Annotated in this window: 53 protein-coding genes and 1 tRNA gene (1 of these 54 running past the window's edge); 9 read left to right on the forward strand and 45 right to left on the reverse strand. The window is 34.4% G+C overall.

The window, feature by feature from the left end; all coding sequences use genetic code 11:
- Positions 1 to 422 precede the first annotated feature (422 nt).
- The 5 genes from ABWU86_RS01375 to ABWU86_RS01395 form a co-directional block, all read right to left on the reverse strand.
- Entirely contained in the window at positions 423 to 2,483 is a 2,061-nt protein-coding gene (locus ABWU86_RS01375; RefSeq protein WP_353321036.1) for an LTA synthase family protein, read from the reverse strand.
- Between the two features lie 37 nt (positions 2,484 to 2,520).
- Positions 2,521 to 3,534, reverse strand: coding sequence for a lysylphosphatidylglycerol synthase transmembrane domain-containing protein (locus tag ABWU86_RS01380; RefSeq protein WP_293794097.1), 1,014 nt, complete (start codon positions 3,532 to 3,534; stop codon positions 2,521 to 2,523).
- 2 nt (positions 3,535 to 3,536) lie between these two features.
- Positions 3,537 to 4,559 carry a glycosyltransferase family 4 protein gene (locus ABWU86_RS01385; RefSeq protein WP_293794098.1) on the reverse strand — a complete coding sequence of 341 codons (1,023 nt, stop codon included), beginning with the start codon at positions 4,557 to 4,559 and terminating at the stop codon, positions 3,537 to 3,539.
- A gap of 8 nt (positions 4,560 to 4,567) precedes the next feature.
- A complete protein-coding gene (locus ABWU86_RS01390) occupies positions 4,568 to 5,755 on the reverse strand; it encodes a glycosyltransferase family 4 protein (protein WP_353321039.1) in 1,188 nt (395 codons plus the stop codon).
- A gap of 217 nt (positions 5,756 to 5,972) precedes the next feature.
- Entirely contained in the window at positions 5,973 to 6,239 is a 267-nt protein-coding gene (locus ABWU86_RS01395) for a phosphocarrier protein HPr (RefSeq protein WP_293794101.1), read from the reverse strand.
- A gap of 450 nt (positions 6,240 to 6,689) precedes the next feature.
- Here ABWU86_RS01395 and ABWU86_RS01400 point away from each other — a divergent pair, with 450 nt between their 5' ends.
- Entirely contained in the window at positions 6,690 to 8,849 is a 2,160-nt protein-coding gene (locus ABWU86_RS01400; protein ID WP_293794103.1) for an ATP-dependent Clp protease ATP-binding subunit, read from the forward strand.
- Between the two features lie 96 nt (positions 8,850 to 8,945).
- Positions 8,946 to 9,971, forward strand: a complete 1,026-nt coding sequence (locus tag ABWU86_RS01405; protein ID WP_353321042.1) for a MucBP domain-containing protein — start codon at positions 8,946 to 8,948, stop codon at positions 9,969 to 9,971.
- Positions 9,972 to 9,996: 25 nt separating this feature from the next.
- Here ABWU86_RS01405 and ABWU86_RS01410 read toward each other — a convergent pair whose 3' ends face one another.
- From ABWU86_RS01410 to recX, 4 genes are all read right to left on the reverse strand, one after another.
- On the reverse strand, positions 9,997 to 11,574 hold the full coding sequence (locus tag ABWU86_RS01410) for a peptide chain release factor 3 (protein WP_293794107.1): 1,578 nt from the start codon (positions 11,572 to 11,574) through the stop codon (positions 9,997 to 9,999).
- Between the two features lie 109 nt (positions 11,575 to 11,683).
- On the reverse strand, positions 11,684 to 12,094 hold the full coding sequence (gene tagD / locus ABWU86_RS01415; protein ID WP_053950279.1) for a glycerol-3-phosphate cytidylyltransferase: 411 nt from the start codon (positions 12,092 to 12,094) through the stop codon (positions 11,684 to 11,686).
- Positions 12,095 to 12,114: 20 nt separating this feature from the next.
- Entirely contained in the window at positions 12,115 to 13,242 is a 1,128-nt protein-coding gene (locus ABWU86_RS01420) for an AI-2E family transporter (RefSeq protein WP_293794111.1), read from the reverse strand.
- 31 nt (positions 13,243 to 13,273) lie between these two features.
- Positions 13,274 to 14,077, reverse strand: a complete 804-nt coding sequence (gene recX / locus ABWU86_RS01425; RefSeq protein ID WP_353321045.1) for a recombination regulator RecX — start codon at positions 14,075 to 14,077, stop codon at positions 13,274 to 13,276.
- Between the two features lie 77 nt (positions 14,078 to 14,154).
- Here recX and ABWU86_RS01430 point away from each other — a divergent pair, with 77 nt between their 5' ends.
- Positions 14,155 to 14,610: a flavodoxin gene (locus ABWU86_RS01430; protein ID WP_293794114.1), complete on the forward strand. Its 456-nt coding sequence runs from the start codon at positions 14,155 to 14,157 to the stop codon at positions 14,608 to 14,610.
- A 24-nt stretch (positions 14,611 to 14,634) separates the two neighbouring features.
- Here the strand turns inward: ABWU86_RS01430 and ABWU86_RS01435 are convergent, their stop codons facing one another.
- The gene (locus tag ABWU86_RS01435) at positions 14,635 to 15,519 is read right to left on the reverse strand and encodes a YihY/virulence factor BrkB family protein (protein WP_293794116.1); all 885 of its coding nucleotides are present in this window, start codon (positions 15,517 to 15,519) and stop codon (positions 14,635 to 14,637) included.
- Complete coding sequence (gene wecB / locus ABWU86_RS01440) at positions 15,512 to 16,636, reverse strand: non-hydrolyzing UDP-N-acetylglucosamine 2-epimerase (RefSeq protein WP_353321280.1); 1,125 nt, start codon at positions 16,634 to 16,636, stop codon at positions 15,512 to 15,514. The genes ABWU86_RS01435 and wecB overlap by 8 nt, the downstream gene beginning before the upstream one ends.
- Positions 16,637 to 16,824: 188 nt before the next feature.
- On the opposite strand from wecB, the gene ABWU86_RS01445 reads away from it, so the two are divergent.
- Both ABWU86_RS01445 and ABWU86_RS01450 read left to right on the forward strand, forming a co-directional pair.
- On the forward strand, positions 16,825 to 17,760 hold the full coding sequence (locus ABWU86_RS01445) for a glycosyltransferase family 2 protein (RefSeq protein ID WP_353321048.1): 936 nt from the start codon (positions 16,825 to 16,827) through the stop codon (positions 17,758 to 17,760).
- Entirely contained in the window at positions 17,760 to 18,176 is a 417-nt protein-coding gene (locus tag ABWU86_RS01450) for a GtrA family protein (RefSeq protein ID WP_293794118.1), read from the forward strand. The genes ABWU86_RS01445 and ABWU86_RS01450 overlap by 1 nt, the downstream gene beginning before the upstream one ends.
- Positions 18,177 to 18,218: 42 nt before the next feature.
- Here ABWU86_RS01450 and ABWU86_RS01455 read toward each other — a convergent pair whose 3' ends face one another.
- The gene (locus tag ABWU86_RS01455) at positions 18,219 to 19,577 is read right to left on the reverse strand and encodes a gluconate:H+ symporter (protein WP_353321282.1); all 1,359 of its coding nucleotides are present in this window, start codon (positions 19,575 to 19,577) and stop codon (positions 18,219 to 18,221) included.
- A 277-nt stretch (positions 19,578 to 19,854) separates the two neighbouring features.
- On the opposite strand from ABWU86_RS01455, the gene rbsU reads away from it, so the two are divergent.
- Positions 19,855 to 20,736, forward strand: a complete 882-nt coding sequence (gene rbsU, locus ABWU86_RS01460; protein ID WP_293794122.1) for a ribose/proton symporter RbsU — start codon at positions 19,855 to 19,857, stop codon at positions 20,734 to 20,736.
- Between the two features lie 42 nt (positions 20,737 to 20,778).
- Here rbsU and ABWU86_RS01465 read toward each other — a convergent pair whose 3' ends face one another.
- From ABWU86_RS01465 to ABWU86_RS01515, 11 genes are all read right to left on the reverse strand, one after another.
- Positions 20,779 to 21,486: a response regulator transcription factor gene (locus tag ABWU86_RS01465; RefSeq protein ID WP_353321051.1), complete on the reverse strand. Its 708-nt coding sequence runs from the start codon at positions 21,484 to 21,486 to the stop codon at positions 20,779 to 20,781.
- Positions 21,487 to 21,501: 15 nt separating this feature from the next.
- The gene (phoU, locus tag ABWU86_RS01470; RefSeq protein ID WP_053950289.1) at positions 21,502 to 22,209 is read right to left on the reverse strand and encodes a phosphate signaling complex protein PhoU; all 708 of its coding nucleotides are present in this window, start codon (positions 22,207 to 22,209) and stop codon (positions 21,502 to 21,504) included.
- Positions 22,210 to 22,220: 11 nt separating this feature from the next.
- The gene (gene pstB, locus ABWU86_RS01475) at positions 22,221 to 22,976 is read right to left on the reverse strand and encodes a phosphate ABC transporter ATP-binding protein PstB (RefSeq protein ID WP_353321053.1); all 756 of its coding nucleotides are present in this window, start codon (positions 22,974 to 22,976) and stop codon (positions 22,221 to 22,223) included.
- Between the two features lie 9 nt (positions 22,977 to 22,985).
- Positions 22,986 to 23,780 carry a phosphate ABC transporter ATP-binding protein PstB gene (gene pstB / locus ABWU86_RS01480; RefSeq protein ID WP_293794445.1) on the reverse strand — a complete coding sequence of 265 codons (795 nt, stop codon included), beginning with the start codon at positions 23,778 to 23,780 and terminating at the stop codon, positions 22,986 to 22,988.
- Positions 23,781 to 23,793: 13 nt separating this feature from the next.
- A complete protein-coding gene (gene pstA / locus ABWU86_RS01485) occupies positions 23,794 to 24,681 on the reverse strand; it encodes a phosphate ABC transporter permease PstA (protein WP_293794453.1) in 888 nt (295 codons plus the stop codon).
- A complete protein-coding gene (gene pstC, locus ABWU86_RS01490) occupies positions 24,681 to 25,601 on the reverse strand; it encodes a phosphate ABC transporter permease subunit PstC (protein WP_053950292.1) in 921 nt (306 codons plus the stop codon). Before pstC ends, pstA begins: the two co-directional genes overlap by 1 nt.
- A 10-nt stretch (positions 25,602 to 25,611) precedes the next feature.
- The gene (locus ABWU86_RS01495; RefSeq protein ID WP_353321285.1) at positions 25,612 to 26,469 is read right to left on the reverse strand and encodes a phosphate ABC transporter substrate-binding protein PstS family protein; all 858 of its coding nucleotides are present in this window, start codon (positions 26,467 to 26,469) and stop codon (positions 25,612 to 25,614) included.
- A 161-nt stretch (positions 26,470 to 26,630) separates the two neighbouring features.
- A complete protein-coding gene (locus tag ABWU86_RS01500) occupies positions 26,631 to 27,494 on the reverse strand; it encodes a phosphate ABC transporter substrate-binding protein PstS family protein (RefSeq protein ID WP_353321287.1) in 864 nt (287 codons plus the stop codon).
- 139 nt (positions 27,495 to 27,633) lie between these two features.
- Positions 27,634 to 27,706 (reverse strand) — tRNA-Arg (locus ABWU86_RS01505).
- 52 nt (positions 27,707 to 27,758) lie between these two features.
- The gene (locus ABWU86_RS01510) at positions 27,759 to 29,075 is read right to left on the reverse strand and encodes a DEAD/DEAH box helicase (protein ID WP_353321056.1); all 1,317 of its coding nucleotides are present in this window, start codon (positions 29,073 to 29,075) and stop codon (positions 27,759 to 27,761) included.
- A gap of 66 nt (positions 29,076 to 29,141) precedes the next feature.
- A complete protein-coding gene (locus tag ABWU86_RS01515; protein WP_353321058.1) occupies positions 29,142 to 29,885 on the reverse strand; it encodes a GH25 family lysozyme in 744 nt (247 codons plus the stop codon).
- Between the two features lie 219 nt (positions 29,886 to 30,104).
- On the opposite strand from ABWU86_RS01515, the gene gntK reads away from it, so the two are divergent.
- Positions 30,105 to 31,652 carry a gluconokinase gene (gntK, locus tag ABWU86_RS01520; protein WP_293794449.1) on the forward strand — a complete coding sequence of 516 codons (1,548 nt, stop codon included), beginning with the start codon at positions 30,105 to 30,107 and terminating at the stop codon, positions 31,650 to 31,652.
- A gap of 91 nt (positions 31,653 to 31,743) precedes the next feature.
- Positions 31,744 to 33,072 carry an APC family permease gene (locus ABWU86_RS01525; protein ID WP_353321061.1) on the forward strand — a complete coding sequence of 443 codons (1,329 nt, stop codon included), beginning with the start codon at positions 31,744 to 31,746 and terminating at the stop codon, positions 33,070 to 33,072.
- 106 nt (positions 33,073 to 33,178) lie between these two features.
- Here the strand turns inward: ABWU86_RS01525 and ABWU86_RS01530 are convergent, their stop codons facing one another.
- The 14 genes from ABWU86_RS01530 to ABWU86_RS01595 all read right to left on the reverse strand — a co-directional run bounded on the left by ABWU86_RS01530 (position 33,179) and on the right by ABWU86_RS01595 (position 51,954).
- Positions 33,179 to 33,850: a type 1 glutamine amidotransferase gene (locus ABWU86_RS01530; protein ID WP_353321063.1), complete on the reverse strand. Its 672-nt coding sequence runs from the start codon at positions 33,848 to 33,850 to the stop codon at positions 33,179 to 33,181.
- Between the two features lie 97 nt (positions 33,851 to 33,947).
- Positions 33,948 to 34,973: an Eco57I restriction-modification methylase domain-containing protein gene (locus ABWU86_RS01535; protein ID WP_353321065.1), complete on the reverse strand. Its 1,026-nt coding sequence runs from the start codon at positions 34,971 to 34,973 to the stop codon at positions 33,948 to 33,950.
- Between the two features lie 32 nt (positions 34,974 to 35,005).
- Positions 35,006 to 38,260, reverse strand: coding sequence for a DEAD/DEAH box helicase (locus tag ABWU86_RS01540; RefSeq protein WP_353321067.1), 3,255 nt, complete (start codon positions 38,258 to 38,260; stop codon positions 35,006 to 35,008).
- A gap of 2 nt (positions 38,261 to 38,262) precedes the next feature.
- On the reverse strand, positions 38,263 to 39,186 hold the full coding sequence (locus tag ABWU86_RS01545; protein ID WP_353321069.1) for a restriction endonuclease: 924 nt from the start codon (positions 39,184 to 39,186) through the stop codon (positions 38,263 to 38,265).
- A gap of 380 nt (positions 39,187 to 39,566) precedes the next feature.
- The gene (rlmD, locus tag ABWU86_RS01550; RefSeq protein ID WP_353321071.1) at positions 39,567 to 40,934 is read right to left on the reverse strand and encodes a 23S rRNA (uracil(1939)-C(5))-methyltransferase RlmD; all 1,368 of its coding nucleotides are present in this window, start codon (positions 40,932 to 40,934) and stop codon (positions 39,567 to 39,569) included.
- Between the two features lie 84 nt (positions 40,935 to 41,018).
- Positions 41,019 to 41,999 carry a diacylglycerol kinase gene (locus ABWU86_RS01555; RefSeq protein WP_353321073.1) on the reverse strand — a complete coding sequence of 327 codons (981 nt, stop codon included), beginning with the start codon at positions 41,997 to 41,999 and terminating at the stop codon, positions 41,019 to 41,021.
- Positions 42,000 to 42,018: 19 nt separating this feature from the next.
- Positions 42,019 to 43,440, reverse strand: a complete 1,422-nt coding sequence (gene gatB, locus ABWU86_RS01560; RefSeq protein WP_353321075.1) for an Asp-tRNA(Asn)/Glu-tRNA(Gln) amidotransferase subunit GatB — start codon at positions 43,438 to 43,440, stop codon at positions 42,019 to 42,021.
- On the reverse strand, positions 43,440 to 44,900 hold the full coding sequence (gene gatA, locus ABWU86_RS01565; protein WP_353321077.1) for an Asp-tRNA(Asn)/Glu-tRNA(Gln) amidotransferase subunit GatA: 1,461 nt from the start codon (positions 44,898 to 44,900) through the stop codon (positions 43,440 to 43,442). The genes gatB and gatA overlap by 1 nt, the downstream gene beginning before the upstream one ends.
- Before the next feature lie 5 nt (positions 44,901 to 44,905).
- Positions 44,906 to 45,211 carry an Asp-tRNA(Asn)/Glu-tRNA(Gln) amidotransferase subunit GatC gene (gene gatC / locus ABWU86_RS01570; RefSeq protein WP_053950302.1) on the reverse strand — a complete coding sequence of 102 codons (306 nt, stop codon included), beginning with the start codon at positions 45,209 to 45,211 and terminating at the stop codon, positions 44,906 to 44,908.
- 63 nt (positions 45,212 to 45,274) lie between these two features.
- Positions 45,275 to 46,375, reverse strand: a complete 1,101-nt coding sequence (locus tag ABWU86_RS01575; protein ID WP_353321080.1) for a CamS family sex pheromone protein — start codon at positions 46,373 to 46,375, stop codon at positions 45,275 to 45,277.
- 18 nt (positions 46,376 to 46,393) lie between these two features.
- Entirely contained in the window at positions 46,394 to 48,412 is a 2,019-nt protein-coding gene (gene ligA / locus ABWU86_RS01580; RefSeq protein WP_353321082.1) for an NAD-dependent DNA ligase LigA, read from the reverse strand.
- A gap of 14 nt (positions 48,413 to 48,426) precedes the next feature.
- A complete protein-coding gene (gene pcrA, locus ABWU86_RS01585) occupies positions 48,427 to 50,685 on the reverse strand; it encodes a DNA helicase PcrA (RefSeq protein WP_353321084.1) in 2,259 nt (752 codons plus the stop codon).
- A gap of 104 nt (positions 50,686 to 50,789) precedes the next feature.
- Positions 50,790 to 51,365: a xanthine phosphoribosyltransferase gene (locus tag ABWU86_RS01590; protein WP_353321086.1), complete on the reverse strand. Its 576-nt coding sequence runs from the start codon at positions 51,363 to 51,365 to the stop codon at positions 50,790 to 50,792.
- Positions 51,346 to 51,954 (reverse strand): glycoside hydrolase family 73 protein, encoded by a 609-nt coding sequence (locus tag ABWU86_RS01595; RefSeq protein WP_353321088.1) that lies wholly within the window; start codon positions 51,952 to 51,954, stop codon positions 51,346 to 51,348. Before ABWU86_RS01595 ends, ABWU86_RS01590 begins: the two co-directional genes overlap by 20 nt.
- Positions 51,955 to 52,153: 199 nt before the next feature.
- Between ABWU86_RS01595 and ABWU86_RS01600 the strand changes: the two genes are divergently transcribed.
- Positions 52,154 to 52,432 carry a DUF2187 domain-containing protein gene (locus ABWU86_RS01600; protein WP_293794319.1) on the forward strand — a complete coding sequence of 93 codons (279 nt, stop codon included), beginning with the start codon at positions 52,154 to 52,156 and terminating at the stop codon, positions 52,430 to 52,432.
- Positions 52,433 to 52,450: 18 nt separating this feature from the next.
- Here ABWU86_RS01600 and ABWU86_RS01605 read toward each other — a convergent pair whose 3' ends face one another.
- From ABWU86_RS01605 to rplQ, 8 genes are all read right to left on the reverse strand, one after another.
- Positions 52,451 to 53,053: an ECF transporter S component gene (locus ABWU86_RS01605; RefSeq protein ID WP_293794321.1), complete on the reverse strand. Its 603-nt coding sequence runs from the start codon at positions 53,051 to 53,053 to the stop codon at positions 52,451 to 52,453.
- A 130-nt stretch (positions 53,054 to 53,183) separates the two neighbouring features.
- Complete coding sequence (gene rpsI / locus ABWU86_RS01610; RefSeq protein WP_034531546.1) at positions 53,184 to 53,576, reverse strand: 30S ribosomal protein S9; 393 nt, start codon at positions 53,574 to 53,576, stop codon at positions 53,184 to 53,186.
- Positions 53,577 to 53,589: 13 nt separating this feature from the next.
- Complete coding sequence (rplM, locus tag ABWU86_RS01615; protein WP_053950309.1) at positions 53,590 to 54,033, reverse strand: 50S ribosomal protein L13; 444 nt, start codon at positions 54,031 to 54,033, stop codon at positions 53,590 to 53,592.
- 121 nt (positions 54,034 to 54,154) lie between these two features.
- Positions 54,155 to 54,955 (reverse strand): tRNA pseudouridine(38-40) synthase TruA, encoded by an 801-nt coding sequence (truA, locus tag ABWU86_RS01620; RefSeq protein WP_053950310.1) that lies wholly within the window; start codon positions 54,953 to 54,955, stop codon positions 54,155 to 54,157.
- Between the two features lie 4 nt (positions 54,956 to 54,959).
- Positions 54,960 to 55,754 (reverse strand): energy-coupling factor transporter transmembrane component T family protein, encoded by a 795-nt coding sequence (locus ABWU86_RS01625; RefSeq protein WP_293794411.1) that lies wholly within the window; start codon positions 55,752 to 55,754, stop codon positions 54,960 to 54,962.
- Positions 55,747 to 56,622: an energy-coupling factor transporter ATPase gene (locus ABWU86_RS01630; protein ID WP_293794409.1), complete on the reverse strand. Its 876-nt coding sequence runs from the start codon at positions 56,620 to 56,622 to the stop codon at positions 55,747 to 55,749. Before ABWU86_RS01630 ends, ABWU86_RS01625 begins: the two co-directional genes overlap by 8 nt.
- Positions 56,592 to 57,431 (reverse strand): energy-coupling factor transporter ATPase, encoded by an 840-nt coding sequence (locus tag ABWU86_RS01635; RefSeq protein WP_293794408.1) that lies wholly within the window; start codon positions 57,429 to 57,431, stop codon positions 56,592 to 56,594. Before ABWU86_RS01635 ends, ABWU86_RS01630 begins: the two co-directional genes overlap by 31 nt.
- Before the next feature lie 164 nt (positions 57,432 to 57,595).
- On the reverse strand, positions 57,596 to 57,671 hold the 3' portion of the coding sequence (gene rplQ / locus ABWU86_RS01640; protein ID WP_034531537.1) for a 50S ribosomal protein L17. 308 nt of this gene lie beyond the right edge of the window; 76 of the gene's 384 nt are visible here — the last part of the coding sequence; its start codon lies off the right edge, out of view; the stop codon is at positions 57,596 to 57,598.

The raw sequence follows: 57,671 nt of genomic DNA on the forward strand, positions 1-57,671 counted from the left end.
TTAACTTAGCTCTTCTGAATAAATTGTTATTTTATAAGCGAATTGACTTCGCAATGTTTAATTCTTACAAACTTCGTTGTAAGATTCCTTACACATCATCGATTATCAATCTTGTTCAGTTTTCAAAGATCTACCAATTTGTTATGCGTTGTCTCAATTGACAACTTTTTAATAATATCAAATTATCAACACACTGTCAATAACTTTTTAAATTATTTTTTCGTCATAACCTTTGCAACAACAACGGTTGCAGCTGATTAACAACAATAAATATTATGCCATCTTATAGACTCAAAGTCAACATGTTTTTTTATTTGTTTTTTGGAAAAATTCTTTTCACTTAAACAGCAATATATATCTTATCAAAATTAATTATCATCGTCAATGCAAAATAAAAAAAGGATGACCTTCGTCATCCTTTTTTATTTTAGTTCAGGAGCATCAGTTTTATAAAGATCTAAAGTATCTTTCTTATGCAACTTGTTTAACAAGTCAGTCTTTTTCTTCTTGTCCATTTCTTTTAGAAGTTTCATACCGTCTGCATATTTGTAACTGTATTCCTTCTTATTAACTTTAGTAAATCCTTTTGGTGTGTAGAATCTCAATAAGTCACCTAGCACTACTTTATCAGATAATGATAGTTCTGTAGTAACGTGGTTTTGCATCTTCTTAATTTGTGCTTGTTGTTTTGCGTTTGGTGTAATTACAGCACCTGTCTTGGTATTGTATACAGTTCCACTAACAACAGTGTATTTTGGAGATACAAAGTCACCGTTTCTAAATGCAACTATTTGATTACGTTTCTTTGATAACAAGTCGTTACCAAATTGAACAGTATTATCGTCCTTTACGCCTAATAAGTGTAGAAGAGTTGGTAATACGTCAATTTCTCCACCATAAGTATGATTAATTCCACCCTTTAGTCCTTGCATGTGGATCATGAATGGAACCTTTTGGAATTGTGCTAAATCATAACTAGTAATGGTTTGTTTGTGTAGCAATTGTGCAATTGCTGGGCGATGGTTATTTGAAATACCGTAGTGATCACCATAAAGCACAATCATACTGTTCTTAATTAGCCCAGTCTTAGTTAGGTAATTTAAGAATTCACCAAATGCTTGATCTAAGTAATGAGCAGTTTGTACGTATGGATCAACAGTGTTATCACCAGTCTTAGTTGCTGGGAATGAAACGTTTTGTTTATCCAATTCGTATGGGTAGTGGTTAGTTAATGTAATTAGTTTTGCATAGAATGGTTGTGGTAATTGTTGGATGTACTTAGCAGCATCCTTAAAGAATATCTTATCCTTCAAACCATATCCAACACTATATGATGGTTTTTCAGTGTAGTAGTTTGAGTCGAAGAAGTATTGGTATCCCCATGACTTGTATGCATTATCTCTATTCCAGAAACTTGGCACATCCCCATGGAATGCAGCTGTACTATATCCTCTTTGTGCCAAAATAGCAGGTGCAGCTTGGTAAGTGTTTTGAGTACCATAAGTAACCATTGCTGACCCTTCTGGTAATCCAAATAGTGAGTTTTCTAGCATCATTTCAGCATCAGAAGTCTTACCTTGTGCTACTTGGTGATAGAAGTTATCAAATGAGATTGTGTTTTGGTTATGGTAGAACTTGTTTAAGTTAGGAGTTACTTCCTTACCATCAACCTTATAATCAATTAAAAATTGTTGGAAACTTTCCAAATGAATAATGAAAACATTCTTTCCTTTGGCTTTTCCATAGTATTCAATATTAGCTTTACTACGATTCTTCTTCAAGAATGAGAAGACATCATCTAAATCAGAGGCTTTCGCCTTTGCTCTAGTTTGGCTTTCTTTATGGGTTTGGTATGCATTAAATGCAGCATATTCGTTTAATCCCAAATACTTAACGATATAGTTGTTATCGAATGTTCTAGTTAATAAACCAGATCTATCTGCGTTGGAAATTCCGAATTCAGCAAACATCAATACAAATGACAATACAGTAATTGCCAATGCGTTCTTCTTTTTGAATGGTGTGTGATCAACCTTAATTACTTTGAATAGTAATAATAAAATCAAAATGATGATATCAGCAAATACAAAGAAATCAAGTGGATGTAGAATTTCAGCTAAACTCTTACCCAGGTTATTTTGAACTGTTCCTGATCCTTTAATAATTCCAAATGATAGGAAATCAGAAAATTCTCTGTAGTATAGAACGTTTGCAAAAATCCAAATAGATTCAATTAAGTCAATGATTAACATTAACCAGTATGCAATCTTTCCTCTAAAGTATAAAGCAATCCCAAAAATTAATAGTGCAGCCGGAATTGGATTAACTACTAATAGGAATTGTTGTAATCCACCTTTTGCTCCCAATGTAAAATCAATACGGTATGAAATATATGTTTTCAACCAGAATAAAGCAACAATTAATACAAAGAAACCAAACTTTGTATTAAAAAACTTTCTAGTATTTTTAATATGACTAGACATTATCTATGCCTCCAAAATATGAATAAATGTTTTTATTTTACTTTTCAATTTTCTTAGGTCGAATGCAAAAAGCAATTACACCCAAAATCATCCCTAAGTAATAAGTTATCAAGCGCCAAATAATTAACGCTAGAATTAACTTCGTATTGTTAGTGATGAAGCTTTTGAATAACGCTTCGAAACTGTATTCAGCTCCACCTGCCCCACCAGGTATGGGGAATAATGAAATAATCATGAATATCAAGACATGTAAACTTACAATCATAATGATATTAACTTGATCAAATCCAAGTGCCAATATAATAAAGTATGGAATTAAGTAGTAAAACGCTAATTGGAAAAATGTAATGATGATGATTTTCAACATCAACTTCCATTGCTTAGCGATTCGAATACTTTCCATATGAAAAGTATCAATTTTGTTATCCAGCATCGCTTTAAACGAATTGAACTTATCATCTTTTATAAACCATCTAACTGGTTTAATAATATTATTTACTAAACTCTTAGTAAATGTATACCAATACATCACTAATAACAAGGCAATTATTACGAATAGATGGATAAAAAATCCAAACAACACTAGCCAAGCTAAGTAATGGAGCTTCTCTTCCACATATTGGAAGCCGACAATTAAGCTCAAAATAAAGTTAATTACAATCATTGTTTGAAAAACAACAAATTTCATTAACAACGTTGAGCTCGCTTTTCCTGCATCCACACCAGTTTGAACCATTACATATAGTTGGCCTGGTTGTCCTCCTGATGAGAACGGTGTTATCCCGTTAAAAAGTTGTTCTACAAGTGGAACTCTAATCGCATCTCGAAAGGTAAAATTATCTACCTGCGTATCAACAATCGTCTTAGTAACCACAGCTTCTAACCCTAAGTATAGGAACATGCAACCAAGGGCTGCAACTATCCACCACCAGTTAATGGTAAAAAAATCGGCAACTAAAACATTAATGTTGATATCTCTTATAAAGTACCAAAAGATCAAAATGCCCACTAAAAACATCGTAATAAATGTTATTATATTTCTTTTTGACATTACTAACCCTCTTTTGCTTGTTTTTGATAAAACTCATACCAAATTGAAGCGAGATGTTCTTCTGAATAATAGTCAGAAGCCGCCAATGATTTCTTAGATAGTTCAGCTAATTCTGCTGGATTATCAATCAATCGATGTAAACTAGCATTCATTTCATCATAAGTACTGAACGGTTCATAATACCCACTAATAATTTCTTTATATAAATCCAAGCTTCTTAGCATTACAGGTGTCCCACAAGAGAATGATTCTAGGACAGACATTGGAAATAGTTCATTGAAAGATGGTAGCAAGAATAAATCAGCAACATTATAGTACTTAACTAATTTATCGCGATCCACGATTCCGGGGAATTGAAGATTTTTAGGTGGATTGTCCACTAATAACTTCAAGTTTTTGTATCCATCAGTGATTTTCCCAAAAGAAAAACCACCAGCCCAAATGAATTCGACGTTAGGGTTGTCTTGTGCCAACTTAGCGAAATCTAAAATCCCTTTTCTGGTTTGGACTTGACCGGTCCCTACAACGACAAATTTATCTTGAGCGATTCCTAATTCGTTTCTAGCTTGCACTTTTTCTTCATCTGTTAAAGGATAAAATTCCTTTTTACTAACGAAGTTTGGAATATATGTGATTTTTTCTTTTTTAATTCCATAAGCTTCTAACTTGGGAATAAAGGTGGGGTTTACCACTACAATATGCTCCATTCGCTTATAAAAAGCAATGACATATTTGTAAAAAATCCATTTAATTGGTTTTGGTAAATCTAAGCTACCTTCTAATGTTTCCGGTAAGAAATGTACATATCCAATTCTTCTTCCACGCTTCTTTAAGAAAGTTGAGAAATAATATCTCAAGTTAATGGTGTGGTAATGAGTAATTTCAGCTGACTTCAGATCATTTATGACAATATCAAAGTCATCCGGGAAATGTTTCTTTAGCATCTTAACGAGCTCTAAATAAGCACTCCCTACTCCTTGTCCTTTCACCTTATCCGCGGTTGAAAACATATCTATTTTTATCATAAATCCTCCTACTCACTTACTTCGTCATCATCTCTGATTTCTTTGTTGTAATCTAGTTGGGCACATCTATAAAAATCCACAATTCTATTAGCGAAATTTTCTGATGAAATTTCGTGTAATTTCTTGGTTCTTAATTCTATGTCTTGTTGAGTATCACTTTGTTGATTTGCGTTTAAGTACTCTAAAACTTTTTCAATATATCCCTCTGGAGTACCAAACGTCATCCCTAGTGACTTATTACTTAATAGTTCTTCAGTATATGGGCTGGATGATACCACTACTTTCACTCCAGCAGCCATTGCTTCAATGTATGTTAAACCTTGTGATTCCGAATTAGAAGTTGATACAAAGATATCAGCTGAATGATAGTATTTATAAACTTCATCATTATTAATTTCTCCAACGAAATGCACATTGTCATTTAACTTCATATCATTAGTTTGTTGCTTTAAGTCATCCTTAGCAGGACCGTCACCGACAATCACTAAGTGGGTGTTAGGTTGACCTGTTAAAATCGCTGGCATTGAATTGATCAATTCCTTGATGTTCTTTTCGTATGCCAATCGACTCACTGATAACAGAATTTTTGCATCTGCGCTAACGCCTAAATTAGTTCTTAAATCAAAATCACTGTCGGTATTAAATTTTCCAATGTTAATTCCAGTTGGAATAATTCGAATGGGACTCTTCACACCATATCTAACTAATGTATCTAAAACCTTAGTACTTGGTGCGACCACTCCAGACATGTTATGACAAAAAGCCAAAGTAGCGTCCTTAACATGAATTGGTCTCAAGATTTTTCCCTTAGCAACATAATGTAAATAATCTTCATACATTGTATGGTATGTATGAACACATGGAATTCTTAAAAATTTGGCAACCACCTTACCGATAATTCCCATTGAAAATTCTGTTTGAGTATGAATAATATCTAAGTTTAATTTTTTAGCAATTTGGTACGCTTGAATCATACCTCTAACTGCAATTCTACGATCGGTAAAAGAGATGAATGGAATGCTGGAAAATCTAAAAATATTCTTTTCACACGCTGATTTATCAACATGCGGATCAGTTGTGGTAAAGATGTACACTTGATGTCCATCATTTTCTAATTGGTCTTTTAATGTCTTAATTGAAGTTGCGACTCCACTAACCTGTGGAAAGTAAGTATCCGTAAAGATTCCAATATTCAAATTTACACCTCCTAATTTTCTTCATAGTTATTTGTAATTATATTGGTTTGTTGCTGGCTTTGCAAATTTTGCCAAGCATAATGATAATAAAAAAAGCCAGAATATAATTACGTTCTAGTTGTATTCATATGGGATCAATAGTGAAAAATGAACCATTATGACAACTAAACATAAAATAATTCTGACTCATTATTTAACAAAATTAACTTGTTGATGATTATTCAGTTAATCCTTCATCGTTAAATGATTTTGCAACAGCTTCGATTGCATCTTTTTCGTCTGGGCCTTCAGCAATTACAGTTACTTCAGCATTTTGACCAACACCTAGTGACATTACACCCATGATTGATTTTAAATCAACAGTGTTGCCTAAGTATTCTAATTTCAATTCTGATTTGAACTTAGTAGCAGTTTGTACTAGTAGTGTAGCTGGACGTGCATGAATTCCTGTTTCAGAAATAACTTTAAATTGACGTTTTTCCATTTCGAAGATCTCCTTTTTTCTTATACTAATTTTAGAATATCAATTAATATGATAAAATACAACATTTTTAACCATTAGTCTTTTCATCAGAAAGGTAGGTATAGATAACTTTACCGTTTTGTTCTGCCCTACCGGTAATACGTTTTCTGGTTTCGAAGTTCATATATGCAACTTGAAATTCAGCAAACTCCTCTGGTGTAATTACTAATTCTTCTATTTTGTTATCTTTTAGGTCATTTAATAACTCAGTATAGTTCTTATCTGCGATAATAATATTCCCTCTTTCAATATATATTATATACGATTAGGACTAATTTAAACATATAAAATGAATATTTTATTATAAAAAAGCAAATCTCTTGCAGAAACATTTTTATGCGTTATAATGATTTTTACAAATGGTCAATAAAGGTCAAAACCATTTAGTTGTTTTCAGAAAGGAGCAGTCATATGAAGTGTGAAAACTGCCATCAAAATGAGGCAACCATTCATTTACTCGTTAATGTTAATAACGAGAAAAGACATATCGATATTTGTCAGGACTGTTACCGTCAATTAAGCAAACAATCCGATCAATATCGTAACAATGGAGGTGTTGATATGATGCAAGATCCATTTGGATTTGGAAATTTAGATGATTTATTCAACGCAATGAATCAAAGTAACCAAGATAACCTTCGCAATCGTGCTACCAATAAACAAAATAATCAAAATCAAAACTCTGTGTTAGCAAAATACGGATATGATTTAACAGATTTAGCTCGTCAAAACAAAATCGACCCCGTAATCGGGCGTGATAAAGAAATTGATCGAGTAATCGAAATTCTAAACCGTCGTACCAAGAACAACCCCGTTTTAATTGGGGAAGCTGGTGTTGGTAAGACCGCTGTCGTTGAAGGATTAGCTCTTAAAATTGCCAACGGCGATGTCCCAGATAAGTTGAAAAATAAACGTGTAATTCGATTAGACGTCGTTTCAATTGTGCAAGGAACATCAATGCGTGGTCAATTCGAACAACGCATGCAAGAATTAATTGATGAAGTTCAAGCAGACCAAAACATCATTTTATTCATTGATGAAATTCATGAAATTATGGGTGCTGGTAATGCTGACGGTGGTATGGATGCCGGAAACGTTTTAAAACCAGCCCTATCTAGAGGTAGTTTCCAATTAGTTGGTGCTACTACTTTGAATGAATACAGAAATATTGAAAAAGACTCTGCTTTAGCTCGTCGTTTCCAAACTGTTTCGGTCAAAGAACCAAGCGTGGAAGCTGCTATCGATATTGTAAACGGAATTAAGGAACGCTATGAAAAATATCATCGTGTGAAGTACAGTGATGACGCCATTAAGTCAGCTGTCACTTTATCAAACCGATACATCCAAGACCGTTTCCTACCTGATAAAGCGATTGATTTAATTGATGAAGCTGGTTCTAAACTAAACATCAAATCAGATGTGACTTCCCCAGAGGAAATCAAAAATACAATTAGCGCTTGTCAAAAAGAAAAGCAAGATGCTTTATCCAAGGAAGATTATGAAAAAGCCGCCTTCTATCGTGATAAGATTGAAAGACTTAACCATAAATTGGCTAACATCGAAACTGTGGATGTCCCAACGATTACTACTAAAAACATTCAACAAATCATTGAATCAATTACCAACATTCCAGTTGGTCAATTAGAACAACAAGAACAAGATAACCTAAAGGACTTAGATCGTACCCTAGCTGGTAGTGTCATTGGTCAAAATGAAGCGATTGAAAAAGTGGCCAAAGCTATCAAGAGAAATCGTATTGGTTTCAACGGAACTGGTCGTCCAATCGGTTCATTCTTATTTGTAGGAACTACCGGAATTGGTAAGACTGAATTAGCCAAACAATTAGCGCAACAATTATTCGGTTCTAAGGATGCCATGATTCGATTCGATATGTCTGAATATCGTGAACCACATTCAATCTCAAAACTAATTGGTTCCCCTCCTGGCTATGTTGGATATGATGAAGCTGGTCAACTAACTGAACAAGTTCGTCGCAATCCATACAGTTTACTTTTATTCGATGAAGTTGAAAAAGCACACCCAGATGTATTACATGCCTTTTTACAAATCTTAGATGATGGTAGATTGACTGATTCTAAAGGTCGCACAGTTTCATTTAAAGATACTGTAATTATTATGACAAGTAATGCTGGAACTGGTGATTCCACAGCAAGTGTTGGATTTGGTGCTGAATCAAACAACAAGACCCATTCTGTCATGGATAAATTAGGTAACTACTTCAAACCTGAATTCTTGAATCGTTTCGACGATATCATTGAATTCAACCAACTATCCAAAGCTAACCTAAAACAAATTCTTGATCTAATGATTAACAACGTTAATACTATGTTGGCTTCTCAAGGATTCAAGATTGACGTTTCAGCCGCTGCCAAAGATAAGTTAGTTGAATTAGGCTACAATCCTGCAATGGGAGCTCGTCCTCTTCGTCGTGTTATCCAAGAACAAATTGAAGATAAAGTTGCTGATTATTACTTAAATAATCCAACTAATCGACAACTATTAATTGATGTTAATGAAGATAAAAATATTTACGTTAACGCACAATCGTAATCAAAAACCGCTAAGATTCTTATATTCTTAGCGGTTTTTTTATATTTTAAATTCGAATTATGTTAAGATAGTTAATATATGAAAGGAGGAATCAGGATGTTCAATTTTATTAAAGACATGTTTAAATTGTTCAATAAACAAAATCAAAAAGAAAAAGATATCGATCAAAATCAATTTGCTGTTGATGATTTCCAATCTAATGATTTATTTTATGAAGACAACCCTACTATTGATAATGAAATTCATACTGATTCTCCCGAAGCGAAAATGACCGTCTTCTATGTTGATGTAGATGGTCATCCACTAGCCGACTTTAGTGTCTTACATGGTCATGTTGGTGATGATGTGAATTTAATCATCCCTGACTTTAAAAACTACGTATTATTTAAAATTGATGGAATCTCAACATTTATGCAAACAACCGATAATCATGTTGTCATTCATTACCATAAACTAAATGGAAAACCATTAAATATTTTCTTCATTAACTACGATACATATGCTATGATTCGTTTACCACAAATCGCCGTTGGTAGTTATGACGAAGCATTTAACATTAATTTGCCCCAATTAGATGGATTTAACCAAGTTACATACTCTGGTAATCAAAGCGGTCGTTTTACCGATACTATTCAACACTTAGTGTTATATTACCGTCGTGATGACTGGAAAAACGTTATCAGAAGTAACTTCTACGTTAAATTACGCGAATATACACCCGCATATACTGATACCACTGGTGATAAATTACCAGTGATTTTGCCTAAAGGTAGTATTTGGAAAGTCTTCTACCAAGTTACCACCGATAAAGGAGTTTGGTTAAACATCGGACCAAACCAATGGATTATCGATCGTAACTTCAACCAAATGAAATATCCATTCGCCAAGAAACTAACTAACACAGATTCTTGGGTAATCAACAATTTAAACCAAAGTGCTACCATTCAATCCAACATCAGTGTTCCGGTATACAATTACCCGGGTGGAAATTGTCTCTACTTCCTTCATACGGGAGATACCGTTCAACTATCTCAGTCAATTCAAGTTGCACCAAATAAATATTGGTTAGAAATCAATAACTTACATTACGTTGAAGAAAAATATATACTAAAAAAGGATTAGATAATCATATCTAATCCTTTTTATTTTATAGTTTAGCTGTTAATTTAACATCTGGGTACTTATCTGCGAACCAACGTTCAGCAAATGAATTTTCGAATAAGAATAATGGATCACCATGACCATCTTTCACCAAGATGTTTCTTGATGAGGACATCTTTTCATCTAATTGTTCTGGATCAATCCAACGTGCAGTCTTGCTACCCATTGGTTCCATAACGACTTCAGAGTTATATTCGTTTTGCATTCTGAATTGAAAAACTTCAAATTGAAGTTGACCAACGGCACCTAAGATATAATCACCTGTTGCGTATGATGTATATAGTTGTACGGCACCTTCTTGAACTAGTTGTTGGATTCCTTTATGGAATGATTTTTGTTTCATCACGTTTTTAGCAGAAACCTTCATAAATAGTTCTGGTGTAAATTGTGGTAACTTAGTGAACTTAACATCCCGTTTGTCTGAGTAGATTGTATCACCAATTTGGAAATTACCTGTATCGTATAATCCAATAATATCTCCGGCAACGGCGTTTTGTACGTTTTCACGGGTATTAGCCATAAATTCAGTCACGTTAGATAAACGTAATTTCTTTTGATTTCTTTCAAGGGTAACGTCCATCCCTCTTTCAAACATCCCTGAACAAACTCTCACAAACGCAATTCGATCACGATGCTTAGGGTTCATATTAGCTTGAATCTTGAAAATGAAACCAGTAAATTGATCATCTTCTGGTGCTACTTCAACGTCATTTTCAGTTTCGTGTTCACCTGGCTTAGGTGCGAAGTTTAAGTATGCATCTAAGAAAGTCTTCACCCCAAAGTTAACTAGGGCTGAACCAAAGAAGACTGGTGTTTGTTCACCGTTTCTAATCTTTTCTTCGTCAAATGGATTACCGGCTTCGGTAATTAAGTCCATGCTTTCTTTAGCATCTTGGTAGACACTGTCACTTGCTAAACCGGCACCATCTAATAGATTACCATCTTCATCAAGTGGTAAGTATGGATTGTTTTCATCTTCTGGACGGTATAATTCAACACGTTTGTTGTAACGGTCGTATAGTCCTCGTAAGATTTTACCTGAACCAATTGGCCAGTTCATTGGATATCCTTCGATTCCAAGCACTTCTTCCAATTGACTAATTAATTCCATTGGGTCACGACTATCACGATCCAACTTGTTCATAAATGTGAAGATTGGAATTCCACGCATCTTACAAATTTGGAATAATTTCTTAGTTTGTGGTTCAATCCCTTTTGCGGCATCGATAACCATGACAGCTGAATCCACTGCCATTAGTGTTCTATAAGTATCTTCAGAGAAATCTTGGTGCCCTGGTGTATCCAAGATATTAATTCTTTTGCCAGCATAATCGAATTGCATCACTGAACTAGTAACAGAAATTCCACGTTTCTTTTCAATTTCCATCCAGTCAGACTTAGCAAAGTTACCAGACTTCTTAGCTTTAACAGTACCGGCTTCTCTCACAATTCCCCCGAACAATAGTAATTGTTCTGTAATAGTAGTTTTACCAGCATCCGGGTGAGAAATAATGGCGAAGGTACGTCTTTTTTCAACGCCTTCACTAATTTGTTTATTGACCATTTTTCGAATCCTTCCGTAATATAATCTATTGTTTTATTGTAACATATTCTTTTTTGCTTAAATACGATAATTAAAAAACATCCCCTATCAACAGAGGATGTTTTACTAATTATTTTTTCCAGTCATCTTCGTCAGTTAGACCAAGGTCTTTTTTAATCTTAGAAGTTGAGATTCCTTCAGTTCTAGGTAGGTAAACTACTTTACAGTAATCCTTTAGGAAATCAAACTTACCTTCCCAGTCATCACCCATAACAAAGATATCGATGTTGTTATCAACAACGTCTTTGATTTTTTGATCCCAGTTATTTTCTGGAATTACTTCATCAACGTATCTAATTGCTTCTAAAACAAACTTTCTATCTTCGTATGAAGTATAGGCTTTCTTGCCTTTTTCAGCATTAAATTCATCTGTTGAAACACATACTGTTAGGCTATCACCTAATTCACGTGCTCTTTTTAAGAGTCTAACATGACCTTTGTGTAAAAGGTCAAAAGTTCCGTATGTTATTACTTTAGTCATAAAAAATCTCCTGTGTTTTATTACTGTTTATTTTGTATGTTTTTTTGTGACTGCTCAATCATCCAAATACTGTATACGTATTGAATGATAACTTTAACTACCGCATATAGTGGAATAGCTAAAATCATTCCCATTAAACCAGCGATGTTTCCTGCAGCTAATAAAATAATTATAATCGTTAGCGGATGAATATTCAAAGACTTTCCGATTACATTTGGGTAAACAAGGTTTCCATCTAATTGTTGCACAATCAAAACTACGATTACAACCGCTATTAATTTGCTAACACTATCAGATAATGCCACAAAAACGGATGGCATGATCCCAATATATGGACCCACGTATGGAATGATATTACATACGCCAGCGAATACCCCTAATAGCAACGCATAGTTTTGACCGATTACGACGTATCCAATTGAAGTAAAGACCCCAACGAATAGACATTCAATCATTTGACCACCAATATAATGGGAAATGGTATCGCTCATCTTTTCTAATAGCTTGATAGTTCTACGACGGCTACGGCGTGGTAATACTTTGGCGATATTTGGAATCATCTTGTGGCCATCTTTTAACATGTAGAATAAGACCACTGGGACGGTTACGATCACAACCACAGCAGAAGTGGCAGTTGAAATAATTGCCCCAACACTTTGTGTAATCCCGCCTAAACTATTTTGCACGTAGTTATAAACATAGTTTTGCACCTTTTCCATAATTCCAGAAGAATATAAGGTCTTAAAGATTCCCTTTTGTGAATGTGCTTGTGCATACTTGGTAATATCTTTAGCGATATCTGGTAAGTTGCTAATCAAATTGGTTACCTGATTAAACAAACGTGGTAAGAAAGATGAAACAACGTAGACGATAATTCCTAATAATAATAGATAAACAATCGTAATCGCAAAGTTTCTAGAAATGTTTTTTGTTTTAGTGATTTTAACTTTTGTAAGTAGGTTCACAACTGGGTTCAACATGTAAAATAAAACACCAGCAATTAAAATTGGCATAAACACTGCCGATATGAACATCCCGATTGGGCTAAAAATAAATTCTAATTTAGTACATACCCATATAATACTTACAACTAGTAATACTTCGATAGTCCATAAGATTAATGAGGAATTTTTAATTTTATTAAACATAATATGTAACCTCCAATGACTATTATACCATTTATTCCTCTAAACTTTTTTGATCAATAAAGCTGCTAATATCGTCCATATCAAAACCCTTTCGATATAGCGCTTGTTTAGTCTTCATGATTCGTTCTAAACCGCTGTATTTACGGTTACGTTGCCAGATTTTATCACCTTGTCGTCTTAGTAACTCAAGCTGATCATCCTCGTCTGGTTGAAAGTCCAACTCTTCCATTACTTCTAAGATTGCATCCATTAAATAACCTTTTTGCATCAATGAAATCTTCGTTTTATCTAAACGATTTTTGAATGCATCGCGTTTATGCTTATTAAAAATCTTGGTTGCTTGAACGCGACAATTTTCTATCATTTCATCATATGAATAAAAATTATTCAATGCATTATTAATGATATTTTCATCAATCTTCTTTTCTTTGAGCTTAAAGAAAACGTTTTTGGGACCCTTATCTTGTTTCTTCACTTCAGTTCGCACATAACTATCTGCATACGATTGATCATTGACCAAGTTTAATTCAACTAATTTCGCCATCACTGCAGCAATGTGTTCTTCATCTTCGCTGAAGTCACGTAATTTGGCAACCACTTCGTTTTCAGTTCTTAATTGGTGGGATAAGAAGTTAATCGCTTTCGTATATAGTTTTGAAATCGAGTCAGCATTAATTAGTTCATTTCTAAGCTCATCATCGACTTCCATCCCCTTAAAAATGCGATACTTTATCATGACGTTTTCACTAATTGGAAAAGCATACTGACCATCTATATATATATTGAAACGTCCTTTACGTTTTTGCGCTTCAATCATTGTAATTTTAGATTCCATTGGATTCACTCCTTTAGTTAACATCTTTTTTTCAATTTGTTATAATTAGTTATTAAATTGTGAAAGGACGAAATAATTTGAAAGCACATGTAGTTTTTGCAACTATTACCGGTAACAACGAAGACGTTGCTGATATCGTTACTGAAGGCCTTGAAGATTTAGGTTTAGATGTTACTCAAACTGAAATCTCTCAAACAGATCCACAAGACTTAACCGATGCTGATATCTGTGTCGTTTGCGCTTATACCTATAATGAAGGTCACCTTCCAGAAGAAGGTTTAGACTTTTTTGAGGATTTAGCTGACCTTGATTTATCAGGTAAAGTTTTCGGAGTCGCTGGTTCTGGCGATATCTTCTATGAAGAATTCTTTAACACCGCCGTTGATGATTTCATCAACCAATTCAAGAAAACGAATGCTACTCAAGGTTTCGAAGGCGTTAAGATTAATCTTGAACCTGATGAAGATGACATTGCCAAACTAGACGAATTCTCTGCAGGTTTAGTTAAAGCATATAATGACTTAAAAAAATAATCGTTGATTTTATCAACGATTTTTTTATTTGTCTTTTTTAGGCATAAAAGATTTAAATGTTGGCTTTCTATCTTTAATTTCAGATTTTGACATATCCTGTACGGAAGCATTGATGACAGCACCAATCAACAGCATCATTCCGACTATATACAGCCATAGCATTAAGATGACGAAAGTGCCTAATGTCTTATATGCATCGACACTACGGGCAAAGTAATGTAGATAAATGGAAAATCCCTTTGATAAGATAATCATCCCAATAGTCACAATTAGTGATCCCATCCATACATATCTCCATTTAGTAGTTACTGTTGGAACGAAATAATACATTAATAGTACTAATCCAAATACACCTAAAATAGTTAATGGATATCTTAGAAGAATAAAGATGCTAACGTTTATCTTAGATAGTCCCATCAGGTATGCAGAATAACTGATAATCACTTTTCCAAAACCAAAGAATAGTAAAAAGATTGCTAAAGATATTACCAATAGCAACATCCACACAAATGAAACAATTCTATTCATTAAGTTACTTTGATTTTGAATACCATACGATGAGTTAACTGAACGTTGAAAGGCAGCTAATGCTCGACTGGCTGACCAAATGGCTAAAATTAATCCTATTGATAATTTACCAGTATTTCCACCATCAAGTGCCGATACAATAATCGGACTAACTGTTTTAAAAATAGTTGGTGGTAATAATGGTTGTAAGTAATCTAATATTTCATATTGATTAACTTGCAATAATTTCAATAAATTTCCAAAGATAATTGCTGCAGGAAATAGTGATAATAATGAATAAAAAGCAATTACTACTGCTGCATCAGATACGTTGGAATCTTTGTAGTGTCTCTTTACGATTAATAAAAAACGTTTCATGCGTTGGATTCGTTCCCTACTCATTAATATCACCGCTTAACCTTTTATTGGTAAAGATATTTTTGATTGCATCTAAAATTTGAATTGATGCCGTTCCATCTCCATATGGATTTTGCGCGGTCGCCATCTTTTGGTAAAGTTGGTCATCATCAATTAATTTATCAAATGCTTTGCGGACATTATCTTGGTTGGTTCCAACCAATTTTAATGTACCTGCATTAACACCCTCTGGACGTTCTGTCGTATCTCTCAGTACTAGCACAGGTTTACCCAGTGATGGTGCTTCTTCTTGAACTCCCCCAGAATCAGTCATAATAAAGTAACTGCGGGCAGCCATATTATGGAAATCAACTACGTCTAGTGGCTCAATTAAATGTACTCGATCAATTCCATCAAAAACATCATGTGCGATATTTTGAACTGATGGGCTTAAATGAACGGGATAAACTACTTCAATATCATCACGTTTTAAGACTTCCTCCTTGATAACTTCAAATGTACGTCGCATTGGTTCACCTTGGTTTTCACGACGATGCATCGTTAACAAAATAATTTTGTGTTGGTCGGAAATATCATCTAAAACATCATGGTGATAATCTGTATCCACAGTTTGTTTTAAGGCATCAATTGCAGTGTTTCCAGTAACATAAATTTTATCTTGGTCAAGATTTTGTTTTAGTAAATTTTCTTTACTTAATTCAGTTGGTGCAAAGTAGACGTCTGACAAAATATCGGTCATTTGACGGTTCATTTCTTCAGGATATGGAGAATACTTATCCCAAGTTCTAAGTCCCGCCTCAACATGTCCTAATGGAACTTGGTGATAAAACGCACTAATTGCGGCCGCGAAAGTCGTAGTTGTATCACCATGGACTAAAATAATATCTGGCTTGGCTTCTTCAATAACACTATCCAATTTACTAATTACGGTCGTTGTGATTGAACTCAAAGTTTGTTCAGCCTTCATTACATGTAAATTGTAATCCGATTGAATATTAAAAATATCCATTACTTGGTCTAACATCTCTTTATGTTGCCCAGTTAGGACAGTAATTGGTTCAAATTGATCTGAACGTTTTTTCATCTCTAATATGATAGGCGCCATCTTAATTGCTTCAGGACGAGTTCCAAAGATGGTCATCACTTTTATTCTGTTGTTCAAGATTACGCCTCCATTTAAAATGTTATTTCCTTAATTATAACAAAATAATATATCATTTCCGATGCAAAAGGATAACTTAATTGAAATTTAAACTATTTCTATTCCTTTTTTTATGGTGTATTATGATAAAATAAATATAATTACGGATAAAAAAGGAGGTTGCAATTATGCAAACCATTGGTTTAATTGTACCCTGTTATAATGAAGAACCATCTATTAAAATATTCTATGATGAAGTTGAACGAGTTTTTAACGAAATGCATGCTAATAACATGGATTACAATCATGAATATTGGTTTATTAATGATGGATCATCTGATAATACATTAAATGAAATTAAAAAATTAAGAGAAATTGATAAAAATGTTCACTTCGTTTCTTTCTCCAGAAACTTCGGTAAAGAATCAGCCATGTCTGCTGGTTTAAATAACGTTGGCGGTGACTATGTTGCTGTTATGGATGTCGACTTACAAGACCCCCCTTCGTTATTACCACAAATGATTAAGTACATAAAAGAAGAAGATTATGATGTCGTTGGTTGTGTACAAAAATCTAGAAAACAAAACTTCGTACGTGCTTTCTTATCATCTAGTTTTTACAAGGTAATCAATAAAATGTCTGACGTTGAAATCAAACAAAATGTGAGAGATTATCGTCTAATGACACGTCAATATGTTGATAACGTTTTGAAATTAACTGAATACAACCGTTTCACTAAAGGAATTTTTAGTTGGGTTGGGTTTAAAACAAAATATATTGAATATGATGGGGTCCAAAGAGTTGCTGGTGAATCACATTGGTCACTATATCAACTTCTTGAATACTCATTAGAAGGAATAGTCGATTTCTCAGACGTCCCACTAAAGGTGGCTACTTGGGTTGGTGGTATCTCGTTCTTCTTCTCAATTATCGGTATGTTTTTTGTTATCTTAAGAGCAATCTTTTTCGGTGACTCTGTGTCTGGATGGCCTTCATTAGTATCAATTATCTTATTGATCAATGGAATCCAATTATTCTGTTTAGGAATTGTCGGTAACTATATTGGTAAGATTTACTTAGAAACTAAGCATCGTCCAAAATATATTGTGAAAGAGAAGGAATAATGAAAAAACTTTGGAATAAATATAAACAAGTAATTGCATACTTATTTTGGGGAATATTAACCACAGTTATTGATATCGTCGTCGCACTTTTATTTCATAATTTATTTCCCAACGTCGATATCATTTGGAACACTATTATCGCTTGGATTGCCAGTGTTTTATTCGCATATATAACAAACAGAAAATGGGTATTTAAATCTACAGCAACAACTGTTAAAGACTATATTTCAGAAATAATTTCTTTCTTCTTAGGAAGATTCTCATCATTAGTTTTAGAGGAAATTATTTTAATAATTGGTGTATCGATTGTTAGCGTAAATAACTTCGACTTACTAAAAATTTTTAGTCAGGCTATTGTAATAATTTTTAACTTCTTCTGGTCTAAATTCATTGTTTTCAGAAATAGAAATAAATAAAAAGCATTGAGATTTATCTCAATGCTTTTTATTTATTAATTATTAGTGAATGAATAGGCTTAGAAGTAATACCATTAGTAATCCAACTACTGATATAACAGTTTCTAAGACTGTCCAAATCTTCAATGTTTGTTTTACGTTTAAGTCAAAATATTCTTTAAACATCCAGAAACCAGCATCGTTAACGTGTGATGCAGCAAGTGATCCGGCACCAATAGCTAGCGCCATTAGTACTGGGCTAACACTTAGTGAATGCATTAGAGGAGTTACTAGACCGGCAGCAGTCATACCAGCAACAGTTGCTGAACCTAGTGAAACACGTAGGATAACTGCGATTAGCCAAGCTAAGATAATTGGTGATAAGTTAGCGTGAACCATTACTTGTTGAACCGCTTTACCAACACCACCATCGATTAATACTTGCTTGAATGCTGATCCACCACCAATAACCATTAGTAGCATCGCAATTGACTTAATAGCTTCTGTAACAGTGTTAGTGATGTCTTCCATCTTCTTACCACGGTTGAAGCCCATTGACCAAATAGCAAATAGTAAAGTAACAATCATGGCGATAACGGGGTTACCAAACATAGCAACAACAGCACCGATACCATGTGGATCTTCAACAGCTTTACCACCGTTAAATACCATGTCGTATACGGTAGCGATAGCCATTAAAATAACTGGTAGTAATGAAGTAAATGCAGCAATTCCGAAACTTGGAGTGTCTTTTAAATCATACTTCTTCATTTCACCGAACGCTGGTAGTGACTTCTTAATAACGAATGTTTCTGGAGCAATTTTCTTAGCAATCTTTGTGTAGATGGGGCCAGCTACAATCACACAAGGGATTGCAACGATAATTCCTAATAGAAGAGTTTGTCCAATGTTAGCACCTAGAGCAGTTGCAACAGCAGTTGGAGCTGGTTGTGGAGGTAAGAAACCTTGGGTTGCTGATAAAGCAGCAGCCATTGGAATTCCTAAGTAAACAAATGGTACGTCAGCTTCTAGTGCAACAGCAAATACGATTGGTGTTAATAGAACAAGTCCAACTTCGAAGAATAGTGACATTCCAATAATGAATGAAGCAACTACAATTGCGAATTGTAACTTTCTCTTACCGAATAGGTTAATTAAAGTTCTTGCAATTCGATATGAACCACCGGCATCGGCTACTAAACGACCGATCATGGCTCCAAAACCGAATACGATAACTAATTCACCTAATGAACTACCGATTCCGTTTTTAATCGAAATGGCGATATGTGCTGGGTTCATTCCTAAACCTAAAGCAACAACAACAGATGTAACAATTAATGAAATAAATGTGTTTAATTTACATTTAATAATTAAGAATAATAGTAATAAAATCCCTAATACTAATACAACAAATGGCATTATTTATTCCCCTTTTTCTATTATAAAATTTTTATGCTTTATATAAATGTAAGCGCTTTACTTTTCTATGAATTTAATATAACATACTTTATAGAAAATGAAAACGATTTCATTACATTTTTTAAAACAATGTCCCTACTAAATATGTTATATTACTTTGGGAGTTTTAAACCTTAATTTTTTGTTAAGTTTGGATGAAAACGAATTATTTTCTACTACATTTTAAAAACATGTGGTAAATTGATAATTAAATAATAGTTATAGAAAAGGAGGACACGCTTTGAACGCTGTTGCTTTATTAGTTGGGCTAGGTCCACTACTTGGTTGGGGTCTATATCCTACAATTGCTTCATTATTTGGAGGTAAACCAACTAACCAAATCTATGGTTCCACTTTAGGGACACTTATCTTCGCTGGTATTTTTGTATTAATTACAGGCTACTCAATTCCATCAGGAATGAAATTTGTACTCGCATTACTTTCAGGTGCAGGTTGGGCTTTTGGCCAAATCATGTCATTTAAATCATTTGAATTAATTGGATCATCACGAGTAATGCCAATTACCACTGCCTTACAATTAATCGTAACTGCCCTTTGGGGTGTGTTTGCATTAGGAAACTGGCATACTGAAGGTCATCGTACCATTGGATTTATTGCACTTATTGTTATCATCATTGGTGCAACTATGACTGCTTGGCAAGAACACAAAGATACACAAGGTTCAAGCGACTTGAAGAAAGCAATCGTACTTCTAATTATTGGAGTAATTGGTTACTGGGCATACTCAGCTGCTCCTCAAGCAGCTCACTTAGATGGTATGCACGCATTCTTCCCACAAGCTTTAGGAATGTTCTTAGTTGCCGTTATTTACTGCTTAATTAATGTTAAGAAGAACAACGTCTTCTCAACTAAGTCATCATACCTACAAATCATTTCAGGTTTCTTCTTCGCATTTGCTGCATTAACTTACCTAATTTCAGCACAATCTGACATGAATGGTTTAGCTACTGGTTTCGTTCTATCACAAACATCAGTTGTCTTAGCTACACTAACTAGTATCTACTTCCTACACCAAAACAAGACTAAGAAGGAAATGGTCATTACTATCTTCGGATTAATCTTAATTATGGCTGCTGCTGCTGTTACAGCATTCCTTAACTAATAAAAAATACCGTTAAAGAATTAATTCTTTAACGGTATTTTTTTATTTTAATACATATCCAAAACCACGAACGGTTTTGATCTCAACGTCATTTTCAGGCAGTTCTTTTAACTTATCACGAACGTGACTGACGTGCATATCAACGATTCGAGATGATATAAATGCATCCCCATCGTCTCTATCTTCACGCCAGACACCGTTAAATATCTGTTCTCTGCTTAGAACTTGGTCATGGTGTCTTACCATATAATAAAAGATATTAAACTCCTTAGGCGTGAAATTTAGCACTTCCCCCTTATATTTAACTTGGAAATGCTTCAAACTAATTACAAAGTCTTTAAAATGCTCTTTACGTTTATTATTACCAGTTTCTTCGGCTAGTTCGTCAAATGCACTAATCTTATGCATAGTTCTTAAAATAATGCGATTAGCATCAATATAGTTACTAAAGTAATCCATAACCCCTAAATTATAACAAGCTTCTTCATCATCAGCATCATATTCTTGATCAAAGGTTATGACAGGTCCTACAAAGGATTTTGTAACTTGGGCAATTAAATCTTTAACCCGATTAAAATCATCAAAAACTGACAAGTCAATAATGACCGCAAAGACGTTGTCTTTTTTGACGATTACATCAATATCTTCATCATCGCTGATACTGTTGACGAAGTATTCATGTTGCAAAGCTAATTGACTAACTTGTGCAGCTAATTTTAATTGTTTAGTTACTAGCAAAAGACTTTGCATCCCCCGAGTTCCTCCCTATTTTGGATTGTTCTTTAGTTCTTTGGCGATTAATTCTGGTTCAATTTTACCAGGGTTTAATTCGACAATCTTACCAGTTGAATTATATACAATCCATTCTGATAAGTTAACAATATGATCCCCAATTCTTTCTAGGTAACGAACAACCATTAGATAAATAGTTGCTAACTCAATTTTATCACTATTCTTTTCCATTTCAGCAACGATTAGATTTTTAGCTAGAACGAACTTCTTATCAATTAAGATATCTTCTTGGGCGACTAGCTTAGCAGCTTCTTGATCGTTGTGAACGTATGCGTCTAGTGATGATTCTAGCATTCCTCTAATCTTTAATCCCATTTGGTTAATGGCATCATTAACTTCTGGAATACGGTTATCGGTGTTGATACGTAATGTTTCGCGGGCGATTGATGACGCATGGTCACCAATTCTTTCCAAATCAGAACTAGCTTTTAGCAAAGTAATGATTGAACGGAAGTTAGATGCCACTGGTTGACGCAAAGCAATCAAGTTTAATGCTTCTTTTTCTAGGTCAACTTCTTCATCGTTAACCTTACTATCACTTTTAACGACTTCATTAGCAAGCTTTTGGTCGTTTTCAGTAAAAGCTTTAATTGACTGATAGATTTGATCAGAAACGTTAATTCCCATCTTCATGTAAGTCTTTTGTAACACTTTAAGTTTGTCATTGAATGTTTGGCTCATAATCAGGTCTCCTATCCGAATTGTCCATTCAAGTAATCACTAGTTTCTTGCTTATCAGGATTTAAGAACATCTTGGAAGTCTTGTCATATTCAATTAAATCTCCGTTAAGCATAAAGGCTGTTTTATCAGCAATTCTAGATGCTTGTTGCATATTGTGAGTAACAATGATGATTGTAAAATCTTTCTTTAATTCTAACAAAGTATCTTCAATTTTAGCACTAGAAATTGGATCTAGGGCCGAAGTTGGTTCATCCATTAGAATGATTTTAGGTTTTACAGCTAACACACGAGCAATACAAATTCTTTGTTGTTGACCACCAGAGAATGATAATGCGTTCTTATTCAAGTCATCTTTTACTTCATCCCAAATTGCAGCTTGTTTTAAACTAGTTTCCACGATTTCGTCTAAAACTTTCTTGTCTTTCACGCCGGCAATTCTTAGTCCGTAAGCGACATTATCATAAACTGAGAATGGGAATGGATTAGGTTGTTGAAACACCATTCCGATTTCTTTTCTTAATTCAGTCATATCAGTAGTTGGTGCGTAAATGTCTTGGTCACCTAATCGAAAACTACCAGTTACTGTTGTATTGTTTCTTAAGTCATTCATGCGGTTTAAACATCTTAAGTATGTTGATTTTCCACATCCAGATGGTCCGATTAATGCAGTGATTTGATTTTCTTCAAATTCCATATCGAAGCCATGCAATGCTTCTTTATCACCATAGTACAAATGAACATTTTCTGTTTTTAAAATGGAAGTCATCTAATTCACCTACCCGAAGTTTCCTGAAATATAGTCTTCTGTTGCTTGCATTTTTGGTCTTGTAAAAATGTGTGAAGTCTTATTAAATTCGATTAAATGTCCTTGGTGGAAAAATGCAGTGTAGTCACTCATACGAGATGCTTGTTGCATGTTATGAGTAACGATGATGATAGTGTATTTTTCTTTCAAACGATTTAATGTGTCTTCAATCTTAGATGTTGAGATTGGATCCAACGCACTGGCTGGTTCATCCAATAGCAATACATCTGGTTTCATCGCAATCGCCCTAGCGATACATAAACGTTGGGCTTGTCCACCTGATAGTGAAAGTGCGCTTTCGTCTAATTTGTCTTTAACTTCATCCCATAATGCGGCTTCTCTTAAACTAGTTTCAACACGTTCATCTAGTTCTTTTTTGTCCTTAATTCCATGCTTTTTCAATGCGAATGTGATGTTATCACGAATTGATTTGGCGAATGGGTTCGGACGTTGGAATACCATTCCGATGTGTTTTCTTAATTCATAAACGTTGATCTTGTCATCGTTAATATTGACATCACGGTACATAATTTTACCGTCAACTGTCGCCACATTATCATTCATACGGTTTATTGAACGTAAGAATGTTGATTTTCCTGAACCAGAAGCACCAATCATCGCAGTTACTTTAAATCTAGGAAATGACATTGATACATCAAAGATAGATTGATGTTGGCCGTATGAAACGTTAACGTGTTTTGCTTCAATCGCGTTTTCAACCGCAAAATCACGCACATATTGTTGATCTAAATTATATTTTTTCATAATTGATCCCTTCCTACTTGCTAGAAGTCATTTTCTTGTATAAGCGATTTCCAATCCAATGTGCTAATACGTTGAATAGTAAGATTACAATGATTAACACGGCTGATGAACCACTTGAAATCGCGTTAGCATCTGGTGTAATTCCTTCTGAGTTAACCTTCCAAATGTGTACTGCTAGTGTTTCAGCAGGTCTTAGTGGATTTAAGAAACTGGTGTCTGAGAAGATGTTCCAGTTACTGTAATCAACGAATGGAGCACTTTGTCCGGCAGTGTAAATCAATGCGGCAGCTTCACCGAAGACACGTCCAGCACTTAAGATAATCCCAGTAATAATTCCAGGAACCGCTGCTGGTAGGATAATTCCAATAATGGTTTTCCATTGGGATAATCCTAATGATAAACCGGCTTCTCTTTGTAAATCAGAAATTGATTCCACTGAAGTTTCGATGTTTCTAGTTAGCAATGGCAAGTTGAAGAATGTTAATGCGATTGCTCCAGATAGAATTGAGAAACCAATCTTCATTTGAACAACGAATACTAGGTAACAGAATAGTCCAACTACCACTGAAGGAAGTGAACTTAAAACTTCAATTGTAGTTTTGATGATTTCAGTAATCCAATTTTTAGGTGCATATTCAGCTAGGTAAATCCCTGCGCCTAATGCTATTGGGAATGAAATAATCAATGTTAGTACTAATAAGTAAATAGAATTAAATAGTTGATCACGAATCCCACCACCTGCTAAGAATGATTGAGATTGTGTTGTTAGAAAATGCCATGAAATATGTGGAACACCAGTTACTAAGATGTATCCAATCAAGGCTGCTAAAATCGCAATTACCACAAGAACTAAACCGTAGATAACTCCGGTAGCAATTTTATTGGCTAATTTTGGATTAATCATTTCAACTTACCCTTCTTTCCAATCAACTTAACTAAGATGTTAAAGAATAGAGACATTAATAGTAGAACTAGAGCTAATGACCATAGGGCATTATTACCTAAAGTTCCCATAACTGTGTTTCCGATTCCTGTAGTAAGTTGACTAGTTAATGTTGAAGCTGGAGTAATTAGGTTCTTAGGCATTAAGATGGCGTTACCAATTACCATTTGAACCGCTAGTGCTTCACCGAATGCTCTGGCCATCCCAAAGATAACCGCCGTTAAAATTCCAGGAGTAGCTGACCTTAGAACAACTTTATAAATAGTTTGCCAACGAGTTGCCCCTAGTGCTAATGAAGCTTCTGATAAATGCTTTGGCACTGCATTTAAACTATCGACAGTAAGTGATGTGATTGTTGGTAGCACCATTACGAATAACACCATGGTTGCTGATAGAATCCCAAAACCAGTTCCACCGAATAATGTTCTTACGATTGGTACGATAATTGTTAAACCAATAAATCCGTATACAACTGATGGAATCCCAACTAGTAGTTCCACAACTGTTTGTAAGAAACCACGGCTCTTCTTAGGACCGATGATAGTCATGTAAATACCCACCGCAATCGCGAATGGTGTTGCAATTAATGCGGATAAGAAAGTAACACTAAATGATGTCACAATCATTGGTAGTGCCCCGACTTCTGGTTTACCATCTTTACCGATGGTTGAAGGTGACCAATCTTGTTTACTAATAAAATCCCATAAGTTAACGTGATTTTGAGTAAATGTTGAAACACCCTTTGAAATGATAAAGTATAGAATTAACGCAACTAAAACAACAATTGCTGAAATACTAATAAAACTTAAAGTACGACCAAATTTTTCTTGGCGTGTTTCCTTTGAGGGCATTAATATTTTCTTATTAATTTCCATGATCTTCCTCCGTTTAGTGGACTATTTGATTTTTAGCATCACGTTTAACTTTCATGTTATGAATGCTGATATAACCCAGTTTTTTAACAAGTCCGTCTTGAACTTCTTTTGAGTCAATGTATTCTAAGAATTTCTTGTTATTTTCGCTAATCTTTTTGCTAGTGTACATATGTTCATATGACCAAATCTTCCAAGCGTTTGTTTCAACATTTTTATCTGTTGGTTTTACATTATCAATTGATAATGGTTGAAGTGTCTTATCAACAAATGAGAATGAAAGATAACTAATGGCACCAGGAGTAGTTGCGACGATTCTACGAACAGTTCCGTTTGAATCTTGTTCTTGTGCCTTCACAGCAGTTTCACCATTTAAAACATTACTTTCAAATGTATTTCTAGTTCCGCTACCCTTTACACGGTTGATTACTTCGATTGGTGTATTCTTACCACCTAATTGTTTCCAGTTAGTAATCTTTCCTGTAAAGATTTTACGTAGGTTGTCTAAACTAATGTTTTTAACCCCAGTTTCTTTATTAACAACTGGTGTAATTCCAACTACCGCCACTTGGTGATCCACGATATTTTCAGCTTTAATCCCCTTTTGATTTTCAGCGAAAACATCTGAGTTACCGATAGTTACGGCTCCAGCTTGAAGTTGACTTAATCCAGTTCCTGAACCCCCACCTTGAACGGTTATGGAAAGTCCTTTATTTTTAGCTTGATATGCATTGGCTGCTTCTTCAACCAATGGTTGTAAGGCAGTTGAACCAACAACTGTAATTTTATTTTTTGATGCGGAGTTAACTCCACAAGCAGTTAACACTGATCCCGCCATTAATACAACGGCTGTCATTAACGACCATTTCTTAATTTTCATCATATTAAAATCATCCTTTTTTAATTTACATATAAAGTATAACAACCGTTTGTAAAGCTATTTAGGTTTTTTTGTAAATTTTATGTAAATTTAAGATTTAATAAAAAAAGCCTAAGTTTAACATTAGGCTTTTTGGATGATTTTTAATGATGAATTTATTTTACGTTGTTGGCACTATCCTTAGTAACCTTCATGTCTTTAATGCTAATGTAGCCAAGTTTTTGCACTAACCCATTTTGAACTTTATCTGATTGCATGTACTTAATGAAAGCATCTGCTGCTTTGCTTGAATCTTTTGGTGTGTACATGTGTTCATATGACCAGATCTTCCATGCATTAGTTTCAACATTCTTGTCAGTTGGTGCAACCTTATCGATTGATAAAGCTTGTAAACTCTTATCGATAAATGAGAATGCTAGATAACTAATTGCACCTGGAGTACCTGAAACAATCTTTTTAACTGCTCCGTTTGAATCTTGTTCTTGGGTTTGAATAGCAGTTTCACCTTTTAATACGTTTGATTCAAATGTTGCTCTAGTTCCACTACCCTTTACACGGTTGATAACATCAATTTTTAGATTTTTTCCGCCGACTTCTTTCCAGTTAGTAATCTTACCTGTAAAGATTTTACGTAGGTTATCTAGACTGATGTTAGTAACACCTACTCCTTTGTTAACTACTGGCGCCATTCCAACTACAGCAACTTTGTTATCAGTTAGTTGTTTGGCATCAACACCATTTTGATTTTCAGCAAAGATATCTGAATCACCGATGGAAACGTTCTTTGATTGAACTTGGCTTAAACCAGTTCCAGAACCGCCACCTTGTACTGAAATGTTTACCTTTGAATTTTCATCTTGGTAATTTTTCGCAGCTTGTTCAACTAATGGTTGAAGTGCAGTTGATCCAACAACTGAAACATCTTGAGTACTTTCTGAAGAACTTTGTGAACTTCCACATGCTGCTAATAAACCACCTGATACAAAAATAACTGAAGCAATTGATACTATCTTATTCATTTTAATCATATCAATATCTCCTATCCAAAATTTATGTTACAAGCTTAGTATAGGAGTGCTTTGTAAATTTAAAGTTATTTTAAAGTAAAAGTTATGTAAATATAAAAAAGATACTAACCAAAGTTAGTATCTTTTTTTATGACTCCACTCGGAATCGAACCGAGATCAGCCGCTTAGGAGGCGGTCGCCCTATCCAGTTGTGCTATGGAGCCATTAAAAGCAACAAATAATATTGTCGCATTTTAATATTTTAATGTAAAGAAATTATGATTTTTCAGCGTTATTCTTACGCCACTTGTTACGCATTCCTTTATTTTTAGTATGCTTATTCTTCTTTACACGTTTTTTCGGTGCTGGATTAGAAACGACTTTCTTAGCCTTCTTAACATTTGTTTGTTTTTTTGGTGCATCTGAATTTGATTTACTTTCTTTAGTAACCGTTTTTTCTACATTATTAATGGTAGCTTCTTTCGGTACTTCATGCACAATCTTATTCTTATAGAAATGAATTGTTTGAAAATCAAAATCATAGTCAGATAACAGATTGCGTAAATCTCTTAAATCATGGTCATCACCAAAGTTGATTACCATACCATCTTCACCCATTCGACCAGTTCGACCAACACGGTGAACATAATCAATGGCTTCATCAGGTAAGTCGTAGTTAACAACCGCAGGTAATTTAGCAATATCCAAACCACGGGCTGCCACATCAGTGGTAAGCAATAGCTTGATGCGCCCTAAACGGAAATCATCCATCGCCTTTTGCCGTTTAGTTTGGTTTTGATCAGAAGTTAATTTGGCGACTCCTTGATAATGGTTGTGAACAAAGAAACTGTATGTCTTGTTTAAATCAACAGTTTGATTGAAAAAGACCAACGCTTTAAAACCGGCAACGTGTTGTAAACGTGCCAACATCTTATTACGGTTCTTGCGTAAAACATTCATCAATCCATGTTCAACATGTCCTTGAGTTTTATCTTCATCACGCACATCAATTTTTTGAATATTAGGTTGGTTAAACCAACTTCCTAATTCATCTAATATTGGTGTGGCAGTGGCTGAGAAAAACTCTAGTTGCACATCTGACATTAATGAACCCACTATTTCTCTAACGACAGTTAGTGTTTCACCTTGTAGTAAATCGTCAGCTTCATCAATAATCACAGTTGAGAAAAGATGTGTTTTTAGTTTTTTGTCATCAATTAAATTTTTAATTCGACCAGCAGTTCCTACGATTACTTCCGGGTGCTTTTTCAAACGTTCCATTTGGCGTTTAATATTAGCACCACCAGTTAAAGCTAGGACTTTCATACCGCGTAAGTTAGCCCAATTTCGCGCTACTTTCGCAGTTTGAATTGCTAATTCTTGTGATGGTTCAATAATAAGTAATTGTGAACCTGCTTCTGGTTCTAGAATTTCGATACTAGGTATTAAGAAGGCAACTGTCTTTCCAGATCCAGTTGGTGATAATCCCAAGACGCTGTCTTGATTTTTAATAATTGGATAAACTCGTTCTTGAATCAACGTTTGTTTGTCGTATCCTAATTTATCGAAATATTTTTGAAATTGTTCTAGCATGCTTTTCCCCTATTTTTCGTTTCTTCTATAATATTATATTTTACCAAAGTTATGTTCTAAATACGATTAGCGGTCTTGATTTTTCACTAGGTAATGACGCCATCCCGATGTCGTTCCGTTAAAGGCAACTTGATTAACTAATACATTAGAGCCGTCAATATTAATTTTTCGGTTATTCTTCACTTCAATAAAATTAGCTCGTTTATTGTTAATATTCTGACTGAAATATTGCACATCATGAGTAATCTTATCATCTAAATGTGTAAAAATATGATAGCTACTGCGGACAACGACGTTGGTGTCATAATAACGATGTAACAAGAAAATAAAATTAGATAGTTTTTCGATTTGTGATGTTGATAAATCACCTTCAACATCAACCATTGGTGGTAAGGTTCCGTAATCTGTGCCAACTTCTTTGGTGAAGTTCTTTAATTGGTCTTTGATATTACTTTGCGTACTAAAAACGTGATAGGAACCAACCTGTAGTCCTGATCCTTGGCTTCTTTGAAAGTTGTCACTAAAATCATCATCAGTATATGTAGCCCCTTGGCTAGCACGAATGTAAACAAAGTTTTGTCCACTTTGTGCTAGGCTAACGAAATCAATATAGGCATTTGATTGACTAATCATAATTCCTTTGACTTCATATTTATCAATCAAGTAGTTTTGATAGTTTTCATATTGCACATATCCTAAAACACTAATAAACAATACAGCAATGATTGTGATAAGCCATTTATATTTTTTTACCATCTTTTGCCAACTATTATTCTTATTTTGATGATATAAACTCATTCGGGAATCCATTCGATCACCCCTTCGTACAATTATCTTTATTATAATCATAATCGTATCAAATTACTATAAAACATGTTAAAAGACTTGAAAGAACTGGCGCTTTTCCATATAATGTAAGCGGTAACTAAATAAATTTAGTGATGACTTTTTATGCGGATTTTATTATAATAGTTAACATTATTGAAAATAAATTAAGTCTCTCTTTTTAGATTGAAAGGAAGTTATGTTATGAACTACATCATTGGTGTTGATATTGGAACAACCAGTGTAAAAACTGTTTTGTACGATACCGATGGAGAAGTTAAGGGATACTCAAACGATGGTTATCCTTTATACCAAGATACTCCAGATATGGCCGAAGAAGATCCAGAAGAAATCTTCTCTGCCATGCTTGCAGGTTTAACCGAAGTTCTACGTAAGGCAGACCTACAACATGGTACATTAAAGGGTATTTCATTCTCATGTGCTATGCACAGTTTAATTTTATTAGATGAAAACCACAAGCCATTGACTCGTGCTATCACTTGGGCTGATAACCGTGCCGTTAACTACGCTGACCAATTAAAGGAAAGCGGTAAGGCAAAGGAATTATACGAAAAGACTGGTACCCCAGTTCATCCTATGACTCCACTTACTAAATTAATGTGGCTAAAGAACGAAAGAAAAAATGTTTACGACAAGGCAGCTTACTTTGTTGGTATCAAAGAATACATCCTATACAAGCTATTCGGTGAATTGAAAGAAGATTACTCAATTGCCAATGCAACTGGTATGTTCAACATCTTCAAGATGGATTGGGACGATGAAGCACTAGAATTAACTGGTGTATCACGTGACCAACTTCCTGAACTAGTTGACACTACTTACCAATTCAAAGGACTAAACAAAGCTTACGCTAACGTTATTGGTATTGATGAAGATACTCCATTCGTTATCGGTTCATCTGATGGTCCATTAGCTAACCTAGGGGTTAATGCTATTAAACCTGGTGTGCTAGCTGTTACTATCGGTACTTCTGGTGCCGTTCGTGTCGTTACTGACAAGCCTGTTATTGATCCAAAGGGTCGTGTCTTCTGTTACTACCTATCAAAAGACAAATGGGTTGTTGGTGGACCTGTTAACAACGGTGGTATCGTCTTCCGTTGGGTAAGAGATCAACTATGTGCCCCTGAAAAGGTTACTGCTGAACAAATGCACATGGATTCGTACGACCTATTAACAGAAATTGCTTCACAAATTCCTGCAGGTTCAGATGGATTACTATTCCACCCATTCTTAGGTGGTGAACGTGCTCCTATCTGGGACGCTAACGCTCGTGGTTCATTCTTTGGTTTAACTCGTATCCACACTCGTGCACATATGATTAGATCAGCGCTAGAAGGAATCGTATTTAACTTATACACTGTTAGTCTTGCACTAGAAGAAGTAATTGGTAAACCAACAAGCATTCAAGCTACTGGTGGTTTCGCTCGTTCAGAACTATGGCGTCAAATGTTAGCTGATATCTTTGAACAAGATGTTACTATTCCAGAAAGTTTTGAAGGTACTGCTTTAGGTGCTGCTACTTTAGGTATGTACTCACTAGGTATCATTGATAACCTAGAAAAGGTTAAAGACTTCGTTGGTGTAACAAACGCTCACAAGCCAAACCCTGACAACTACAAAGTTTACCGTGAATTAGCTCCTATCTACATTCGTTTGAGTCGTCAACTTCAAACTGAATACAAGAACATTGCTGAATTCCAACGTAAACATGATGTTGAAAACAACGATTAATTTAATTAACGTTATTTAACAAAAGGATGGGCGTCTTATTTTTGAGACCCCTCCTTTTTTTATGTTATATATTTACTAGGAGGATTTCGTCATGCAAAACGAAGAGTTAAAACGTGGAATCGGCATGATGGCTGCCCTATCAACAGTTATGGGAACTGTTATTGGTGCTGGTGTGTTCTTTAAAACCGCTAGTGTTGTTAACAGTACTCACTCATTTACTTTGACTGTCCTAGCTTGGATTGTTGGGGGATTATTAACAATCTGTGCTGGTTTAACTGTTTCAGAATTGGCAGCTGCGATTCCAAAGACCGGTGGTGCAATTAAGTATCTTGATTATACTTATGGTCCCCTAACCGGTTTTTCAATGGGTTGGGCCCAAATATTGGTCTACTACCCTGCTAACATTGCCGCAGAAGCAATTATTTTCACTACTCAATTAATTAACCTATTCCATTTAGATCCTAAGCTATTAAATCCGGTTGCGATTTTAGTAGCACTAAGTGTGCTATTCATTAACTTCTTAGGTTCTAAGTTCAGTGGAAACGTGCAAACTGCTACTTTAATTTTTAAATTAATTCCAATTTTCTTAATTGCTATTTTTGGTCTATTTATTCCAGGTGCAGTTCACGTTTCATTCCTACCAATTAGTCCAAGTGATCATGAAAATGTTTGGACTGCCTTTGGTTCAGGTCTTCTAGCAACTATGTTTGCTTATGACGGTTGGATTGGGGTTTGTGATGTTGCCGGTGAAATTAAGAACCCTAAGAAGAACTTGCCAAAAGCAATCATTATTGGTTTAAGTGCGATTATGGTAATTTACACATTGGTAAACGTTGCCTTCTTGAAGACATTGCCAATTGATCAAATTGCTGGTAACCAAAACACTGCTTCAGAAACTGCCATTAAGCTATTCGGTGAATTCGGTGGTAAGTTAGTTACTATCGGTATTTTAGTATCTGTTTACGGTTCATTAAACGGATACACACTAGCTGGTATGAGAATCCCATATGCCATGGGTCAAACTAAGTCACTTCCATTTAGTGATTGGTTCTCAAAACTATCCAAGAAAACTAAGGTACCATATACTTCAGGAATCTTCCAATTTGTGATTGCCATCTTAATGATTTTTGCGGGTAGTTTTGACCTATTAACTGATATGTTAGTGTTCGTTATGTGGATCTTTAACTGTCTATTATTTATCGCTGTATTCAAACTACGTCGTAAGGAACCAGAAATGATTCGTCCTTACAAAGTTCCATGGTACCCTATCGTCCCAATTATCGCGTTAGTCGGTGGTATCTTCATTCTTGCTGAAACCCTAGTTACTCAAACTGGATTAGCATTAATCGGATTACTATTAACACTAATCGGTATCCCGGTATACTACCTACAACAAAGACATTTAAAAAACAGTAAATAATAAAAAAGCATTCAATTAATTTTGAATGCTTTTTTGTTGGTTTTAGCGATTTTAATTTAGCCACGTCTATTTATACAAGTTATCTATTAAACGTGCTAATATCTACTTATTTTCCTTCAGAAATAAAATCTAAAATGGTATACATGACATCTTTATTTTCTTTTGGTACTTCTCTAGCTAAAATATCTTCTTTAGTTTGTTTAAAAACGGATCCATCAATGTAGTTAAAATCGTTAGTGACAATTTCTCTTACGTTATCAGTTTGTAATTCAAAATGGAATTGTAATCCAACAATGCGATGACCAATCACAAATCCTTGATTAGCTAGTAATTCACTAGAGAATAATAATTCGGCATTGTCAGGAATTTCGAATGTTTCACCATGCCAGTGCATCGCAGTTAATTCTGCTGGAATTCCGTCAATGACGTCTGATTTTAAGTAAACTGGTGCCCAACCGACTTCTTTAACTGGTGATGTGGTGATTTTACCACCAAATGCTTTAGAAAGTTGTTGCGCACCAAAGCACGCTCCAAACATTGGGACGTCTCTTTGTGCCAACTCTTTGATTAAGTCACGTTCGAATTCGATCCAATCAACATCATCGTTAACACTCATAGGTCCGCCCATAATCACTAACATATCGGTTTCGTCTACCTTAGGAAGATAGCCAAATTGATATGGATGATAAATATAAACATCATGATTTCTATCATGTGCCCAATCTAAAATCGATCCTGGTTGTTCATTTGGAGTATGCTGAATAATATTAATACGCAAAACTTTTCGCCTTCTTATATTTAATTTTTGATAATAGAAAGTAATATATACCTAAAATGAATTGGATGCAAAAAAGACACCTTGTGGGGTGTCTTTTTTAAATCATTTTCTTTGCTGTTGATTTAATAAAATGTATATCATCACTAGACAATTTATACTTTTTAAATAGCTGTTCATCAATTTCATCAATACTATTGTTCCAATCAATATCAGAATCATTTGTAAAATTTTGTAAAGGAACATATTTCCACTTATTTCTAGGTCCATCTTGTGTAATTTTTAATACTCCAAGCATAATTCTTGCAAATTTTGTCTTAATATATTTGAGTACATTTTCAGATTCAGTTTTATGATTAAACATGCCAATATATATAAATGTTTGAGTAAATCCACAATATGGGTCAAGAATAACAGGATTTGCTAATGATTCTCCCAGATATCCATTTCCTACAGCTTTCGGAATTACGACTCGATATTTGTCATATCCCAATGGTTCATTTATATAATCTTTTCTTATCCAATGACTTACTCGATTATTTTTATATCTTCCAAATATTTTTATATACTCGTTTCCATCTTCTGGCTTATTTTCAAAAAATACAATATTATCTAAAGTGTTTAATACACCTGTCCCAACATCATTTGGATGACTTTTAGATAAAATACCCTTAACTTCTGGATGGTCAGCATGCATTTTATCAGTAAACTTATAAATACCTTGCCCGGATATTATTTCATCAATTGTATCAATGGGATTGGAAAATACCTTATTTATTATAGGACTTAATTCAGGATGTGGTGTAAACATACCAATTTTACCGAAATTTTTATTTTGATTCCTATAAATTATAGTAATACCACCCTTAATATCCGTATTTTTAAAAATTTTAGAGGAATTTCTCTCATAAAATAACACTTTTAAATGCTCATCCGAAAGCATTTTTTTATTCCACTTTTCATCAGTACTCCCTGCATTAAATAGAAATCTAGCTGGAGATATTAGTGCATATTCAGGGGCAATTTTTTCTGCTAAATCATAAAAGTAGTTATAAATAGCATCATCTCTGGTATCTTCATTAGATTCTTGATAAGGTGGATTACCAACAACTACATCAAATTTCATATTTACAACTTCCTTTAAAAATATTATGTTTTTTACTCATTATTATTTCCAAACAATTCATCACATTTCTTTTCAAAATCACCCTCACCAAAAGCGTAAGGTGTAGTATCTAGTAAAACAATATGAGACGTATCAATTTTACTAAATTTTTCATCGAATCCAAAAATAAAATTACGAGAAATATTATATATAATATCACTTGGTGCAAAACCATAGATTTGATGTTCTAATATATGTTTTAGTCTTTTTTCCTTATCTGGAATTTGTTTTTCTAAGCCTACATACAGTCTTTTAACTACTTCAGTAATATATAATCCGGATTTCATATATAAATCTACAAAAGTTTTATTAGAATTTTTAAAGCAATCGGGATCCTCATGTTGTAATTTATTGACCATCATCTTAACGATTTTTTTGGGTGTGAAAATTTGATTAGTTTGTTGAGGAGGAATGTAATCAAATATATCCTCTTCTTGAGAATCATCAAAATAATTTGCTAATTCTTTTCGTTTTCTTAGAAATTCTTGAATTGATTCATTAAAAACTACAGAATTGAAAAAATTATAATCATCTCTTAATATGCGGAATTGGTCTAATGTTATTCCTGTAACTTCTTTGAAAACATCATCTTTGATATCTTTATCAAAATTGCATAAATTAGTATCTATATCACCATACGCCATCAAAAATGACGGAATTGTTCTAGCAAAACCACGTAATCTTGCCCTAACATTGTCTTCCACTATGTTCTTCTTATTGTCTTCAGATTTCTTTAATATTTCCTCAGTAGCTCTTACTGCTGATTCTTTAGACTTCTTTTCTAAAGTATCAGTCAAATTTTTCTTAAATTCCTTATTAAGTTCTTCTTGTTTTTTCTCAAATTCTAGCTTAGCTTTTCGGGCTTTTTCTTCATCATTTTTAGATTCAGACAATACTTTTTTATATTCTACTTCTGCTTCTGAATGCTTTATTTCTGATTTTTTTTGAACTATCTCTACCTCACGCGCAATTACCTTAGCATGCTTTTCTACGACCTTATTTGCAACTCTATCAGTTAACCCATTTTCCTTAGCAAGATTTTTTATAATATCCGCAGTATTTTCTTTAAAAGATTTAGAAATATTATTAGATATATTTACATTAGAATCATCAACACTATTTTTTATATTTTCGTAATACTTAGGTCCAAAATGTGCATTTGATGTATCTGATGTAATATCAGAATCTATAACAGTTTCTCCATAATCATCTACTTTAACATCTTTTGTATCAATTGATTCGTCTGATTTTTGGGAAACACTTTTACCAGGAGCAACAGGATTTATTTGGTCTAGTATCTCACGTGCTTCAGAGGAAGCAAATATTCCAGAAATGTTTTGAAATAATAGATTTGACATAAATCCATGTCTAACTACTTCTTTAGCTTTAACTGTTTTTGGTATAGTCAATACTTGATTAACATTCAGCTCAATCATCTTACCATCATCATCTTCTGCAATGACAGGGAAGAAATTTAATAACTTACGGATATTATCCTCATGATTTTTAACGATTCCCTTACCATTAATCTTTTTAGAATTTAAATTATTAGCAAATTCATCATAAATCATTAAAGTTCTTTCCGGTGCAAAATCAAAAACATATGCTGATTCTTTCTGATGTACTTCACCATTTGATTCATATTCCCATGGATTTTGTGATCTAAATGCTGCTTGCATATATGCACTAGGAGATTTTAAATTAGAAAGCATTAAAACTGCCGTCCATTCTGGAACTGTTACTCCAGTTGTTAACTGACCTACTGATATAGTTATGGTTTTATCATTATTCTTTATTGCTTCTTTTACTCTTTCAAGAGATTTTTGATTAATAATTTGATCATCATCATCATTTATTTTTCCATCACCAGCCGCCAATATAACTTTATAATTTTTAAATACAGGATCTTTTCTCAATAATCTTTCTAATGCTTTTGCGCTATCTACTCGATTTAGTAACCAAAAAGTGTGTTTTAATTCGTTACGTAATTCTATAGTTGAAAAAGGATATTTTTCATTATGAGTTAGTGAATGTAGCCATTTCTTTATTTCTGTTTCATAAATAAAGTTACCTTGATCATCAGTGTTAAAAAACTCATTTAAATCAAAAGCATAATCTATATTTTCTCCATCAATATCTGCACCCTTATTAACTTTGTCAGTTATCATTTTACTCATTTGATATGTAAACATACTTAATTTCGGTAATTTTTCATACGGATTATTTTCTTCAGAATTTTTCGACCAATTTTTTTTAGCTTCCTGCTCATCCACGTAAGTCCAATTATATATTTGTTCTTCAGAAAATTTATCTTCAGCAAGGGCTTTAAATGGTGTTCCAGAAAGATTTAAAATAAATTTACTATTGATTTGTTCAAAAGCAATATCGGTCTTAAATGTATCACGTCCTTCATGACTTTCATCTACCACTAGAAGGTCCCAATTTAAATCCTTAACCCATTTCAATTTATCATAACCACCGCCAAAATATATAGATCCTTTTAAATCTTGTAGGGATATGAAAGCAATTTGGCGAGCATTTTTATTTTTATCAATAATATCTAAAAAATTTTCACGAGTTAATACTGGTCTTCCTTTTAGGGAGTCTGAAGTGGAAATAAAATGATAATTAGTTTGCCCAGCAATAAATTTTTGAAAATCATCAAACCATGAATTTGCGATAGCAGGACGATTAGTAACAATTAACACATTAAATGCATCCATTTTTCTAGCTAAATCATAAGTTGTTAAAGTCTTTCCAAAACGAGGTTTCGCATTCCAAAGAAATTCTCCACCATCATGATTTTTTGCATAGCTAACAGTTTTATTAACGGCTTCTTGTTGTTCTAAACGTAGTGTATATTTAAAATGTTCTTTTGATTGACTATATTCGTTATTACAAAAATCCTCAAAATCATCATGCGCCTTTTCAGGTGTACCATCATAATAAAACCATTCTGTATTAGGAGATTGTTTTACATTTTTAAATTCTCTAAGATATGTATGAAACTGTTTATCCTTAAACCACTTATCAGTTTCATTAAATTTCGCAGGTTCGCTCCATAACTTATAATACGGTAAATTAATTGCCGCTGTCTTTGTTTGTTCAATTATACGTTTATCGACGTTTTTTCTCTCAGTGTACCCTATTTTAATCCAACCTGTCTTATCTTCTATTGTTGGTAACGTATACGCATAAATTTGTGGATAAATAGTCTTTATTGTCTTTATGATTTTATTATCATGCATTTTTATTTAACCCCTTTACTGAATCGTTCCATTTTATTGGTTTTCCAATTCATTATTTTTACTAATGTTCCGGGCTTTATAAACCACTTTTCTTCAGTAATTTCATCATCAAACAATGATATTTGCTGGTTAACAATCTTTTCCTTTTTTTCACTTAATGGGATTGTATAATTCAATCCATCCATTTGAAAAACATTGTAACTAATTATATTTGCAATATCTTTAAATAATTGATAAGGAGGTTCTTCTAACCACTTATCATAATAAAAATCACGAAATGTATATAGAAGATTCTCACGAGCAAGTAATAAAGAATCGCCGCTCCATTCAAATCCATAACTCGCTTTGAATGCATCTTTTACCAATTTTCCCCAATCTTCTTTAACTTTAACTTCTTTATTAATCCTTTTTAATTTACGATCAACGAACCCAACTCTTTCGCTAATTTCAATGATATTACCATTCTCAACATCATATCGTGTCGTCATATATGGTCCCTCTCCACAAGCAATCTCTATCCATAAACGATTAACATATTTTTCCAAACTATCCTTCTTATATTCCAAGTCAATTTGGTCATTTTGTTTTTTTACAATCCAAATTGGTGTAAATACTTCAGCTTTTGATTTCGTTCTTTCTTTTTGAATCTCCTGGGATTTTAAAGCACGTGGCATTATAATTTGTCCCCTACTACCAGTTATTACGTTAGGCTTTATTTCAGATTCCAATGAATAATCACTAAATCCATATTTTTTATAATTTTCATTAGCCCAAATAATATTTTTTTTCTTACCTTTTGTTGATTTAGTTCTATCAATCAATAAAATATCAAGAATTTCAGGCATTTTTTCTTGAATAATATTTTCTTGAATATTAGCACCAACTTGATCTTTCTTATAGTTTAATTTTTTTCGTACTTTATTCATTATAAAAATTCCCCTATCTTATATTTTTATTTAATAACTTATTAACAATCTAATAATATGGGGAAATAAACAATTCGGAATCATTTTAAACATCAATCTTAATTAATAAGAAATTTCCAATATATACCCTGATTTAATAATAAAAGTTACTAAAAAACTCATTCTTAAGTTACCGGAATTGTATTTTAGAATTTTTTGTATTATATAATAATTGTCTTTAACCATTTAATGTTTTAATTATTTTATGTATAAGTATTATTATATCACTGTATATTAGTATTTTATCACCATAAATACCTTTTTTAAATGAAAATATTTATACAATAATAAAAATTTTCATTTAAAAAGGACACCCTCCACAGGGTGTCCTTTTCCTTTATCTATTTCTTTTCAAATACAGTCACTGATTCGACGTGAACAGTTTGTGGGAATTGATCAACCGGTTGAACTGGTTGAGTAATTTCATAACCGTATTCTGCTAAACGACGTGCATCACGGACTAAGGTTGATGGATTACATGAAACGTAAACAATCTTCTTAGGTGCCACTTGAACTGCACTATCAATGAATGATGAAGCAAGTCCCTTACGTGGTGGGTCAACCATAATAACATCTGGTTGTAGCCCTTGTGCTTGCCATTTTTCCATTTGTTCTTCAGCACTACCCGTAACAAATCTAGTGTTATTGATGTGGTTCTTTTGGGCATTCACTTTGGCATCTTCAATCGCTTCTTTCACGATTTCAACACCGTAGACCTTTTTAGCATGTTCTGCGACTGCTAATGAAATTGTACCGATTCCACAATATGCATCGATTACAGTTTCACTACCATCTAGTTCAGCTTTATCGATGGCTAGTGAGTATAATTTTTCAGTTTGTTCTGGGTTAACTTGGTAGAAAGAGTTCAATGAAATGGCGAACTTCAATCCAAGTAACTTATCTTCAATGTACTTCTTACCATCTAAACAAACAGTACTCTTACCTAATAATCCGTTACCATCTGAAAGGTTAATATTTTGCATAATGCTCTTAACTTCAGGAAGTGCTTCTTTAATTTCCTTAACGATCATTTCAACCATTGGTAACTTCTTAGTTCTGGTAATTAAACCAATCATCATTTCTTTAGTGTAGTGACCTCTTCGAACCATGATGTTTCTAATTACACCCTTATGATTTATTTCGTCATAAGGTTCAACATGGTACTTACGAAGAATATCTCTCACAACTACAATCGCCTTATCGATTTCAGGGTCTTGAATGTAGAAATCTTCGATTGGTACTAAATCGTGTGAATGTTTGCGGTAGAAACCAGTTTCTAGTTTACCGTTAACTAAACGAACTGGAATTTGGGCTTTATTACGGTAATGAGTAGGGTTATCCATCCCAATAGTAGGTAATACTTCCACATCCATCTTCGCTTTATCAAACAATTCTTGGATTTGGTGTTGTTTGAATTCTAATTGAGCATCATATTTTAAATGTTGTAATGGTGCAATCCCAGTACGAGTGTAGTTCTTATCGATGTTTTCAACACGGTCTGCTGATTTTTCGATTAATTTTTCTAACTTAGCAAAACCAAAGTTTTGGTTCACTTTAATCACTTTGATTAATGCCTTTTCGCCTGGAAGTGTATCTTCGATAAACAAAGGATAATCTTGAATCTTGGCAACTCCAAGGCCTTGATAAGTTAGATCAATAATGTCTACTTCGTATTCTTCGTTCTTACTTACTGGTGCTTTAAATTTCATGTTTTCCCCTTTTATTAAACAAAAAAGTTTTGTTGTAATCTTCTAAAATAATCATACAACAAAACTTTTCTGTTTTAAATTCTATTATGATAATTTATCAACTTTATCGACGAATTCTTTTTCAGCCTTTTCAGCATCCCTACTGATTGACTTCTTAGGCATTTCATCAACATTAGCAAAAATTTCAATATGTTGCTTCAAGTCAATAAATGTCATTGGTGCGTCGCCACCATATTCACCATCTAAGTTAATTTGCATCTTGTCGCCGACAGGATTAGCAATTAACTTGCTGGTCTTTTTATAAATAATTCTTGGATCGTTAATGTGTCTTCCACCACTAATGACCTTCGCTAATAATTGCACGATTTCTACAATATTACTAGTTTTAACAATAATCATGGTAAATTTACCATCATCCAATTTAGCGTCTGGAACGATTTGCTCCAATCCACCGATTGAATTAGTCATTGCTAACAAGAACATTGATGCTTTTCCTTTGAATTCTCCGTCATCAAATTCCAAGTCCATATCGATTGGCTTAATTCTTGGTAGTAACTCAGCCCCACGAACTAAGTATGCAAGATAACCAAAAATGGTCTTTAAATCTGATGGAACATCATAGGTTAATTCGGTTAATAAACCACCACCTGCGATGTTCATGAAGTACTTATCGTCAGCTTGACCAATGTCCATTTTAAAAGTTTGACCTTTTAAAACAACTTTAGCCGCTGCAATTGGGTCTTCTCGTGGAATATGCAATGCTCTTGCAAAGTCATTAGTAGTCCCTGCAGGAATAATTGCCAACTTTGGGCGTTTTTCTAGTGGAGCAATCCCATTAACAATTTCGTTAATGGTACCGTCCCCTCCAGCAGCCACGATTAAATCAAATCCATCTAGAGAAGCTCGTCTTGCTTCATCTCTAGCTGAGTTAGGTTTAGGAGTAGTTGCATATGCACTAGTTTCATAACCAGCTTGTTCGAAAACGTCGAGTATATCAACCAGTTTCTGTTTTAATGCTTCGCGTCCAGATGTTGGATTGTATATTACGCGCGCTCTTTTTTGCATTTCATGAATCTCCTAGAAATTATTTATTAATGGATTCCATCAATAATTCATTAACAACTTGTGGGTTCGCTTTACCACGAGTTGCTTTCATGATTTGACCAACTAAGAAACCAACAGCACGATCCTTACCGTTATGGAAGTCTTCTACTGATTGTTGGTTGTTAGCTAAAACTTCATCAATGATTGGTTGTAATTGAGCAGGGTCTGATAATTGCACCATTCCATTTTCTTCAACGAATTTCTTAGGTTCTTTACCTTCAGTAATTCCCTTGAAGACTTTCTTAGCCATCTTAGATGAAATAGTTCCATCTTCGATTAACTTAATCATGTTAGCTAAGTTTTCTGGTGTAATTTCAGTTTCTGACAAGTCTTTTTGTTCATCATTTAGATAAGCATTAACGTTAACTTGTAGGTAGTTTGATGCCATCTTAGGATCAGCGCCCAATTCGTTCATTTGATCGAAGAAGTCAGCCATTTCCTTAGTTTGAGTTAGTACCATTGCATCGTATTCAGTTAAACCAAAATCTTTAACGTAACGAGCACGACGGCTAGCTGGCATTTCTGGCATTGATTCGTTAATTTCGTTAATCCAGTCATCTGAGATTTCCAATGATGGAAGATCTGGTTCTGGGAAGTATCTGTAATCATCTGCCCCTTCTTTAACACGCATTAGGACAGTCTTACCAGTAGTTTCGTCGTAACGTCTAGTTTCTTGTTGGATTTCTCCACCAGACATAATTACACGTTGTTGACGCTTTTCTTCGTAAGCTAAACCTTTACGAACGAAGTTAAATGAGTTCAAGTTCTTTAATTCGACTTTAGTTCCGAATTCTTTTTGACCATAAGGGCGAATTGAAACGTTAACGTCGACACGCATAGAACCTTCTTCCATCTTCACATCAGAAATACCAGTGAATAAGATGCGTTCACGAAGTGCTTCTAAGTATGCGTATGCTTCGTCAGGTGAAGCGATATCTGGCTTAGAAACAATTTCAATTAGTGGAGTTCCTTGACGGTTTAAATCAACATATGAGAATTTAGTTCCGTGAGAGTTTTTACCAGCATCTTCTTCAATATGCATTTCTTCGATTCCGATTTTCTTCTTCTTACCATCAACTTCAATTTCAATCCAACCGTCATGAGCGTCTGGAGTATCTTTTTGAGTGATTTGGTAAGCTTTAGGGTTATCAGGATAGAAGTAGTTCTTACGATCAAAATGAGGGTGTTTTTCAACTTCAGCATGTAGTGCTAAAGCAGCCATAATTCCTGATTTTACAACCCCTTTATTGGTAGTTGGTAAAACCCCAGGATAACCCCAATCGATAACGTTGGTGTTTAAGTTAGGGTCAACCCCGTATTGTACGGGAGATGGACTGAAAATTTTAGAATTTGTCTTTAATTCAACATGGACTTCAAGTCCGATTGTAGTTTCAAAGTTCATTATTTGGCTCCCCCCATCTTTGGATCTTCTTTATGAAAATCAGTGTTTTGTTCGAATGCGTATGCAGCTTGGTAAAGTGTTGCTTCATCAAATGGTTTACCAATTAATTGCATCCCAATAGGAAGTCCATTTGAGAAACCAGCAGGAACTGACATTCCTGGTAGTCCAGCCATGTTAACTGGAATAGTTAACACGTCATTCATGTACATAGTAACAGGATCTTTTTCATCATCTAATCCAAACGCAGTGGTTGGCGCAGTTGGTGTAAGAATTACATCGTAATCCTTAAAGACCTTCTTAAAGTCGTTAATAATTAAAGTACGAATTTCAGCTGCTTTCTTGAAGTATGCATCAAAGAAACCAGCAGATAGTGCGTAAGTACCAATCATAATACGACGTTTTACTTCGTCACCAAATCCTTCTGAACGACTCTTAACGTATAATTCATCCAAGTTCTTAGCTGATTCTGAACGGTATCCGTAACGAATCCCATCAAAACGTTGTAAGTTAGATGAAGCTTCTGAAGGTGCAATGATGTAATATGCAGCTACCCCATACTTGCTGTTTGGAAGAGATACTTCTTCAACAGTGGCACCCATTTCACGGTATTTGTCAGCTGCTTTCATAATGGCATCTTTAACATCTTGGTCAACACCATCACCAAAGTATTCTTTTGGTAAAGCAATCTTCATGCCTTTCACACCTTTATCGATGTTAGCAGTGAAATCAGGAACCTCTTTATCTGAACTAGTTAAATCATGTTCATCTTTTCCAGAGATTGCGTTTAATGCAGCTGCGTTATCTTTAACAGTTCTAGTCAATGGACCGATTTGGTCAAAACTAGATGCAAAGGCGATTAGTCCCCATCTAGATACACGACCATATGTAGGTTTCATCCCTACAACCCCGTTAAAAGAAGCTGGTTGTCTAATTGAACCGCCAGTATCTGATCCTAGCGCTACTAGTACGTCACCGGCAGCAACTGCAGCGGCAGCTCCACCAGATGATCCACCAGGAACCTTTTCTAAGTTCCAAGGGTTCTTAGTCTTACCATGGAATGAAGTTACAGTAGAACTACCCATTGCGAATTCATCCATGTTAGTTTTACCAATGTTGATAGTTCCAGCAGCCTTCATCTTTTCAACTGCAGTCCCGTCAATAATTGGTTTGAAGTTTGATAACATCTTTGAACCAGCAGATGTTAATACACCCTTAGTTAACATGTTATCCTTCATTGCTACTGGAATTCCAGATAAGACGTTATCTGGGTCGATACCAGCTTTATCAATTTCTTGAGCTTGTTTGATTGCATTTTCTTCGTCAAATACAACGAATGCGTTGATATCTTTATCATTTGCTTTAGCATTTTCAATCACTTGTCTTGTTAGTTCTTCAGCGGTAAATTCACCGTTAACTAGACTTTCATGAATGCTGTAAATATCTTTTCCTAAAAAGTCCATCTTAACTATTCCCCGCTTTCATCAATGATTGTAGGTGTTCTAATTAAACCGTCGGAAACGTCAGGAGCATTATCCAATAAAGCATCTCTTTGTCCCCAATTATCAGCAACATCTTCTCTCATAACGTTAATTTGATCAGTAACACTAAATGTTGGTTCGACATTGCTAGTATCAACATCATTAAAGGAATCAAAAATTCCCATGATACTACCTAATTGGTCAGTAAAGTAAGGAAGTTGTTCATCAGTTAATTCTAGCTTTGCTAATGAAGCAACGTGACTTACTGTTTCTTTACTAATTTTTTCAGACATCGTTGTTCCCTCTTTCTCTATTTTTATTTTCTTTACTATTAACAATATTTTAACACATTAATATTAATAGCTGGTAAAAACGTGTGAATAGAAATTATCCCCACCAGTCTTACGAGCTAAGAAGCTTTGAATTCCTTCAGATGAACTAATTTGTACATCGATTGGAATACTATTTGGTAAATATTTTTTGGCAGTTGTTTGCACATATTGAGTAAAACTTATAATTTCACTTTGGCCGTAGAATTGAGTAGTGATATTGATATGCATACCTCGTAGGCTACCATTAACATAGTGTGCCTGAGCAGTAACTCCACTTAAGTTAGGGAAGAATTTTTGCACTTGGTTTTTGAAGTTTTCAAAAGCATCTTCATCATTAGTATTGACTTCGCTACTAGTTTCATCCGGTAGGACGTAGTTTTTAATATCTAATGACTTCCAGTTATCAACATTGGTTGAACCAGCTTTGTTAACTGAGTATGCGAAGAAGTTACCACCAACTAGACTATCGTTTGAAGCTTGCTTGTATAATGCGATTACGATTGGGATATTCTTTAAGTCTTTCTTTTGTCTTAGACGTTGTAATACCTTATCAGCAATTGCTTTCCCTTGTTTAACAATTTCTTTGTCATCCAAAGTCTTTTGGTAAACAGCACCGTATGCTTCTTTACGGTAGTAGTATACGGAGTTGATTCCTAAACCAATAGTCATCCCTTTAATCTTAAGATCACCATGGCTTTGTTCCATGAAGTCTTGTTCATCCATTTGTTGTAGATATAAAGGAACTTCAGTATCTTTACCAGATGGGTTTAAACCTTCTGGGTTACTCTTACTCTTACGGTCCAACCAATTTTCAGCAGTGTTAGTGTCGATGTATTGGCCTTCTTGTAGGATGTAAGTATCTGTTGGGAATTGATCCTTTGAAATACTCAATAAACCATTTTCAAAACCTTTAAGGTTAAGTTGATTGTCATTTTGTTGAACTGAAACCCCACGTGATTTACTGGTTAAGTAATGACCATTTTTAATAACCCCTTGGTAGTAGTTACTACTGGTTTGAGAAATAACTTGAGTTCCAGATGAACTGCTACTACTATCATCATTTCCACAGGCAACTAAGATAATTGCACTGAAAAATGCGATAAATAAAACGCTTAATTTTTTCAATTTGCTTGCCTCCACAAATTATTCAGTTTCATTAACAACTGAACTAAATTCTTCTTCTGTCCATATTTCAATTCCTAGATTTTGTGCCTTTTCTAACTTACTTCCAGCATCTTCTCCAGCAATTAAAACATCTGTCTTCTTAGAAACGCTACCGGTAACTTTAGCACCATGATTTTCTAACCATTCAGTGGCCTTTGGACGTGTCCAAACTGATAATTTACCGGTTAAAACCACAGTCTTATCATTAACCGGTGAGTCGGATAAGTCAACGTTATCTAACCTTGCACCAAGATATTGCATATTAACGCCAACCGCTTTGAATTCTTCAATTAACGCTTTGGCTTCGGGATTGTTGAAGTAAGTAACAATACTATCAGCAATTGTTTCACCCATTCCATCAATTGCTGCAATATCTTCAGAACTAGCCTCGATTAGATGATCTAAATCACCAAATTGTTCTGCAATAATGCGGGCTGCTTTGGCACCAACGTGTCTGATTCCTAAACCAAACAACAGTCTTTCGACTGAATTACTACGACTATTATCAATCGCAGATAATAAGTTGGTAGCTGATTTAGTCCCGAACTTATCTAACGTTTCTAGTTCCGCTTGCGTTAGTTTATATAAACTAGCCGCATCGTCTAACATATCTCTATCGAATAATTGTTGGACAATGCGAGGGCCTAGTCCATCGATATTCATCGCATTTCTGGATGCAAAGTGATTAATTTGTTCACTTAGTTGAGCAGGACATTTGGGATTGATACATCTTAATGCTACTTCTTCATCTAAATGAACTAACTTATCGCCACATGATGGACAGGTAGTTGGGATTACATATTCCTCACTGTCACTTGGGCGTTTGCTTGGAATGTATTCAGAAATTTCTGGAATGATATCCCCTGCCTTATGAAGTTTAACAGTGTCACCAATTCTGACTCCCTTTTCGTTTAAGTAGTCAGGATTATGAAGTGATGCTTTAGAAACCTTAGTCCCTGCTAGTTGCACTTCGTTCATGACGGCGGTAGGAGTTACCACCCCGGTTCTACCGACAGTCCATTCAATATCGATTAACTTAGTTTCCACTTCTTCAGGTGGGAACTTATATGCGATTGCCCATTTTGGCACTTTCACTGTTGTTCCGATTTCTTCTTGAAGTGCTAAATCATTTTCCTTGATTACAATTCCATCAATTCCATAACTCAATTCATCACGACGTTGTGTGTAATATTGAATATAGTCGTTAACGTCATCCATGTTTTCGATTACTCGATAAGTCGGATTGATTGTAAATCCAAGGTCTTTTAATTCTTCCAATAAACCATCTTGAGTGGTGGCTTCTAGATCATTGTAATCTGCAACGTTGTACATAAATGTACTTAGTTTTCTTTCCGCTGTCACTTTAGAATCTAATTGTCTTAGACTTCCAGCTGCAGCGTTTCTAGGATTAGCAAAAACTGATTCTCCGTTTTTTTCACGTTGATCGTTTAGTTTTACAAATGAAGCTTTCGGCATGTAGCATTCACCTCTAACTTCGATTGTGACTGGACGAGTTAGTTTTTGTGGAATTGATTCAATCGTCTTTAAATTAGTGGTGATATCTTCACCGATTGTCCCATTTCCACGGGTTGAACCTTGTACTAAGATTCCACCTTCATAACGAAGAGAAATTGCTAAACCATCAATTTTTAATTCACAATTGTATTGCTTAATTTGTGGATAATTATTATTTAAGCGATTGATAAAATCACTTAATTCTTCTTCAGAGAAGACATCCCCTAGCGATAACATTGGAATATCATGGTTTACTTTATTAAAACCAGATAAGATTTGTCCCCCAACGTTTTGGGTTGGTGAATCTTCTGCGATAAGTTCTGGATGAGCTTCCTCAATTTCTTGTAATCGGCGGTAGTTTTGATCATAAACATTATCTTCAACGCTTGGTTTATCGTTTTGATAATATTCGATACTCCACTGCTTAATTTGATCTTTTAACTGATTATATTCAGTTTGAATATCTGTGTTTTGTTCGGCCAATTAACTCACCTCGATTAAACTTTTTTGATTGGTGCAAATGCAGCTAATAATCTCTTCAATCCTTTATCTGGGAATGCAATATCTAATTCCATGTCTTCACCAGCACCATTAACCTTAACCACTGTACCAGTACCCCACGCCTTGTGTTCAACCTTATCACCAATTGTCCATTCTTTCTTATCAGCACCAGTTCCTTGTGGCTTAGCAACACTGCTAGTTGTTGGATGGTATGCCTTTTGAGTGGCGAATTGACGATTTCTTTGTGTACGATTGTTATCAAATGGTGTCTTCAATGCATTAGCTTGAGAGAAGTCATTTGCTGGTGCAATTAATTCAGTTGAAATTTCATCAATGAAACGAGATTCTGGATTAGTTTGACGACGTCCATAAAGCATTCTTGAAAATGCATTAGTAATAAATAGTTTTTCTTGTGCACGGGTAATTCCCACGTATGCTAAACGACGTTCTTCTTCTAATTCTTTTTCATTATCAGATGCGCGACCTAATGGGAAGATTCCTTCTTCCATCCCCATTAAGAAGACTACTGGGAATTCTAGTCCTTTGGCGGCATGTAATGTCATCAATGTTACTTGTGGTGAATTTTCTTCGACATCATCTTGAGCAGAAACTAATGCTAAGTCAGCAAGAAAATCAGTTAATGGTTCGTTTTCATCATCACTATCTTCTTGAGCACGGTTAGTGTCGAATTGTTGAGTAACGGAAATAAATTCTTCGATATTTTCAATTCTAGCTTTGTTTTCTAAAGATTCAGTCTTCTTTAATTCAGCTAAGTAGCCAGTATCATCTAAAACGTGTTGGGCGATATCAGTTACTTCACCATCAACAGCTACTTTTTGAATCTTAGACATGACATGCCCAAAATCAGCAATCGCATTTCTAGCACGACTGGATAGTGTGTTGTTAATGTCGATATTTTGAGCTGCTTCTAACATTGACCAGCCATTTTCTTGAGCGAATTCACGAAGTTTTTCAACACTTGAAGCACCAATTCCACGTTTAGGTTCATTGATGATTCTTTCTAAACTTAATGAATCACTTGGGTTTGCAACCAATGTTAGGTAAGCTAAGATATCTTGAATTTCCTTACGATCGTAGAACTTGTGTCCTCCGACAATTGTGTATGGAATATTTGATTTTAGAAGCGTTTCTTCAATGATACGAGATTGTGCGTTAGTTCTGTATAGAATTGCAAAATCACCGTATGAGTATTGATGTTCTTTGATTTGGTCTTGAATTTGACCAACCACATATCTGGCTTCATCAATTTCACTTTGACCACGGTAATAAGAAATTTTGTCCCCTTCCTTATTTTCGGTCCAAAGTTTCTTTGCTTTTCTAGCAATATTATTTTCAATAACGTCATTGGCAGCACTTAAAATATTTTTAGTAGAACGATAATTTTGTTCCAATAAAGTAGTGTGTGAGTCTGGATAATCATCTTGAAAATTCAAAATGTTATTCATGTTGGCACCACGCCAACCATAAATACTTTGATCAGAATCCCCAACTACACAGATGTTGCGGTATTTTTCCGCTAACATGGTAACTAGTTTGTATTGTGCTTCGTTAGTATCTTGGTATTCATCAACGTGAATATATTTAAATTTGTTTTGGTAGTATTCCAAAGTTTCTTTTGATTGTTCAAACAATTGAATTGTTAACATAATCAAATCATCAAAGTCTAATGCTTGGTTCCCGTGTAGACGGTCTTGGTATTCTGCATAAACTTTGGCTACAATTTCTTCAAATGGACTGTTGTGATCAATTGATTCACTGTATGAAATTGGATCTTTCAAATCATTTTTCGCATTTGAGATTGCAGATAAAATTGATCTAGGATCATTTTTCTTAGGGTCGATATCAAAATCTTTTAAAATTCTTTTTACTAAAGTTCTTTGTTCACTACTACCGGCAATGGTAAACGCTTTGTTAAAACCAATCTTGTCGATATGTCTTCTTAAAATTCTGACACATAGTGAATGGAATGTTGAAATCCAAACATCATTACCACCAAATTCTAGTAATTTACCGACACGTTCATTCATTTCACGTGCAGCTTTGTTGGTAAATGTAATCGCTAAAATGTTCCATGGTAGTACTTGTTTTTCTTCGATTAAATAAGCAATACGGTGAGTTAACACTCTGGTTTTCCCACTACCAGCACCGGCCATTATTAATAGAGGACCTTCGGTACATAATACTGCTTCTTTTTGTTTATCATTCATTCCTGAAACTAAATCATTTACTGGCACAAAAAACACAATCCTCTCAATTTATATATAGTTTAATTATATCATAGCTGGCCGTATTTTCATTTACGTCCAAATAAAAAAATCGGCAATAATTGCCGATTTTATTAATCATTTACGAAAGTAACTTTACCGTCTTCTAATGACTTAATTTCTGCTAGTGATTCTAAGTGAATTCCACTTTCAGCGATTAAATCATGACCCTTTTGGTAAGTCTTTTCGATTACAATTCCAATTCCATTCACATCTACATTAGCTTGTTTAGCAATATCTAGTAAACCTTGGACGGCTTGACCATTAGCTAAAAAGTCATCGATGATTAATAAATTGTCATTTTCTTTGATAAATCTTTTATCGATACTAATTTTGTTACTAGTTTGCTTAGTGTATGAGAACACTTCACTAGTATATACGTCATCAGTAAGGGTTAGACTTTTATGTTTTCTAGCAAATACGACTGGGACATCCATGTATAGACCCGCCATTACAGCTGGCGCAATTCCGGAAGATTCAACAGTCACAATTCTAGTGATGTTATCGTTGGCAAAAAGTTTCGCAAATTCCTTACCCATTTCTGCCATTAATTTTGGATCTACTTGATGATTTAGGAAAGTATCAACTTTTAATACATCCCCCGGTAATACGCGACCAACTTCTCTAATTTTATCTTCCAGTAGTTTCATTTGAACTTCCTCCAGTTGTATTAGTTTGCTTGTCATATTGATATAATTTATATTTCTTGATAATTTCAATGATTTTACTTGTATAAGTTGGATCGGTAGCATAGCCGTCAGCTTGTAAGCCTTTAGCAGCAGCTACATAGTTATCGGAATCTAAGACATCTTTGTATTGATTATGGTTCCAATCGGTTCCATTTACCAATAATAAGGCGTGACTTTCCACTGATTCTGACCAACTATCATAAACTCGAAAGCGACCTGTAATCGTGATAAATTCACCATTTACAAACTCTTGAGTAGATAAATTAACCGATGGAACATCGCCAGTTGCTTTCACCCCATATAAATTATTATATTGGCTGGAAAGTTGACTAGTCCCCCAGTTGGATTCAAGGATTGCTTGCGCTAAACTTATACTAACTAAAATATTATATCGTCTTTGCACATCGTTAGCTGCGGGTAATAAAGCATTGATGAATTCTCGTTGCTTTTTCACCACATTCCGTTGTGAATATGAATCATAAGTGTAAATATAATTGAATACCTTTAGTCCACCGGCAAATAGCAAGACAGCGATTATTAGAATGAACATGAGGCATCCAAAATTAGACCTATTTTTTCTTCGACGACGTCGGTATCTTCTTTTACTCACAATATCGCTCCTTATATTATGTAATATTCTAAACTATCTCCTCTGAAAAATAAAATTAAATTTTAATATTAAACATGTTTGTTTGACAAATAACTTATTTTTCTGTAATTTTAAGATATAAGATTGGAGATGTATGCTTTTGGTAAAAGACAAATTAACTAGCAATGACAAATCACCTTTTGATGTTGGTGATCAAGTTTCATTTATGCTAGAAAAGAAAAAGTTCCAAGGAATTATTGAAAAAGGATACAATAACTCATACATGATTAGTTTCCAAACAACTGATCCTGCATTAGAGGATAAGTACCACGGTAAGATTGTTATTAACAATAAAAACATTACCATGGTTAAAGAAGGTCCTCATAACTCAAAAGGCAAAGAAAAAGACACCGAAGACACTGAAGAATCTGAAGACTAATAAAAAAAGCGTTAACGATTATTTAATCGTTGACGCTTTTTTCTTTAATTTTAATAATGAAGATCCAATAATTGGCACTAATGAAGCTGATAGCGCAGCTTCAATTAATCCATTAGTGGCTGCCACAAAAATTAGATATGGTAATAATTCTTTCACATCTATGTGGTATAGCGCAAAGGCATGACCTCTATAGAATAGATAGATTAAAGTTAATAATACAATTGTATTGACTAGTGAACTGAAGAAACCAGTCGCAGCTAGTAATAATCTACTTCTCTTTTCAGGGTCATAAAAATGATTAAAGATTAATCCAGCAACCAACCCTACTAATATTCTTGGAAAAATGGATACTAGTGGGTTTGTAAATACATAGATGGCAATCGGACTGGTAGGCCACCAAAACGCTCTTAAAAACGTAATTAATCCCCAAATTCCACCTACTAGTGCACCAGACTTAGTTCCTAACATAACAGCAGACAATGCAATTGTAATTGGAATAATGGTCACGTTAAGTGGTCCCACTGGAATATTCCCCAATCCTGGAATACTTGTTTGTACAATGATGATTGCGATAAAAATGGACAGGATATTCATTCGATATACTTTATTTCTAATCGTCATCATCTCCTTTTTCTTTATAAACTAAATAACAATTAACTATTAAACACTATTTTAAATCATAAGTCCAATTCATGAATAAAAAAAGAACTTCCACAAGGGAAGTTCTTTGAAACATAAAGATAAGTGTATCTTAACGTTTTGAGAATTGACCAGCTTTACGAGCTTTCTTAAGACCTGGTTTCTTACGTTCTTTCATACGAGCGTCACGAGTTAATAAACCGGCACTCTTTAATGAAGCACGGAAGTCAGGATCTACTTCTAGCAATGCACGAGCGATTCCGTGACGAGCTGCACCAGCTTGTCCTGAGAAACCACCACCGTTAACATTGATTAAAGCATCGTAGTTACCTGATGTTTCAGTAACATTGAATGGTTGCATTACCACTGCTCTTAAGTTAGGGAATGGAATGTAATCTTCAATATCTTTCTTGTTCATAACAACTTTACCAGTACCGGGTACTAAAATTACTCGGGCTACTGAGTCTTTACGACGGCCTGTGCCGCGATATTGTACTTGAGCCAATTAAGTTTCCTCCTTAAATTAGGTTACTAATGTCTAATACTTCAGGGTTTTGAGCTTCGTGAGCATGGTTAGCATCAGCGTATACGTGTAAGTGTAATAATTGCTTGTGAGCTAAAGTTCCACTTGGTAGCATACCTTTAACTGATGTTTCTACTAACTTGTCTGGAGTATCATTTAACATTTGACCAGCAGTTTTTTGTTTTAGACCACCTAAATAACCTGTGTGGTGGGAGTATAGCTTATCGCTAGCTTTACGACCTGTTAATGCAACTTTTGAAGCATTAATAACAATAACGTTATCGCCAGTATCTACATGAGGTGTAAATGTTGGCTTGTTTTTTCCTCGTAAAATAGAAGCAACGACAGTTGATAGACGACCTAAACTGATATCAGTTGCGTCAATGATGTACCACTTGCGTTCTACTTCACCTGGTTTTGCCATATATGTTGTACGCACTTTAATCTTCCTCCATGTTTCTGTGTTTGTTCGACACCAATATAAGTTTCCGGGGCTTATTGTGGGGCAAACAATACCATGCTCAATATTACAATCTTTTAATTATAAAGTCAACCTTAAATCATCTTTGATGATGAGGTAATTTGGTTGGATGTTGTGGGTCTTCGCCTTCATAGTATACATGCTTTAGATAAAGCCCGCTAGCAGGTACTGTTCTTCTTGCTTGGGTTCTGTCTTTAATTTCATATAGTCTTAAAATATCATGGACATCCCTTGATCCAGAACCAATTTCAACTAGGACACCGACCATGATTCTAACCATATTATATAAGAAACCATTCCCGTAGAATTCAAAAATTAATTCGTTTTCTTTTTCATCGATTTCACATTTTGCTTCATAAATAGTTCTGACGTTGGTTCTAGCTGAAGAACCAGAGGCAACAAAACTTGTAAAATCATGTTCACCGATTAAATCTTGTAAAGCAATGTTGATTTTATCGATATCAACAGGGAATCGCCATTGCGCAGTATATCTACGTTTAAATGGGTTTCTAAATTCTCCCATGTCCATCCGATACATATATCTTTTTCCTGATACATCATAACGAGCATGAAAATCGGGAGCTACTTTTTCGACCTTCTTAATTTGAACATCTAATGGCAACATACTATTTAACCCTTTAAGCATGTTAGCTTCTGGTAAATCGTACGGAAAGTCAAAATGAGCCACTTGGCCTAATGCATGTACTCCTGCATCAGTTCTACCGGACCCATAGACAGTAATTGCTGGATCCGGATTTTTGGCCATTTTATTAATGATTTTAGTTAATATTCCTTCAATGGTTCTTTTCTTAGGTTGGCGTTGAAATCCATAAAAATCAGTTCCATCATAGGCTAATGTTATTTTATAACGATATGCCATTTACTTAACTCCTATACATAAATGTAACGATTGTGATAATCACAATTAATGATATAAAGCTATAGTCTTTTGTCTGCCACTTATAACTATGGTAGTGAGATCTTAGCTTTCCAGTTTGGTATCCACGTGCTTCCATGGCCACACTTAAATCATCAGCATGTTTAAATGCACTAACGAAAAGTGGTATTAGTAGCGGAACAAAGGCCTTGGCTCTTTTTATTAGTCCCCCATCACCAAAGTCGACACCACGAGATCTTTGTGCATCCATGATTAATTTAGTTTCGTCAGTTAATGTCGGCACAAACCTTAGTGCGATTGAAATCATCAATGAAAATGTTTCGACTGGGAATTTAAATCGCTTAAGGGGTTTTAATAACATACTAATGCCATGTGAAATTTCCAATGGAGATGTCGTTAATGTTAAAACTGTCGACATTGCGATAATCAACATAAAACGAATGAACAATAGAATCGCATTAAAAATCCCAAATGAAGTGATTCTAATAATGCCTAGTGAATAATAGACATGCCCACCAGCACTAAAAAACACCTGAATTAAGACGGTAAATATAATCACCCATAAGAGTGGCATAATCCCCTTTAAAAAGAAGGATAATGAACATTTTGATAATATAACAAAGACAACAACGGTTGCTGCTAATAATAGATATGTCGCAACGTTATTCGCGAAGAAAACAACGAAAATATAAATAAAACATAGCAGGATTTTAGCTGCGGGGTTTAGTTTATGAATTATTGAATTTCCTGGAAGGTATCTTCCAAATATAAAATTATTCATTCTTTCCTTCATTCCTTAATTTATTGATGATTTCGTTTATTAACTCGTCTTCATCTAAAGATAGCTTATCTAATGTGAACCCTTTGGCTTCCAGTTGTTTGGTAATCTTAACTGTTTCAGGAACTCTTAAATCATATTGGTCTAAGAATTCAACGTCAGTAAATAGTTCATCTGGGTAGCATTTTTTGACGATTTCACCTTCACTCATTACGATTACTCGCTCTGAGTATTTAGCAACATCATCCATTTGATGACTAACCAAAATAATGGTCATGTTATCTTCACGATTTAATCTTTTGATTAAGTCTAAAATGTATTCTTGTCCTTGTAAGTCCAATCCTGCTGTTGGTTCATCTAGCACTAAAATTTCGGGTTCCATTGCTAATACCCCTGCGATAGCGACCCTTCTCTTTTGACCGCCAGATAAATCAAATGGCGATTTATCTAATAGCTTTGAATCCAATCTAACTGTATCAACGGCTTTTTGAACTCGTTGTTCTAATTCATCACCTTCGATACCAAAGTTACTAGGACCAAAAGCAATATCTTCTTTTACGGTTTCGGCAAATAATTGTTGCTCTGGAAATTGGAAAACCATTCCGACCTTTTGTCTTAACGGCTTCAAATGTTTGTTGTTAGTTTTGTTATCAATTTTAAAATCATCGACTCTAACACTACCGTTAGTGGGCTTTAAAAGCGCATTAATATGTTTGATTAATGTCGATTTTCCACTTCCCGTTTTACCAATAATTGAAACAAAACTGCCTTTTTTAATCTTCAAAGAGACATCTTTTAACGCATGATATTCTAGTGGTGTATTCGGTTGGTATATATGACTTACATTTTTGAATGATATTGCGTTATCCATTCGATAATCTCCTCATCATTTAAATAATTATCTGGGACATTAAATCCACTGTCAGCTAGTTTTAATCGTAGCTTTTCTGAGAATGGTAATCTTAGTCCATATTCTTCGACATTCGCTAATTGAGTGAATAACTCACTAGGCGTAGTATCCAAAATCTTTTGACCGTCTTTAATTAAGATAGTACGATTAGATTCTTGAATTTCATTAATGTCATGGGTAATTGATATGATAGTTAAATTATACTTGTTTCTAACCTCATTAATCAAATTTGTGATTAATAGTTTTGCTTTTGGATCTAGCATACTAGTTGCTTCATCCAAAATAATAATCTTAGGTTGCATGGCTAATACCCCTGCAATTGCGACTCTTTGTTTCTGTCCCCCAGAAAGTCTGGATGGATCATTCTTAGCATATTCAAGCATATCAACATCTTTAAGCGCTTGATATACCTTTTCGTGCATTATGTCTTGATCTAAATTATGGTTTTCTAATCCAAATGCGATATCGTCTTCAACAGTTGATGCGACGAATTGATTACTTGGATTTTGAAAAACAATCCCAATTTTGTCACGAATGCCATATACATTAGTAGTACTTAAAGTATCTCCATCAATGATGATTTCACCACTGCTTTTTTCAATTAAGCCATCTAATAAGCTAATTAAGGTAGATTTACCACTACCGTTTTTTCCGATAATGGATACCCATTCCCCTTTTTTAATAGTCATTGAAAAATCATTAACAGCAAATTTATCTGATTCATCGTATTTATATTTTAAATTAGATACTTCAATAATGTTTTGAGACATTCATGTCACCTCATTTAAATTTATGTATAAAAAAATCACTAATAGGCTATTAGTGCGAAGCAAAGCTCCATTCAAGCTAGACTTGGGGCTTGCCCATCATCATAACGCTTTATACTAATAGCCCTAGTGATTTGTTGTTACTATTTAATTATGTTTACGATTAATTAGTCAACTAATTGTAAAATAACCATTGATGCACCATCACCACGACGAGGCATAGTCTTTAGAATACGAGTGTAA

It is taken from the genome of Apilactobacillus pseudapinorum, assembly GCF_040369555.1.
Classification (GTDB): Bacteria; Bacillota; Bacilli; order Lactobacillales; family Lactobacillaceae; genus Apilactobacillus.

Coding starts and splice junctions, on each gene's coding strand:
- gatA (WP_353321077.1), bottom strand. CDS start 44,900: ATGGACTTTTTAGGAAAAGATATTTACAGCATTCATGAAAGTCTAGTT.
- gatC (WP_053950302.1), bottom strand. CDS start 45,211: ATGTCTGAAAAAATTAGTAAAGAAACAGTAAGTCACGTTGCTTCATTA.
- ABWU86_RS01465 (WP_353321051.1), bottom strand. CDS start 21,486: ATGCAAAGTCTTTTGCTAGTAACTAAACAATTAAAATTAGCTGCACAA.
- ABWU86_RS01375 (WP_353321036.1), bottom strand. CDS start 2,483: ATGTCTAGTCATATTAAAAATACTAGAAAGTTTTTTAATACAAAGTTT.
- ABWU86_RS01525 (WP_353321061.1), top strand. CDS start 31,744: ATGCAAAACGAAGAGTTAAAACGTGGAATCGGCATGATGGCTGCCCTA.
- ABWU86_RS01630 (WP_293794409.1), bottom strand. CDS start 56,622: ATGGATAACGCAATATCATTCAAAAATGTAAGTCATATATACCAACCG.
- phoU (WP_053950289.1), bottom strand. CDS start 22,209: ATGAGCCAAACATTCAATGACAAACTTAAAGTGTTACAAAAGACTTAC.
- ABWU86_RS01625 (WP_293794411.1), bottom strand. CDS start 55,754: ATGAATAATTTTATATTTGGAAGATACCTTCCAGGAAATTCAATAATT.
- ABWU86_RS01555 (WP_353321073.1), bottom strand. CDS start 41,999: ATGCAAAAAAGAGCGCGCGTAATATACAATCCAACATCTGGACGCGAA.
- tagD (WP_053950279.1), bottom strand. CDS start 12,094: ATGACTAAAGTAATAACATACGGAACTTTTGACCTTTTACACAAAGGT.
- ABWU86_RS01445 (WP_353321048.1), top strand. CDS start 16,825: ATGCAAACCATTGGTTTAATTGTACCCTGTTATAATGAAGAACCATCT.
- ABWU86_RS01385 (WP_293794098.1), bottom strand. CDS start 4,559: ATGATAAAAATAGATATGTTTTCAACCGCGGATAAGGTGAAAGGACAA.
- ABWU86_RS01435 (WP_293794116.1), bottom strand. CDS start 15,519: ATGAGTAGGGAACGAATCCAACGCATGAAACGTTTTTTATTAATCGTA.
- ABWU86_RS01545 (WP_353321069.1), bottom strand. CDS start 39,186: ATGAATAAAGTACGAAAAAAATTAAACTATAAGAAAGATCAAGTTGGT.
- pstB (WP_353321053.1), bottom strand. CDS start 22,976: ATGACTTCCATTTTAAAAACAGAAAATGTTCATTTGTACTATGGTGAT.
- ABWU86_RS01405 (WP_353321042.1), top strand. CDS start 8,946: ATGTTCAATTTTATTAAAGACATGTTTAAATTGTTCAATAAACAAAAT.
- ABWU86_RS01510 (WP_353321056.1), bottom strand. CDS start 29,075: ATGCTAGAACAATTTCAAAAATATTTCGATAAATTAGGATACGACAAA.
- wecB (WP_353321280.1), bottom strand. CDS start 16,636: ATGACCATCTTTGGAACTCGTCCTGAAGCAATTAAGATGGCGCCTATC.
- ABWU86_RS01635 (WP_293794408.1), bottom strand. CDS start 57,431: ATGTCTCAAAACATTATTGAAGTATCTAATTTAAAATATAAATACGAT.
- ABWU86_RS01420 (WP_293794111.1), bottom strand. CDS start 13,242: ATGTTTAATAAAATTAAAAATTCCTCATTAATCTTATGGACTATCGAA.
- gatB (WP_353321075.1), bottom strand. CDS start 43,440: ATGAACTTTGAAACTACAATCGGACTTGAAGTCCATGTTGAATTAAAG.
- ABWU86_RS01400 (WP_293794103.1), top strand. CDS start 6,690: ATGAAGTGTGAAAACTGCCATCAAAATGAGGCAACCATTCATTTACTC.
- ABWU86_RS01605 (WP_293794321.1), bottom strand. CDS start 53,053: ATGACGATTAGAAATAAAGTATATCGAATGAATATCCTGTCCATTTTT.
- truA (WP_053950310.1), bottom strand. CDS start 54,955: ATGGCATATCGTTATAAAATAACATTAGCCTATGATGGAACTGATTTT.
- rlmD (WP_353321071.1), bottom strand. CDS start 40,934: ATGAAATTTAAAGCACCAGTAAGTAAGAACGAAGAATACGAAGTAGAC.
- gntK (WP_293794449.1), top strand. CDS start 30,105: ATGAACTACATCATTGGTGTTGATATTGGAACAACCAGTGTAAAAACT.
- ABWU86_RS01380 (WP_293794097.1), bottom strand. CDS start 3,534: ATGTCAAAAAGAAATATAATAACATTTATTACGATGTTTTTAGTGGGC.
- ABWU86_RS01515 (WP_353321058.1), bottom strand. CDS start 29,885: ATGGATTCCCGAATGAGTTTATATCATCAAAATAAGAATAATAGTTGG.
- pstB (WP_293794445.1), bottom strand. CDS start 23,780: ATGAAAAAATATAATTTAGATCAACAATATGTGCGTGATTTTGCGGTT.
- ABWU86_RS01595 (WP_353321088.1), bottom strand. CDS start 51,954: ATGTTCATTCTAATAATCGCTGTCTTGCTATTTGCCGGTGGACTAAAG.
- ABWU86_RS01410 (WP_293794107.1), bottom strand. CDS start 11,574: ATGGTCAATAAACAAATTAGTGAAGGCGTTGAAAAAAGACGTACCTTC.
- ABWU86_RS01540 (WP_353321067.1), bottom strand. CDS start 38,260: ATGCATGATAATAAAATCATAAAGACAATAAAGACTATTTATCCACAA.
- ABWU86_RS01395 (WP_293794101.1), bottom strand. CDS start 6,239: ATGGAAAAACGTCAATTTAAAGTTATTTCTGAAACAGGAATTCATGCA.
- ABWU86_RS01500 (WP_353321287.1), bottom strand. CDS start 27,494: ATGAATAAGATAGTATCAATTGCTTCAGTTATTTTTGTATCAGGTGGT.
- ABWU86_RS01535 (WP_353321065.1), bottom strand. CDS start 34,973: ATGAAATTTGATGTAGTTGTTGGTAATCCACCTTATCAAGAATCTAAT.
- ABWU86_RS01450 (WP_293794118.1), top strand. CDS start 17,760: ATGAAAAAACTTTGGAATAAATATAAACAAGTAATTGCATACTTATTT.
- ABWU86_RS01590 (WP_353321086.1), bottom strand. CDS start 51,365: ATGAAACTACTGGAAGATAAAATTAGAGAAGTTGGTCGCGTATTACCG.
- recX (WP_353321045.1), bottom strand. CDS start 14,077: ATGGAATCTAAAATTACAATGATTGAAGCGCAAAAACGTAAAGGACGT.